A 55,386-nucleotide genomic window follows, 5' to 3' on the forward strand; every position below is an offset into this window, starting at 1 on the left:
CCGTGGCCTCCGTGGCCTCCGTGGCCTCCGTGGCCTCCGTGGCCTCCGTGGCCTCCGTGGCCTCCGTGGCCTCCGTGGCCTCCGTGGCCTCCGTGGCCTCCGTGGGGCCAACGACGTTGGCGGGCCTCAGGGCATCAGTGGTTGCACCAGTGGTTTCTGCCGCCCCAGCGACCTCTGCCGTACCGATGAGCCCCGCAGAAGCAGCAGGCCCCATCGAACCCCTCAGCCCCAACGCACCCGCCGCACCCCCCGTACCCCTCGCCCCCGGCGACCCCGAAGGCCCGCTGGCCGCAGGCGCCCCACCTCCCCCGAGCCCCGCCAGCTCCCTCCGCAACGCCCCGCTCCGGTAAGCCGCGACAAGTGGCTGGTCCCGGCCCTCGGGGTCGGTGAGCAGCACGCCGTCCGCGCCGTCGGCCGCGGCGAGGGTGGCGACGAGTCGGCGTACGGTCTCCTGCCGCAGGAACGGCAGGTCGGCGGAGAGCACCACGACCACCTCGGCGCGTGTGCGGCGCAGCCCGGCGTCGAGGGCGGCGAGCGGACCGCCGCCCTCAGGCTCCTCGCGGGCCCACACCACGGGCCGTCCGGTGGGCCGGGGCGCCGCGACGACGACGGTGGTCCCGGCGTCGGCGCACGCCGCGAGCACCCGGTCGAGCAGGGCCCGGCCGCCCACCCGCACGCCGGGCTTGTCCGCGCCGCCGAGCCGCGCGGCCCGCCCGCCGGCGAGCACGACGGCGTCGAACGCGGCGGTGTCCGGAGCTGTGCGCGAGGTCATCCCCCGAGTATGGGCGCACCCCCCGTCAGTGCCACCTCTGCGGCCGCGCTCCGGCCCGCACCGCGCTTCCGGTGCGCGCCGGAGCGTGCGTCACACCGACCGCAGCAGCACCGCCGGCTGCTCCACGCAGTCCGCGACGAACCGCAGGAATCCGCCCGCCGTGCCGCCGTCGCACACCCGGTGGTCGAAGGTGAGCGAGAGCTGGACGACCTGACGGACCGCCAGCTCGCCCTGGTGCACCCATGGTTTGGGCACGATCCGGCCAACGCCGAGCATCGCCACTTCGGGGTGGTTGATGATCGGCGTGGAACCGTCGACCCCGAACACCCCGTAGTTGTTCAACGTGAACGTGGACCCCGTGAGTTCCCCCGGCGTCAGCGTCCCGGTCCTGGCCGCGTCCGAGAGGCGAGCCAGCTCCGCGCTCAGGGACTCCGTGTCGCGAGCGTGCGCGCCCTTCACGACGGGCACGACGAGCCCGCGGTCGGTCTGCGCGGCGAAGCCGAGGTGCACTTCGTCGAGCCGCACGATCTCACGGGCTTCCATGTCGACCGTGGAGTTGAGCTCCGGGTAGCGGGCGAGGGCGGCGGTGCAGACGCGGGCGAGGAGCGCGAGCAGGGAGACCTTCGGGCCGCCCGCCGCGTTCATCGCCCGGCGCGCGGCCATCAGTTCCGTCGCGTCGGCGTCGACCCAGCACGTGGCGTCCGGTATCTCACGACGGCTGCGCGCCAGCTTGTCGGCGACGGCACCGCGAACACCCCGCAGGGGAATCCGCGTTCCGCCTCCGGAGGCCGCGGCAGGCCGCGCGCCGCCGCCTGCCCCCCGCTCGCCGCCCGCCGTCCGCGCACGCGTCCCCGCACCCTCGGCGACGCCCGTCCCGGGACTCCCGAAGGTGGCCCCGATGCCCGACGCCACGGCCCGTGCCGCCACGGAGGCCGACGCCGGACCCGCGACCGGCGCCGCCGAGGCCCGCACGGCGTACTCCACGTCGGCCCGCAGGATCAGCCCGTCCGGCCCGGAGCCCACCAACTCCCGCAGGTCCACGCCGTTCTCCCGGGCGAGCTTGCGGACGAGCGGAGAGATCACGGGGACCGGGCCGTCCCCGCGCGCGGCCGCCGCGCCCGGACCGGAGTCGGGCCCGGCCTCGGCCGCAGCCGCTGTCCCCGCTGTCCCCGCTGTCCCCGCTGTCATGGTCGCCGGTGAGCCCTCCGCGCGGGAGGCGGCGCCGAGGCCCGCGCCCGCGTCCCCGGAACCCACACCGGCACCGGCACCGGCACCGGACGCAGTGTCCGCACCGCTCCCCCCGGACTGCCCGGCAGCCCCCGACGCGCCCCCGCTCGCGGGCCGCACCCGGCGCCGTCGAGCGGGCGCCGCCGCCGTGCCGTACCCGACGAGGACGTTCCCGGACGCCTCGTCCCCGCCCGCCTCGGGAGTGCCGTCGACGGACGCGCCCGACCGCGTACCGGAGGCGGCCGCGCCGGTCTCCAGGTCCGCGACCGACGCCCCCACGGCGACCGTCAACAGTGGCGCGCCCACGGGGAGTTCCGTGCCCTCCTCACCGAAGCGGGCCGTCACCACACCCCCGTACGGACAGGGGACCTCGACCATCGCCTTGGCGGTCTCCACCTCCACGACCGGCTGGTCCACCTCGACGACGTCGCCGACCCGCACCAGCCAGCGGGTGATCTCCGCCTCCGTGAGGCCTTCGCCGAGGTCGGGCAGCTTGAACTCGAGGACCTGCGCCATCAGCTCTCCGCCTCCCACTGCAGCCGTGCCACCGCGTCCAGGATCCGGTCGACGCCCGGCAGATGATGCCGCTCCAGCATCGGCGGCGGATAGGGGATGTCGAACCCGGCGACCCGCAGCACCGGCGCCTCCAGGTGGTGGAAGCACCGCTCCGTGACGCGCGCGGCGATCTCCCCGCCGGGGCCGCCGAAGCCGCCCGACTCGTGCACGACGACCGCGCGCCCCGTGCGCCGCACGGACGCCGTCACCGTCTCGTCGTCGAACGGCACCAGCGAGCGCAGGTCGACGACTTCGAGGTCCCAGCCCTCGGCGCGCGCCGCCTCCGCGGCCTCCAGGCAGACGGGCACGGACGGACCGTACGTGAGCAGCGTCGCGCTGCGGCCCGCGCGCCGCACCACGGCCTTCCCGATGGGTTCAACGCTTGTGGGCGCGTCCGGGTTCCAGTCGGCCTTGGACCAGTAGAGCCGCTTCGGCTCCAGGAAGACGACTGGGTCGTCGGAGGCGATGGACGCGCGAAGCAGGCCGTAGGCGTCGGCGACGGTGGCGGGCGTGACGACGTGCAGCCCGGGGGTCGCCATGTAGTACGCCTCGGAGGAGTCGCTGTGGTGCTCGACGCCGCCGATCCCGCCGCCGTACGGCACCCGGATGGTGATCGGGAGCGGCATGCCGCCCCGGGTTCGGTTGCGCATCCGCGCCACGTGCGAGATCAACTGCTCGAAGGCGGGGTACGCGAACGCGTCGAACTGCATCTCGACGACGGGCCGCAGCCCGTACATCGCCATGCCGACCGCCGTCCCGAGGATGCCCGCCTCCGCGAGCGGGGTGTCCGTGCAGCGGTCGTCGCCGAACTCCTTCGCGAGCCCGTCGGTGACCCGGAAGACCCCGCCGAGCGCGCCCACGTCCTCGCCGAGGACGTGCACGGACGGGTCGTCGGCCATCGCGTCGCGCAGCGCGCGCCCGAGGGCTTGGCCCATGGTGGCCGGTTTCACGGCGACAGTGGTCATCGTCCCGCTCCGTCCGGCTCGTTCTCGGCCTCCAGCTCGGCCCGCAACTGGGCCGCCTGCTCCCGCAGTTGGCTGGTCTGCTCGGCGTACACGTGCGTGAACAGGTCCATGGGGTCGAGGGCCGGGTCCTGGTTCATCCGGGCCCTGAGGTCCGCGGCCATCGCCTCCGCGTCCTCGCGGACCGCGCGCCTGCGGTCCTCGTCGAGCAGGCCGCGCTCGGTGAGTTCGCGCTCCAGGAGGAGGATCGGGTCGTGGTCCTGCCAGGCCTCGACGTCCGCGTCCTGGCGGTAGCGCGTGGCGTCGTCGGCGTTCGTGTGCGCCTCCATCCGGTACGTGACGGCCTCGATGAGCGTGGGGCCGCCGCCCTCACGGGCGTGCCGCACCGCTTCGGAGAGGACCTCGTGCACCGCGACCGCGTCGTTGCCGTCGACCAGGCGGCCGGGCATGCCGTACCCGACGGCCTTGTGGGCCAGGGACGGCGCGGCCGTCTGTTTGGCGAGCGGCACGGAGATCGCGAAGCCGTTGTTCTGCACGAGGAAGACCACGGGTGCCTGCCAGACCGCGGCGAAGTTCAGCGCCTCGTGGAAGTCGCCCTCGCTGGTGCCGCCGTCGCCGACCATGGCGAGCGCGACCACGTCGTCACCCTTCAGGCGCGCGGCGTGGGCGAGGCCGACGGCGTGCGGGAGCTGGGTGGCCAAGGGGGTGCACAGGGGCGCTATGCGGTGCTCCCGCGGGTCGTAGCCGGTGTGCCAGTCGCCGCGCAGCAGCGTGAGGGCCGCCACGGGGTCGAGGCCGCGGGCGACCGCCGCGAGCGTGTCGCGATAGCTGGGAAACAGCCAATCCTGCTCGCGCAGGGCGAGCGCGGCGGCGATCTCGCACGCCTCCTGGCCGGTGCTCGACGGATAGACGGCGAGCCTGCCCTGCTTGGTCAGGGCGGTCGCCTGCGTGTTGTACCGCCGGCCGCGCACGAGTTCGCCGTGGAGGCGGAGAAGCAGCTCCCGGTCCGCCTTGCGCGCGGCGTCGGTGCCGAGCACGCGATACGGCTCGGCGTCCGGCAGCAGCGGCGCGGGGTCGGTCCTGAGCTGCCACGCGGGGGGCGGGGCGGGCCGGTAGGCGCCCCGCTGCTCCATGACCGTCATGACGGCACCTCCTGGTGGGAAGCGATCTCCTCGTGGGAGCGGCAACAGAGGCGCGACGATGTGATGCGCCTCACCTACCGATTGTTCGGTCGTCGGCACATTTTGGCTACAGGCACCTCCAGGCTGTGGACAAACGGTTCTCCACAGCCTGGGATGGACGCAGTACGTCCATGGTAGGGAGGCGGGGGGACATGGCACCTGAACGAATGGCCGACGGGAACGCGGCGGGGCGTCCAGAACCCCAGCCCCGCCCGCTGGACGCCATCGACCGCGACATCCTGCAGATCCTGCACACGGACGGTCGCGCCTCGATACGTTCCGTGGCCGAGCGAGTGCACGTCTCGCGGGCGAACGCCTACGCGCGCATCAACCGCCTCATCGAGGACGGCGTCATCCGTGGCTTCGGCGCCCGGATCAACCACGAGCGAGCCGGCCAGGGCGCCTCCGCCTACATCACCCTGAAGATCGTCCAGAACACCTGGCGCACGGTGCGCGAGCAACTGCGGACCCTGCCGGGCGCGTCCCACATCGCGCTGGTCAGCGGGGACTTCGACGTCCTGCTCCTGGTGCACACGCCGGACAACCGGGCGCTGCGCGAGCTGGTCCTCACACGTCTCCAGGCCATGCCGGAGGTCCTCAGCACGCGCACACTGCTGGTCTTCGAAGAGGACGACCTGGAGGCGGAGGGCTGACGCCCGGCGCCCGCGCGGTGCGACGCCTGGGCGCCCTCCCCCCGTGAGCCGCTGGTCAGCCGTCGGTGCGCAGCCCCGCGAAGGCCATCTGCACGACGGCGTCGGCGACTTCCTGACCGCTCGCGGCGTTGTGGGCGTCCGGCCGGTACCACTCCACGATGGAGTTGATCATTCCGAAGAGCAGCCGGGTGGCGAGCCGCAGCTCGACGTCCGAGCGCAGGTCGCCGTCCGCGACGGCCTCCTTGAGCAGCCCGGCCACCTCGTGGTCGAACTCCCTGCGCCGCTCCAGGGCCCACCGCTCGGTGTCCGTGTTGCCGCGCACGCGCAGCAGCAGCGTCACATAGGGCAGCTCGGCGACCAGGACCTCGACGGTGCGGCGCGTGACATGCTCCAGGCGTCGCACCGCGCTGCCCTCGCGCGCGTGCTCCTCGGTGAGGATCCCGAAGAGGCCGTCGAGCGCCCGGCTCACCGCGCGGCGCAGCAACTCCTCCTTGCCCGCCACGTGGTGGTAGATCGACGACTTGGAGATACCGGCCGCCTTGGAGAGGTGCTCCATGGACGTGCCGTCGTAACCGCGCTCGTTGAAGACCCGCACGGCGACCTCGAGGAGGGTCTCCGGGGTGTACGTGTCGCGCCGGGCCGTGGTCATGAGTGCTCCTCCCGCGCGGCCGCCTGGCGCAACGCCTGTGAGGGGGCGTAGCGCCCCGTGGGGTACTCGCCGTGCATGCTGTCGAGGAAGTCCGCCACCCAGTACGTGCGGAGTGCCGCTCCCCAGGAGAGCGGTCCGCGCGGGTAGTTCACGCCCAGGCGCATGGCGGTGTCGATGTCGTCGGCGGCGGCCACACCGCGCGCCACGGCGTCGTGCGCGAAGTCCACGAGCAAGGCGACCGTACGGGCCACGATCAGCCCCGGGGCGGCGCCCACGACGCTGACCTTCTTGCCGAGCGCCTGGAAGAGCCCCACCGCCTCGCCGAGGGCCCGCTCGCTCACGCGGGCCGCGGGGGCCAGGGCGATCCTGGTGGCCGAGGCGTAGTCGAGCGCCAGGTCGAACTGGATGGTGGGCTCCGCGGCGGCGTCGACGGACGAGCCGTCGGCGAGGCGGAGGCGGGCGCCACTGGGCAGTTCGATCCAGCCGGGGAAGTCCGGGTACGCGCCGTCCCCGGCCTCGATGCGGACCCCGGCGGCCTCGATGAGCGGGACCAGCGCGGCGGCCTGGAACAACTCGCCGTGCAGGGCGACGGACTCCGGCGCGGGCGCGGGCGCCGCGGTGTGCGGCTCGGCCTTCTCGGCGCCGTCCCCGTACGCGTACCAGCCCTGTCCCGACTTGCGTCCCAGGCGCCGTGACTCGACGAGGCGGCGCTGGGCGAGGGACGGGGTGAACTTGGGGTCCTGGAAGAACGACTCCCAGACCGAGCGGGTGACGGCTTCGTTGACGTCCTGGCCGATGAGGTCGGTGAGTTCGAAGGGGCCCATCTTGAAGCCGCCGCACTCGCGCAGCACCGCGTCGATCGTCGCGGGGTCGGCGGCCCGCTCCTCGTGCAGGCGCAGCGCCTCGGCGTAGAAGGGCCTGGCGACGCGGTTGACGATGAACCCGGGGGTGTCGGCGCAGCGCACCGGCGTCTTGCCCCAGGCCTTCGCGGTGTCGTACGCGCGCGTGGCCGCCGCTTCGTCCGTGGCGTGGCCGCTGACGACCTCGACCAGGGGCAGCAGCGGTGCGGGGTTGAAGAAGTGCAGTCCGACGAAGCGGCCGGGGTGCTTCAGTGCGCCCGCGACGGCGGTCACGGACAGGGACGAGGTGTTCGTCGCCAGCAGGCAGCTCTCGGCGACGACCTCCTCCAGGTCCTGGAACAACCTCTGCTTGACGTCCAGTTGCTCCAGGACGGCTTCGACGACGAGGTCGCACCCGGCGAGTCCGGCGAGGTCCTCGACGGCGCTCAGGCGACCGGTCGCGGCGTCGCGGGCGGCGGCGTCGAGGCGGCCCTTCTCCACGAGGCGGTCGAGGCGGGCGGTGATCGCGGCGGCCGCCGTCTTCGCGAAGCCGGGCGCGGCGTCGTACAGCCGCACAGGATGGCCCGCCACCAGCGCGACCTGGGCGATGCCCTGGCCCATGGTGCCGGTGCCGACCACGGCGACGGGGCCGCTGAGATCGAGTGCTGTCATGCTCGCGATCCTCCCGCACGGGGGTGTTGGCCGGGGAACAGGGGTCTTGGCCAGGGGCTCGGGGCGGCCGGGGGGAGGTTTTCCACAGGTTCGGCAGACCCCCTTGTACCGACCGATCGTTCGGTTACTCTAGCTCTGTCCTGCTGTTCCTGCCCACTGCCCCTGCCCAGCTCGCCAGCTCGAAGGAGAGCTGACTCGACGAGGAGTTGGTCCCTCATGGCCGCCGAACTCACCGCGCACCAGCTGATCGCCAAGCACCGGCCCACCCTCGACCAGGCGCTGGAGACGATCCGCACGCGCGCGTACTGGTCGCCGCACCCCGAACACCCCAAGGCCTACGGGGAGAACGGAAGCCTGAGCCTGCCCGAGGGCAAGGCGGCCTTCGAGGCCCTGCTGAACAGCCGCTTCGACCTCGACCAGCCGGGCACCGACGACTGGACGGGCGCGGAGACCTCGCCGTTCGGCCCCGAGTTGGGCATCACGTATCCGCATCCGGACGTGGACACGCTGCTGCCCGCCATGCGGGCCGGGATGCGCGCCTGGCGCGACTCGGGCGCGGAGACCCGTGCCATGGTCTGTCTGGAGATCCTGTCGCGCATCAGCGCCCGCACGCACGAGTTCGCGCACGCGGTCATGCACACCAGCGGCCAGGCCTTCATGATGGCGTTCCAGGCCGGCGGCCCGCACGCCCAGGACCGCGGCCTGGAAGCGGTGGCGTACGCGTTCGCGGAGCAGTCCCGCACCCCGGACAACGCGGAGTGGACCAAGCCCCAGGGCAAGCGCGACCCGCTCGCCCTGACCAAGCGCTTCATTCCGGTCGGGCGCGGCATCGCCCTCCTGATCGGCTGCAACACCTTCCCGACGTGGAACGGCTACCCCGGCCTGTTCGCCTCCCTGGCCACCGGCAACCCCGTCCTGGTCAAGCCGCACCCCCGCGCGGTGCTGCCGCTCGCCCTGACGGTGCGCGTCGCCCGCGAGGTCCTGGCCGAGGCGGGCTTCGACCCGAACCTGGTCGCGCTGGCCGCCGAGCGGCCCGGCGAGGGCATCGCCAAGACCCTCGCGACCCGCCCCGAGATCAAGATCATCGACTACACGGGCTCGACGTCCTTCGGCGACTGGCTGGAGGCCAACGCCCGCCAGGCGCAGGTCTACACGGAGAAGGCGGGCGTCAACACGGTCGTCGTCGAGTCGACCGACAACTACAAGGGAATGCTGTCGAACCTGGCCTTCTCCCTGTCGCTGTACAGCGGCCAGATGTGCACGACCCCGCAGAACCTCCTGATCCCCCGCGAGGGCATCACGACGGACGCGGGCGCGAAGTCGTACGACGAGGTGGTCTCGGACCTCGCGAGCGCGGTGGACGGCCTCCTCGGCGACGAGGCCCGGGCCAACGGCATCCTCGGCGCCCTGGTCAACCCGGACGTGAAGGCCCGCCTGGACGCGGCTCCCGGAATCGGTGAAGTCGCCCTCGCCTCACGGCAGGTCAGCAACCCGGAGTTCCCCGACGCCGTGGTGCGCACCCCGGTGATCGTCAAGCTCGACGGTGCCAAGCCGGACGCCGAGGCGGCCTATCTCAGCGAGTGCTTCGGCCCGGTCTCCTTCGCCGTCGCGGTCGACTCTGCGGCGGACGCGGTGGAGCTGCTGCGGCGCACGGTGCGCGAGAAGGGCGCGATGACGGTCGGGGCGTACACCACGTCCGCGGAGGTGTCCTCGGCCGTCGAGGAGACCTGCCTGGAGGAGAGCGCCCAGTTGTCGCTGAACCTCACGGGCGGCGTGTATGTGAACCAGACGGCGGCGTTCTCGGACTTCCACGGCTCCGGCGGCAACCCGGCGGCGAACGCCGCGCTGTGCGACAGCGCGTTCGTGGCCAACCGCTTCCGCGTGGTGGAGATCCGCAAGGAGGCGTGAGCCGGGCGGTGCCACGCCCCCGAGGGAGCAGGCTCAGGCCTGGGCCTTCGGGGGCGTGCCCGACGACCAGTGGAAGAGCGCCATCGCGACACTCGTGGCGAGGTTGTAGCTCGACACCTGCGGTCGCATCGGCAGCGACACCAAGTGGTCGGTCCGGGCACGCAGTTCGGCCGAGAGGCCGCTGCGCTCGGACCCGAAGGCCAGCACGGCGTCATCCGGGATCTCGACGCCCCGGATGTCCTCGCCCTCCGCGTCGAGGGCGAACAGGGGCCCCTTGGGCAGCTCACCGACGTCCACGCGCTCCACGGCCGTCGCGAAGTGCAGGCCCGCGCCGCCGCGCACGACCGTGGGGTGCCAGGGGTCGAGCGTGCCGGTCGTCACGACTCCCGTCGCGCCGAAGCCCGCCGCGAGCCGGATCACCGCCCCGGCGTTGCCGAGGTTGCGCGGGTCGTCCAGGACGACGACAGGGGCGGCCCTGGGCGTGTGCTCCAGCGCCGCCAGGTTGGCAGCACGTGACGGACGTACCGCCAAAGCGGCCACGGCCGTCGGGTGCAGCCGGGGCACGAGGGCGCGCAACGTCGCGTCGTCGGTCTCGGCGAGCAGCGCGTCGAGCGCGTCCGACACATCCGGCGCCAAGTCCTGCGCGAGGCCGAGGACACCGGCCTTGTCGCTGGTCAGGGCGAGGGGGATGCGGGCGCCGAAGCGAAGCGCGTGCTTCAGGGCGTGAAAGCCGTCGAGGAGCACGGAGGCGTCGGCGAGGCCGTGCCAGACACGGACCGGGTCGGTCGGCTCCCCGCGCCGCGGACCGCGGTCGCCCGCGCCCTCCGTACGACTACCGCTCATCGCCACTGCCGCCCACTACCGCCACTCTTGCTTCGACCCGTACAGCCGCCACCGCTCACGCACCGAAGCCTACGCGCGCGTGCTCGGTGGCCTCCCGGGTGTGTTCCTCCCCGGGCGGCCCCGGCGACGCCTCCGTGCGGGAGAGCCGCGGCACCCGCGAGCGCAGCCTCTTGCGCGTGCGGACCACCCAGCCGCCGAGGCGCCGCAGGAACGACGTGGGCAGGAAGACCGCGTCGGCCGCGATCATCGCGAGCGAGAAGAACGGCAGTCCCAGGACTACGGCGATGACGGCGTGCTCGAAGATCATCACCGCGAGCAGCACGTTCTTGACGCGCCGGTTGAACAGCGTGAACGGGAAGGCGACCTGCACGGCGACCGTCCCGTACGTCACCAGCATCACCAGGACGCCGTGCGAGGTCAGCAGGTCGGCGAGCGCGGGCCAGGGCGAGAAGTAGTCGAGCTGGAGCGGGTAGTAGACGGCCGTCCCGTCCTGCCAGCGACTGCCCTGGATCTTGTACCAGCCCGCCGTGGCGTAGATCAGACACGCCTCGACCATGATCACCAACAGGGCGGCGTTGTGGGCGAGGTTGGCGACGACGTCGAGCAGCACACGCGTCTCACCGTCCGGCGCGCGCCGGACGGCGACCCACCACAGCACGTGCGCGACCCACAGCCCCCAGAACAGCAGCAGCCAGAACCAGCTGAGCTCCCCCATGAACGTCACAACGGACAGGGCGAGGCCGAGCACCCACCACAGGGCGGGACCGACCCGGTCACCCCCGCCCGCGCGGGCACCGTCGTCCCCACGGTCTCCGTCGTCCCCGCGGATACCCTCGTCCCCACGGCTTTCGCCATCCCCAGGGCCGTCGTCATCCCCATGGCCGAGCTGCACGGCACGCGCGCGTGCCGCACGGCGCGCGTCCAGGGACCAGACCTGGCCGCACCGCGTGAAGACCAGGTAGATCGCCATGAGATGGATGACGTTGTCGCCGCCGTCCCCCATGAAGATGCTGCGGTTCTGCAGCGACAGCACGCCGATCATGAACAGCACGGACGTGGCGCGGGTGCGCCAGCCGACGAGCAGCAGGGCGCTGGAGCCGATCGCGAGGAAGTAGACGATCTCGAACCACACCCGGCCGTCCGACCACATCAGCGCCGTGAAGGCGTCGTTGGCGGAGATGAGCTGCTGGGCCATGTCCCAGCTCCAGGGGCCGTCGGGCCCGTACAGCTCACGCCGGTGCGGCAGTTCACGCAGCAGGAACAGCAGCCAGGTGGCGGCGAAGCCGATACGGACCACCGCGGTCTGGTACGGGCCGAGGGCCTGGGCCGTGACACGCTGCACGCCCCGAGCGAGCGGGTCGAGACGGATCACCGGACGCTCCTCTTCTTCTGTTCCACGGCCACGTCTCTGCGCGCGCGGTCCTCGCCGACCAGCGGCAGGTCGCCCGGCGTGACCGACCACCACGGAAGCACGCGCAGCACGGGCTTGGTGGTGATCTTCTCGTCACTCCACTCCGGCGGCTGTACGCCCGTGGTCCGGGACCGCACCTGCACCTGGTCGAACGTCTCCCCGCGGGCGAGCGGCTCGTGCCGGTGCAGGCGCAGCAGCACGATGCGGCGGATGTAGCGCTCCGACAGCTCGCCGCGCAGACCGGTGGGACGATTCTGCGCGTCGTGCGTGGAGACGAAGAAGTCCCAGCCGCGGCGCAGCTCGTTCTGCTGCGTGTGGCTCGGCAGGAGGTTGTGGTCGATGGCGGCGCCGTCCTGCGCGGACAGGTCGTACCAGCGCGTGGTCCGGCCGACCCCGTCCGCGGTTCGGATCTGCGCGCGGACCTGCACCGACACATTCTGCTGAAGCGGGTTCGGCGCGAACAGCTTCCAGTTCTGCTCGAACTCCGGGTAGATCCAGTCGTCGACGGTCCGGCCGTGTTCCTTGGTGACGGTGTTCGACGGCGCCACGTGCAGGAACACCATCCCGACATGGACGCAGACGGTGGCGACGACCACGGCGAGGACTAGGGCGGCGACGACCTGCGAGCGACGGGAGAGGGCAGCGATGCCGGTACGGGCGGGCGCGGCGTCGGGGCCCGTGGGCTCGGCGTCCGAGGCCGTGGCAGCGGCGTCGGACCCGGCGGTCTCGCCGCCCACATCCTTGTCGTACCCGTCCATCTCGCCCCGTTCTTCGACCCCACGACCGAACCCTGCCGCCGGAACCGTACTCAGGCCCGCCCGCCAGGCCCAGCGTCCCGGAGGTTATCCACAGGGTTGACACCTTATGGCGAGGCGCCGCACCATTGAATTCCACGAACCGAACGATCGGTCGGTCGGTGGGTTCGACGGAATGCCGGAATGCCGGCGCAGAGGCACGCCGGCAGGACGAGAGTTGCGAAGACACTGCCCGAGGTCGAGGGGGACCGAGATGGCGACAGCGCACCAGCCGCTCACCACGGCACCGCACAAGGCCGCGGCGGCCGCCGCCGTGGACAGCGCCATGGACACCGCGGCGCTGGAGTCGGTCTTCGACGCGGCCGTCGCGGCCGACGAGCGCATCGAGCCGCGTGACTGGATGCCGGACGCCTATCGCGCCACACTCGTGCGCCAGATAGCGCAGCACGCCCACTCCGAGATCATCGGCATGCAGCCCGAGGCCAACTGGATCACGCGCGCGCCGTCCCTGCGCCGCAAGGCGATCCTGATGGCCAAGGTCCAGGACGAGGCGGGCCACGGCCTGTATCTGTACAGCGCCGCGGAAACGCTCGGCGCGAGCCGCGACGACCTGCTCGACAAGCTCCACTCGGGCCGCCAGAAGTACTCATCGATCTTCAACTACCCGACCCTGACCTGGGCGGACGTAGGAGCGATCGGCTGGCTCGTGGACGGCGCGGCGATCACCAACCAGGTCCCGCTGTGCCGCTGTTCGTACGGCCCCTATGCCCGCGCGATGGTCCGCGTCTGCAAGGAGGAGTCGTTCCACCAGCGCCAGGGGTACGAACTGCTGCTCGCCCTGAGCCACGGCACCGAGGCGCAGCACGCGATGGCCCAGGACGCCGTGGACCGCTGGTGGTGGCCGTCGCTGATGATGTTCGGCCCGCCGGACGCGGAGTCGTCGCACTCCGAGCAGTCCATGATCTGGAAGATCAAGCGCCACTCGAACGACGAGCTGCGCCAGCGCTTCGTGGACATCTGCGTCCCCCAGGCCGAGTCGCTCGGCCTGACGCTCCCCGACCCGGACCTGAAGTGGAACGAGGAACGGGGGCAGCACGACTTCGGCCCCATCGACTGGAGCGAGTTCTGGTCGGTCCTCAAGGGCAACGGCCCGTGCAACGACCAGCGCATCACGCAGCGCAGACGAGCCCACGAAGAAGGCGCCTGGGTGCGTGACGCGGCGGCCGCGTACGCCGCCAAGCAGAGCGAGCGCAAGGAGGCGACCGCATGACCGGCTCGACCGAATGGCCTTTGTGGGAAGTGTTCGTGCGCTCGCGCCGCGGGCTGTCCCACACACACGCGGGCAGCCTGCACGCCCCGGACGCGGAGATGGCCCTGCGCAACGCCCGGGATCTGTACACCCGCAGGAACGAAGGCGTCTCCCTCTGGGTCGTGCCGTCCGCGCAGATCACCGCCTCCTCGCCGGACGAGAAGGACTCCTTCTTCGAGCCCGCCGCCGACAAGCCCTACCGCCACCCGACGTTCTACGACATCCCGGAAGGAGTGAAGCACCTGTGACCCCCACGCCCATGACCCCCGCGCCGTCGGCCGCCGCGACCCCGCCCACCGCCGCCCCGGCCACCGACGCCGCCGCCGTCCACACGGCGGCCCTCGCCCTGGGCGACGACGCCCTGGTGCTCTCGCACCGCCTGGGTGAGTGGGCGGGTCACGCCCCCGTCCTCGAAGAAGAGGTGGCCCTGGCGAACATAGCCCTGGACCTGCTCGGTCAGGCCCGGGTGCTGCTCTCCCTGGCGGGCGACGAGGACGAGCTGGCGTATCTGCGCGAGGAGCGCTCCTTCCGGAACCTCCAACTGGTCGAGCAGCCGAACGGCGACTTCGCGCACACCATCGCCCGCCAGCTGTACTTCTCCGTGTACCAGAACCTCATGTACGGCCAACTGGCGGCGGCCGAAAGCCCATTGGCGCCGCTCGCCGCGAAGGCCGTCAAGGAGGTCGCCTACCACCAGGACCACGCCGAGCAGTGGACGCTCCGGCTCGGCGACGGCACGGCCGAGAGCCATGAGCGGATGCAGCGCGGCGTGGACGCGCTCTGGCGCTTCACCGGAGAGATGTTCGCGCCCGTGGCCGGTCTCGACCTCGACCGGGAAGCCCTGCGGGAGCAGTGGACGGCCACGGTCACCGAAGTGCTCGAGAAGGCGACGCTCACCGTGCCCGAGGGCCCACAGAGCGGGGCATGGACGGCCGGCGCCGGACGCGAGGGCCTGCACACCGAGTCGTTCGGCCGGATGCTCGCCGAGATGCAGCACCTGCACCGCAGCCACCCGGGGGCGTCATGGTGACCACGACCCCCAAAGCACCCTCAGCGCACACCGCCTCCGCCGGACCCGCGCGCACCACGTCCGCCGGACCCACGGCCCCCGCCGAGCCGACAACGGCCCCCGCGCCCACCGCCCTTGAGGCCAGGCTCTACGCCCTCGCGGGCTCTGTGCCGGACCCCGAGCTGCCCGTCCTCACCCTCTCCGAGCTGGGCGTGCTCCGCTCCGTCCGGGTCAGCGGCACCGGTCATGTGGACGTCGAGCTGACACCGACGTACACGGGCTGCCCCGCCATAGAGGCCATGAGCGCGGACATCGAGCAGGTGCTGCGCGAGGACGGCCGGGACGATGTCACGGTGCGCACGGTGCTCTCCCCCGCCTGGTCGACGGACGACATCAGCGCCGAAGGCCGCCGCAAGCTCGCGGAGTTCGGCATCGCGCCGCCCCGCCCGCACGCCGCCGAAGGACCGATCCCGCTCACCCTCACGGTCCGCTGCCCGCACTGCGGCTCGACGGACACCGAACTGCTCAGCCGCTTCTCCTCCACCGCCTGCAAGGCGCTGCGCCGCTGCGTCACCTGCCGGGAGCCCTTCGACCACTTCAAGGAGCTGTGATGGCGCGCTTCCACCCGCTCCGTGTGGCGGCCGTCGAGGAGCTCACCGACGACGCCGTGACGCTGACGTTCGAGGTGCCACCGCACCTGCGCGAGGAGTACCGGTACGCCCCCGGCCAGCACCTGGCCCTGCGCCGTGTCGTCGACGGCACGGAGATCCGGCGTACGTACTCGATCTGCTCCCCTGCCCCGCACCCCCAAGCTCCCGGTGAGCCGAAGCGGTTGCGGGTGGGGGTGCGCGTGGTGGAGGGCGGTGCCTTCTCGACGTACGCGCGCAAGGAGGTCGTCGTCGGGGACGAGCTGGAGGTGATGACACCGGCGGGCCGCTTCACCCTGGATCCGGCTCCGGGGAGGTATGCCGCGGTGGTCGGCGGCAGTGGGATCACGCCGGTGCTCTCCATCGTCACGACGCTCCTGGAGCGCGAGCCGGACGCCGAGTTCTGTCTGATACGCAGCGACCGCACGGCAGCGTCCACGATGTTCCTCGACGAGGTCGCCGACCTGAAGGACCGCTGGCCGGACCGCTTCCAGCTGGTGACGGTGCTCTCCCGCGAGGAGCAGCAGGCGGGGCTCAACTCGGGCCGTCTGGACGAGGAGCGCCTCGCGCGGCTGCTGCCCGCGCTGCTGCCGGTCGAGGAGGTCGACGGCTGGTTCCTGTGCGGTCCCTACGGCCTGGTGCAGGGCGCGGAGCGGACGCTGCGGGCGCTGGGAGTGGCGCGGCGGCGCATCCACGAGGAGATATTCCACGTGGACGACGGCCTCACGACGGCTCCGGCGGTGCCCGCCCCGGCGGACAGCACGGTCACGGTCACCCTCGACGGCCGCTCCGGCACCTGGCCGGTGCGGGCGGGGGAGTCCCTGCTCGACACGGTGCTGCGCAACCGCGCGGACGCGCCGTTCGCCTGCAAGGGCGGAGTGTGCGGTACGTGCAGGGCGTTCAAGGTGTCCGGCGAGGTCCGCATGGACCGGAACTTCGCGCTGGAACCGGAGGAGACCGAGGCCGGCTATGTGCTGGCGTGCCAGTCGCATCCGACCACGGACAAGGTGGAGCTGGACTTCGACCGCTGAGCGGCCCGCCGCGCGGGACCGACGCCGGACAGCGCCGCGACTGTTCCCATCCCATAGAACGTGTTCTATCTTGACGACCCGTCAGAAACAGCGGCGGAGCCGACGAGACCGAACCGGCCGGTGCGGAGGGACAAGCAGTGGACTTCACCTTCACCGAGGAGCAGCAGGCGGCACTCGAGGCGGCCAAGGCGGTCTTCGCCGGAGTCGCGCCGGACGGCGTGCCCAGCCCCGCCCTCACCCCCCGGGCCGTCGCCGAGGACTTCGACCGCGCGCTGTGGGCCAAGCTCGCCGACGCCGACCTGCTCAGCCTGCTGCTGGCGCCCGAGTACGGCGGGTCGGGTCTGGACCCCATCGCGCTCTGCCTGGTGCTGCGCGAGTCGGCGAAGGTGCTGGCGCGTGTCCCGCTGCTTGAGAGCTGTGCGGCCGCGTACGCCGTACAGCTCTACGGCGGCGACGAGTTGAAGCAGGCAGTCCTGGAGTCGACCGCGTGCGGCGGGACCGTCCTGACCGTCGCCGCGAACGGCCGCACCGGTCACGACGGCGCCGAACTCGCCGTCACCGCGCGCCCCGACGGCGACGACTGGATCCTGGACGGCCTCCAGACCGGCGTCCCCTGGGCCTACGACGCCGACATCACCGTCGTGCCCGCCACGACCCCCGACGGCCGCGCCGTCCTCGCTCTCGTGCCGCGCGGGCCGTCCGGACTCGCCCTCGCCGAGCAGTTCTCCACGAGCGGGGAGCGGCTCGGCGAACTGCGCTTGGACGCGGTGCGGGTCGGCGCCCGGGACGTGATCACGGCGGAGGGCGCCTGGGACTTCCTCCGGCACCTGCTCGCGACCGGCACCTGCGCGCTCGCGCTCGGACTCGGTACGGGCGTGCTCGGCATGACGAGTGAATACACCGGCAAACGCGAGCAGTTCGGGTTCCCGGTCGCCACCTTCCAGGCGGTCGCCATGCAGGCCGCCGACCGCTACATCGACCTGCGCGCCATGGAAGTCACCCTCTGGCAGGCCGCCTGGCGGCTCAGCTCACCGGACCGCGCGGGCGCGGGCAGCGGCGGGCCGCTGCCGGTCTCCGCGGATGTGGCGGTGGCCAAGATCTGGGCGTCGGACGGCGTACGCCGGGTGGTGCAGACCGCACAGCACCTGCACGGCGGCTTCGGCGCCGACACCGACTACCCCCTGCACCGCTACCACGCCTGGGCCAAGCACCTGGAGCTCGCGCTCGGCCCGGCCGCGGCGCACGAGGACGCCCTGGGCGACCTGCTGGCGGCACACTCCCTCAGCTGAGGCGACGGCTCGCGACCGGGCGACGGTCGCACCACGCCCACGCCGGGCGGACCACGGAGCCCGACCGGGCCAAATCACCGCGCCGGGCTAGATCACCGTGCCGGGCTGGTCCTTGTCGTCGACGACGGCCTTGCCCGAGGCCTCCCAGACCTGCATGCCGCCGTCGACGTTCACCGCGTCGATGCCCTGCTGCGCGAGATACATGGTCACCTGGGCGGAACGGCCGCCGGACCGGCAGATGACGTTCACCTTGCCGTCCTGCGGCGCCGCCTCGGTCAGCTCTCCGAAGCGGGCGACGAAGTCGCTCATCGGGATGTGCAGCGCCCCCGGCGCGTGACCCGCCTGCCATTCATCGTCCTCGCGGACGTCCAGCAGGAAGTCGCCGTCCGAGAGATCGCCGACCGTGACCGTGGGCACACCAGATCCGAATTGCATGCACCCGACGCTACCCGACCGCCAGCGCCCCACCGCCGCCCACCCACGGGGCACACCCCGCCGTCCCGCTCAGGCGGTCAGCCGCTCCAGCTCGGCCTCGCGCTCCGCGACCTGGGCCAGCAGCTGCTCGGCGATCTCCTCCAGGAGCCGGTCCGGGTCGTCGGGCGCCAGCTTGAGCATCGACCCGATCGCGCTCTCCTCCAGCTCCCGAGCCACGACCGAGAGCAGTTCCTTGCGCCGGGCGAGCCATTCGAGCCGGGCGTACAGCTCCTCGCTCGGCGTGGGCCGCAGCTCCTCGGGCACCGGACCCGCGGCCCACTCGGCGAGCAGTTCCCGCAGCAGCGCCTCGTCGCCACGGCCGTACGCGGCGTTCACGCGGGTGATGAACTCGTCGCGGCGCCCGCGCTCCTTCTCGTCCTGCGCGAGGTCGGGGTGGGCCTTGCGGACCAGCTCCCGGTAGAGCTTGCGGACCTCGTCGCTCGGCCGCACCCGCTGCGGCGGCCGGACGGCCTGATCGGTGAGCATCGCGGCGGCCTCGGGGAAAAGGCCGTCGCCGTCCATCCAGCCGTGGAACAACTCCTCGACCGCCGGCATCGGCAGCACCCGCGCCCGCGCCTCGTCCGCCTTGCGCAGGTCCTCCGGGTCCCCGGACCGCGCCGCCACGGCCTCGGCGATCAGGGCGTCCAGCTCGTCCAGGCGCGAGTACATCGGTCCGAGCTTCTGGTGGTGCAGCCGGGAGAAGTTCTCCACCTCGACCCGGAACGTCTCCACGGCGATCTCGTACTCGATCAGCGCCTGCTCGGCGACGCGCACGGCCTTCTCAAGCCGCTCCTCGGGCCGCGCACCGGCACCGGCCTGGGCGCCTGCCGCCGTCCCGGCGCCGACGTCCGCCTGATCGCCCGCCTCGGACGGCGTCCCGGAACCCGACCCACCCTCCGACTCCGCGTCGGACCGCGCCCCTGCCGCCGTCTCGTGCGGCCGCTCCGCCGCCTCATACGGCTGCTCGGGCGTCTCAGGGCTCGTCGGCTCGGCTTCCGGGGTCGTCACCTGTCCAGCCTAGGCCACAGCTCCCGGGGTCACGGCGCCCTGTTCCACGGCCCGCAGCCGCCCCTCCCGCACCGCGGCGACCAGTTGGGCGTGGTCGGCCTCCGTGCGGTCCGCGTACGTCACCGCGAAGGCGGCCACGGCCTCGTCCAGCTCGTCGTTCTTGCCGCAGTACCCGGAGATGAGCCGGGGGTCGGCGCTGTGCGCGTGGGCGCGGGCGAGCAGGGCGCCGGTCATGCGGCCGTAGTCGTCGAGCTGGTCGGCGGCGAGGGCGGCCGGGTCCACGCTGCCCTTGCGGTTCCTGAACTGCCGTACCTGGAAAGGCCGTCCGGAGATCGTCGTCCAGCCGAGCAGGAAGTCGCTGACGACCTGCATACGCTTCTGGCCGAACACCACCCGCCGGCCCTCGTGCTCGCTCTCCTGCTCCTTGAATCCGGCCACCGGCAGGTGCGGCAGCAGCGCGGAGGGCCCGGCCTCCTTGACCTGGAGGACCAGCGGCTCCCCCCGGTGGTCGAGGAGCAGCACCACATAGGAGCGCAGTCCGACGCTGCCGGTGCCCACGACGCGGAAGGCGACGTCCTGGATGGAGTACCGCGCGAGGAGGGGGAGGCGGTCCTCCGGCAGGGTGGTGCGGTACTCACCGAGGGCCGCGGCGACCGCCGACGCCTCCTCGTCCGGTATCCGCCGCAGCACCGGGGGCGCTTCGACGAAGCGCCGGGGCGTGACGTGGCCCGTCGGGGTCCCGGCGTCCGGGACCGGTTCGGTGGACTTGGCGGCGAAGCGGGCGCTCGTGTTCTGCCGGGCCTTCTCGGAGACACGGTCGAGGGTGCCGAGCAGGTCGCGGGCGTCGGTGTGGGAGACCAGTTCCTCGTCGGCGATCGCGTTCCAGGCGTCCAGTACGGGGAGCTTGGCGAGGAGGCGCATCGTGCGGCGGTAGGCACCCACCGCGTCGTAGGCCGCCTCGGCGCACGTGTCCTCCTTGGCGCCCGCTTCCCGTCCGGCCAGGACGAGGGAGGTGGCAAGGCGCTTGACGTCCCACTCCCACGGCCCGTGCACCGTCTCGTCGAAGTCGTTCAGGTCGATGATGAGGCCGCCGCGCGCGTCCCCGTAGAGACCGAAGTTGGCCGCGTGGGCGTCGCCGCATATCTGGGCGCCGATGCCGGTGAGCGGGGTGCGGGCGAGGTCGTACGCCATGAGTCCGGCGGAGCCGCGCAGGAAGGCGAAGGGGGACGCGGCCATCCTGGCCACCCGCAGCGGCGTCAGCTCCGCGAGCCGTCCCCTGTTCGTCTCCTCCATCGCCGAGACGGGGTCGGGACGGTGGTCGTCCACCACGAACTCCGCGTGCGCGGAGCGCGGGGTGCGCCCGCGCAGCACCTTGCCCTCCTGCTTGGGCTGCGCGGACCCGCCGGCTCCGCCCGCGGGCCAGTGCGCGAACCCCTCCACACGCGGCAGCCGCCGACCGCCCGACCGCTCCTCGACCCCCGAGTCACCGACCCCCGAGAACGCCACTCCGTCGCCGCCCACACCCATCGCCCCCCTGTTGCTGACACACGGCCACCGTCGGCCCCCCGCGAACTCGATCGCCGGGCCTCACGAACTCGCCGGACCTCACGAACTCAACTGACTCCGACGGTACCGCCGCGGGCGATTCCCCGTCACAGCCTGTGGATAACTCCCCGCCCCGCCCACCGAGCCCGCGAAAATGCCTGTTCAGGTGGCAAGCCCCAGCGCCAGCGCACCGGCGACCGGAGCCGCGTACACCAGCGGGAAGGGAATGTGGGCGTACCAGCGCGCCCGGACCACGGCGACGACGGCCCCGGCGAAGTACAGCACCAGGCCGATCCCGGCAGCGGCCCCGACCAGCGGCAGGAACAGCCCGGCCACGAGCCCGAGAGCCCCCGCCGCCTTGGCCGCCCCCAGCCACGGCAGCCACGCCATCGGAATGCCGTAGTCGGCCATGGGCTCGACGACCCACTTGGCCCGCAGGAAGACAGAGACAGCGGAGAAGCCGGTCATGGCGGCGGCGACGAGGGTGACGACGACGTAGGCAGTGGACATCCGAAAGGCTCCTCATCAAGCAGTACGCCGACGCGGTTCCGCCCCGGCCGGGCCCGTGCGGCCCGTCACCGCCATGACGCACGGCACCGCGGGAATGTGACCGACGGGTGCCGGGAAATCCGCACGGACCACGATCGTGAGATAGCTCACCGCTGAGGCCCAGGTCACCCGGAGCGGCCAGAAGCCCCAGGGCATTCGGGAGCTCAGAACATCCAGGACCCGAGGACACCCGGCGCACCTGGAACACCCAGGCGCCCGGACCGCGGACCAACACGAGAAACGGGCCCTCACCAAGGACTCTCGTCCTTGATGAAGACCCGTTCATCGGTTCTTCTCTGTGCGCGAGGGGGGAGTTGAACCCCCACGCCCTTTCGGGCACTGGAACCTGAATCCAGCGCGTCTGCCTATTCCGCCACCCGCGCATGGGTGTTGTCTTTGGGTCTCTCACTGGTTGGTGCGAGCGCCTGCCGACATCCAGAAGATTAGCACGCTGGAGAGGGTGGATTCACATCCGTATTCGGGGGCACCCGCACGGCACCCGGGGACGTACCGACAGCCTGCGCGGACGTGTCGTACCCCGTCCTCACCAGCCACCCCGGCCACATCGCGGCCCGTCCCCGCCGCGCCGCCACCCCGCCCCCGCGCAGGGCTCCGCGCAGGGCTCCGCTCGAACAGAACCGGCCGAACCACCCGCCCGACGCAACCAAGGCGGACGTCAAGTCCTCCTCCTAGGTCCACAGCCGCGTGCGGGACACTGTCTTGAGACCCCCTCTACGATCCCTCGTAAGAGGAAGTAGGAGGAGGCCCGAGCCAGGCCAGGCCCGGGACCCGGAAGGAGCCCACAAGGAGCGCGGAAGTAGCCCCGAGCGGAGCGCGGCACCAGGCGCGGAGCGAGCCCGGACCGAGCCGTCGGCCACGCCTCCGACGCGGGACTCAGGAAGGTTCCCGCGGGAGCCCTGACCGATCCCGGAGGATCGGCGGAGCGAACCCGGGCGGAGCCCCGGGTCACCCCTGAGGGAACCCTGAGGATCGCGGAAGACCAGTGCGGGCATGCCTTGTGAGGGGCGACACTCGTGGTCCGGGCGGACAGGGGGAACCACCTGATTTCCCGGCGCGTGGATACGATCAGTAAGCAGTACGAGGATGACAACGACGGAGGAGGTGCCCCATGGGAGTCCTGAAGAAGTTCGAGCAGCGACTCGAAGGTCTGGTCAACGGCACCTTCGCCAAGGTGTTCAAGTCCGAGGTCCAGCCCGTCGAGATCGCCGGCGCCCTGCAGCGCGAGTGCGACAACAACGCGACGATCTGGAACCGCGAGCGGACCGTCGTTCCGAACGATTTCATCGTGGAGCTCAGCGCACCCGACTTCGAGCGCCTGAGCCCGTACTCCGGACAGCTCGGCGACGAGCTCTCCGGCATGGTGCGTGAGTACGCGAAGCAGCAGCGGTACAGCTTCATGGGCCCCATCAAGGTCCACCTGGAGAAGGCGGAGGACCTGGACACGGGCCTCTACCGGGTACGCAGCCGCACGCTCGCGTCCAGCACCTCGCAGACTCCCGACCCCGCTCCCGGTGGCCCCGGCGGGCCCGGCGCCCCCGGCGGCGGCCCCACGAGCGCGGGCCAGGGCCCCCGCGGCGGCTACGGCTACCCACAGGGCCCCTCGGGCGCCCCTCCCATGCCCGCCGCGCCGCCTCCCGGCGCGGGCGCGGGCCGCGGAGCCGCTCCGGCGGCGGCGCGGCCGCAGGGGCCGGGCTCCGGCTCCCCGGGCGCGCAAGTGCGGCGCTGGATTGAGATCAACGGCAACCGCCATCAGATCTCCCGCCCGACGCTGGTGCTGGGTCGCAGCACCGACGCCGATGTGCGGATCGACGACCCCGGCGTCTCGCGCCGGCACTGTGAGATCCGGACCGGAACGCCCTCGACGATCCAGGATCTCGGGTCTACCAACGGCATCGTGGTAGACGGGCAGCACACCACCCGCGCTACGCTCCGCGACGGCTCGCGGATCGTCGTGGGCAGCACCACCATCATTTACCGGCAAGCCGAAGGGTGAAGCGGGGGCAATGTCAGAGCTGACCCTGACGGTCATGCGGCTGGGTTTCCTGGCCGTTCTGTGGCTGTTCGTGATCGTGGCCGTCCAGGTCATTCGCAGCGACCTGTTCGGTACGCGCGTCACCCAGCGCGGTGCGCGCCGTGAGGGCGGCCGCCAGGCGGCCCGCCAGCAGGCCGCGCCGCCGCCACAACGCCAGCAGAGCGGCGGCCGCCAGCGTCGTGGCGCCCCCACCAAGCTGGTCGTCTCGGAGGGCACCCTCACGGGCACCACCGTCGCGCTGCAGGGGCAGACGATCTCGCTGGGCCGGGCACACGATTCGACCATCGTCCTTGACGACGACTACGCCTCCAGCAGGCATGCCAGGATCTACCCGGACCGTGACGGCCAGTGGATCGTCGAGGATCTCGGGTCCACGAACGGCACGTATCTCGACCGGACCCGCCTGACCACCCCGACGCCCGTTCCGCTGGGCGCGCCGATCCGCATCGGCAAGACCGTCATCGAGCTGCGGAAGTAGTGCTACATCATGAATGAGCGCGAGCGGAGCGAGCGAGCCGACGCGGTCCAGGACCTGGACGCCAGCGCGCTCCCGACCGGAGGGTGGGCACCGTGCGGATGTACCCGGAGCCGACGGGCGAGGTGCGCATGAGTCTGTCACTGCGCTTCGCCGCCGGATCGCACAAAGGCATGATCCGGGAGGGGAACGAGGACTCCGGCTACGCGGGTCCGCGTCTCCTCGCCATCGCCGACGGCATGGGGGGCCAGGCCGCGGGCGAGGTCGCCAGCTCCGAGGTGATCTCGACGCTCGTCACGCTCGACGACGACGTCCCCGGCTCCGACATCCTCACGTCGCTCGGCACGGCCGTGCAGCGGGCCAACGACCAGCTGCGGCTGATGGTCGAGGAGGACCCGCAGCTCGAGGGCATGGGCACCACCCTGACCGCCCTGCTGTGGACCGGTCAGCGGCTCGGCCTCGTGCACGTCGGCGACTCGCGCGCGTACCTGCTGCGCGACGGCGTGCTCACGCAGATCACGCAGGACCACACCTGGGTGCAGCGGCTCGTCGACGAGGGCCGCATCACCGAGGAGGAGGCGACGACGCATCCGCAGCGCTCGCTCCTGATGCGCGCGCTCGGCAGCGGCGACCACGTGGAGCCGGATCTGTCGATCCGTGAAGTCCGCGCGGGCGACCGGTACTTGATCTGCTCCGACGGCCTCTCCGGCGTCGTGTCCCACCAGACGATGGAGGACACCCTCGCCAGCTACCAGGGCCCCCAGGAGACCGTGCAGGAGCTGATCCAGCTCGCGCTGCGCGGCGGCGGCCCCGACAACATCACGGTGATCGTCGCCGACGTCCTGGACATCGACACCGGCGACACCCTCGCGGGCCAGCTGTCCGACACCCCCGTGGTGGTCGGCGCGGTCGCCGAGAACCAGCTCCAGGCGAACGACGACGGCGCCATGCAGACGCCCGCGGGCCGCGCGTCCGGCCTCGGCCGCCAGACCCCGCCCAGCCCCTCCGGAGGCGGCTTCGGCCCGCCCGGAAGCGGCGACGCCGCCCCCGGGTACGCCCCCGAGGGCGGCTCCTTCGGGGCGTACGGCGACGAGGACCTGGTGAAGCCCGGCGGCGGCCGCAAGTGGCTGAAGAGATCGCTGTACATCGCGCTGGCCCTCGCCGTCGTCGGCGGCGGCCTGTACGGCGGCTATCGCTGGACCCAGACGCAGTACTACGTCGGCACCAAGGACGAGCACGTCGCGCTCTACCGCGGCATCGACCAGGACCTCGCCTGGGTGAGCCTGTCGAAGGTCGAGAAGGACCACCCCGAGATCGAACTCAAGTACCTGCCGCCGTACCAGCGCAAGCAGGTCGAGTCCACGATCCAGGAGGGCAACCTCGACGACGCCGAGAAGAAGATCGGCGAGCTCGGCCTGCAGGCGTCGGCGTGCAAGAAGGACGCCGAGCGGCGCGCCATCGAGCGGGAGAACCGCGAGAAGCGCGAGCGCGAGAAGAAGGACAACACCAAGCCCGGTGAAGGCGAGGCGGGCGGCCAGGACGGCTCGCCCGACCCGGCCGACACCTCCAAGCCCGACTTCCGCAACGCGAGCTTCCGCGCGGCGGACGACCCGGGCACCAAGGACGACAAGTCCAAGTCCACCACCGCACCGACTCCCACACCCGGCCCCAGCCTCTCCCAGCAGGAGAAGGATCTGGTCCCGCAGTGCGGTAAGCAGTAAGCAGCCGTTGGGGGCCCTTGCACGCCATGAGCAGTAGCACTACACAAACGTCGACGATCGGCGCCATCGGTGCGCCGAGCCGGCGCAACACCGAGCTCGCGCTCCTGGTGTTCGCCGTCGTCATCCCGCTGTTCGCCTACATGAACGTGGGCCTCGCCATCTCCGGCGAACTGCCGCCCGGCATGCTCAGCTACGGCCTGGGCCTCGGCCTGCTCGCGGGCGTCGCGCACCTCGTCGTGCGCAAGTTCGCGCCGTACGCGGACCCGCTGCTGCTGCCCCTCGCCACGCTGCTCAACGGCCTCGGCCTGGTGGTCATCTGGCGGCTCGACCAGTCGGAGAAGCTCCAAGCGCGGCCCACTTTCTCCGAGGCCGCGCCCAATCAGCTGCTCTACTCCGCGGTCGGCATCGCGCTGTTCGTCGGCGTACTGCTGCTGCTCAAGGACCACCGCGTCCTGCAGCGGTACACGTACATCTCCATGGTCGCCTCGATCCTGCTGCTCCTGCTGCCGCTGGTGCCCGGCCTCGGCATGAACGTCTTCGGCGCGAAGATCTGGATCCGCGTCGGCGGGTTCTCGATCCAGCCCGGTGAGTTCGCGAAGATCGTCATCGCGGTGTTCTTCGCCGGATACCTGATGGTGAAGCGGGACGCGCTCGCCCTCGCCAGCCGCCGCTTCATGGGCCTGTACCTGCCGCGTGGCCGTGACCTCGGTCCGATCCTGGCCGTGTGGGCGATGTCCATCCTGATCCTGGTCTTCGAGACCGACCTCGGTACGTCGCTGCTGTTCTTCGGCATGTTCATCGTGATGCTGTACGTGGCCACGGAGCGCACCAGCTGGATCGTGTTCGGTCTGCTGATGTCGGCCATCGGCGCCGTCACCGTGGCCTCCTTCGAGCCGCACGTCAAGGTGCGTGTGGACGCCTGGCTCGACCCCTTCAACAAGGAAGTCATCGCGTCGACCGGGACCGACCAGATCGCCCAGTCGATGATGGCGTTCGGCTCCGGCGGCACCCTCGGCACCGGCCTCGGCCAGGGCCACTCCGACCTCATCGGCTTCGCCGCCAACTCCGACTTCATCCTCGCCACGTACGGCGAGGAGCTGGGCCTCGCCGGGATCATGGCCGTCCTGCTGATCTACGGCCTGATCGTGGAGCGCGGTGTGCGCACGGCGCTCGCGGCCCGCGACCCGTTCGGCAAGCTGCTCGCGGTCGGCCTGTCCGGCGCCTTCGCCATCCAGGTCTTCGTCGTCGCGGGCGGCGTCATGGGCCTGATCCCACTGACGGGTATGACGATGCCGTTCATCGCGTACGGCGGTTCCTCGGTGATCGCGAACTGGGCGCTCGTGGGCATCCTGCTGCGCATCAGCGACACCGCGCGCCGCCCGGCCCCGTCGCCCGCCCCGAACCCCGACGCCGAGATGACCCAGGTGGTACGGCCGTGAACAAGCCTCTGCGCCGCATCGCGATCTTCTGCGGCCTGCTCGTCCTCGCGCTGCTCGTCCGCGACAACTGGCTGCAGTACGTCAAGGCCGACCACCTCGCCGAGCACGAGATGAACCGCCGCGTGCCCATCGAGCGGTACGCCCAGCCGCGCGGCGACATCATCGTCGACGGCAAGGCCATCACCGGTTCGCAGAAGGTCGACGGCGACGACTTCAAGTACAAGCGGACCTACAAGAACGGGCCCATGTGGTCGCCCGTGACCGGCTTCGCCTCGCAGCGCATCGGCGCCACCCAGATCGAGTCCATCGAGGACCGCATCCTCACCGGCAACGACGACCGGCTCTTCTTCCGCCGCAGCCTCGACATGCTGACCGGCAAGAAGAAGGAGGGCGGCAACGTCGTCACGACGCTCAACCGGGACGCCCAGAAGGCCGCGTACGACGGTCTGAAGAACAAGGGCAAGGGCGCCGTAGCCGCCATAGACCCCTCGACGGGCGCGATCCTCGCACTGGCCTCGACGCCCTCGTACGACCCCTCGAAGTTCGCCGGCAACACCAACGCCGAGGCGGAGACCTTCGGGAAGCTCGACAAGGACTCCGACAAGCCGATGCTGAACCGCGCGCTGCGCGAGACCTACCCGCCCGGCTCCACCTTCAAGGTGGTCACGGCCGCGGCGGCGATGGAGCACGGCCTGTACACGGAGATAGACGAGAAGACGAAGTCCCCGCTGCCCTGGACGATGCCGAACACCACGACCGAGCTGAAGAACGAGGGCAACATCCCCTGCAAGAACGCCACGCTCCGCGAGGCGCTGCGGGTGTCCTGCAACACGGTCTTCGGCAAGATCGGCTCGGACCTCGGCAAGGACAAGATGCTGGAGACGGCCGAGAAGTTCGGCTTCAACGAGGAGCAGTTCGTCCCGGTCCGCTCGAACGCCTCCGTCTTCCCCGAGGAGATGGACAAGCCGCAGACCGCGCTCTCCTCCATCGGCCAGTTCGAAACCGCGGCGACGCCGCTGCAGATGGCGATGGTCACCTCCGCGATCGCCAACGACGGCACCCTGATGGAGCCGTACATGGTCAAGGAGCTCCAGGCGCCGAACCTCGACGTGATCGAGAAGCACTCGCCCAAGGAGATGAGCGAGCCGCTGTCCAAGGAGAACGCGCAGAAGCTCCAGGACATGATGCAGACCGTCGTGAACGAGGGCACGGGAACCAACGCCAAGATCCCGGGCGTCACAGTGGGCGGCAAGACCGGTACCGCTCAGCACGGTCTGAACAACAGCAAGAACCCGTACGCCTGGTTCATCAGCTACGCCAAGACCGACTCGGGTTCCCCGGTCGCCGTGGCCGTGGTCGTCGAGGACAGTGACGCCAGTCGTGGCGACATCTCCGGCGGTGGGCTCGCGGCACCGATCGCGAGGGACGTGATGAAGGCGGTCATCGACAGCAAGAAGTGACCCCTGTCACGACCCCTCCACATCGGTGCACGTTGCGATACCGGTCCTGTATCGGGTGACGATTGCGGCCGGGTCACGTCAGGCGAGCCGGGTACGGTATGCCCGGACAGCACACCGCCGGACCGCGCAACACGGTGCGGTCGGGACCGACGGAGAGGGCTGGAATAGCTATGGAAGAGCCGCGTCGCCTCGGCGGCCGGTATGAGCTGGGCCAGGTGCTCGGCCGCGGCGGGATGGCGGAGGTCTACCTCGCGCACGACACCCGCCTCGGCCGCACCGTGGCGGTGAAGACGCTGCGAGTCGACCTCGCCCGCGACCCGTCGTTCCAGGCCCGGTTCCGCCGTGAGGCCCAGTCGGCCGCCTCGCTCAACCACCCGGCGATCGTCGCGGTCTACGACACCGGCGAGGACTACGTCGACGGGGTCTCCATCCCGTACATCGTGATGGAGTACGTCGACGGCTCCACGCTGCGCGAGCTGCTGCACTCCGGGCGCAAGCTGCTGCCCGAGCGGGCCATGGAGATGACCATCGGCATCCTCCAGGCCCTGGAGTACTCGCACCGCAACCAGATCGTCCACCGCGACATCAAGCCCGCGAACGTCATGCTGACGCGCAACGGCCAGGTCAAGGTCATGGACTTCGGCATCGCCCGCGCGATGGGCGAGTCCGGCATGACGATGACGCAGACGGCCGCCGTCATCGGCACCGCACAGTACCTCTCCCCGGAGCAGGCCAAGGGCGAGCAGGTCGACGCGCGCTCCGACCTGTACTCGACGGGCTGTCTGCTGTACGAGCTGCTGACCGTCCGCCCGCCGTTCGTCGGCGACTCGCCGGTCGCGGTCGCCTACCAGCACGTCCGCGAGGAGCCCCAGGCCCCCAGCGTCTTCGACGGCGAGATCACGCCCGAGATGGACGCGATCGTCCTGAAGGCGCTCACCAAGGACCCGGACTACCGCTACCAGTCGGCCGACGAGATGCGCGCCGACATCGAGGCCTGCCTCGACGGCCAGCCCGTCGCCGCCACGGCCGCCATGGGCGCCGTCGGCTACGGCGGCCACCCCGACGACCAGGCCACGGCCATGCTCCGCCCGCAGAACGGCGCGGGCCACGGCCAGACGTCCATGATGCCGCCGGTCAACCCGGACGACGGCTACGACGACGGGTCGCGGCGCGGCCGGGGCCAGAAGAAGAGCAACACGTCGACGATCCTGCTGATCGCCGCGGGCGTGCTCGTCCTGGTGGGGGCGATCCTCATCGGGAAGTGGGCGTTCAGCGGGAACAGCGGAACCAGCGACGACAAGAAGGCGCCGAACTTCGTCGGCCAGACACTGAAGGAAGCGCAGGAGTCGGCGAAGAACGTCGACCTGGAGATCGCGGTGTCCAAGCGCCAGCCCTGCGAGAAGTACCCCAAGGGGCAGATCTGCTCGCAGAACCCCGGCGAGGACACCAAGGTCGAGAAGGGCGACACGATCAATGTGGTCGTGTCGACCGGTGCGCCGAAGGTCACCGTTCCTGACGTCGAGGGCCTCACCTTCGACAAGGCCGAGAGCCGACTCAGGGACAAGGGCTTCGAGGTCACGAAGAAGACCCAGGAGTCCGAGCAGAACCCGGGCGTCGTGATCAGTCAGAACCCGCCGGGCGACACGGAGGCTCAGAAGGGCACCACCATCACGCTGACGGTCGCTAAGAAGCAGCAGAAGCCCGTCGTCCCCGATGTCTCCGGTCAGACCTGGGAAGCCGCGAAGAAGCAGATCGAGGACAACGGCCTCGTACCGAGCCGCCAGGACGTCGAGAGCGACAGCGTCGAAGAAGGCAAGGTCATTCAGACCTCGCCCGCGGCCAACACCGAGGTCGACCCCGGCTCCACGGTGACCGTCCAGGTCGCCAAGAAGAAGGCCGAGGAGGAGCCGGAGGAGGCCACCGTCCCGACGGTCGGCGGCCAGACCCTCTCGGACGCCCGTGACGCCATCGAGGACGCCGACCTCACCGTGGGCACCATCACGGGCCCGCAGGACGACGACGCCCGGGTGGTCCTCTCCACGCCGGGCGGCGGCCAGAAGGTCCCGTCCGGCACCGCGATCAACCTGGTGACCACCGGCGGCTCCGGCGACCCGGGCGGCGGCGACCAGGGCGGCGGCGACAACGGCGGCGGCTTCATCGAGGGCGCCACCGGCTTCGGCCGCCACGGGCGGGACTGACGCCTCCGGCGGTACAGCGGACAAGGACGAGGGCCCCGGCACCAGAAGGTGCGGGGGCCCTCGTCATGCTCCGGTCTCGCGTTCTGGGACCGCTCAACGATCTCGCGTCCTGGGACCGCTCAACGGCTCAGCGGCTAGCTCAGCTCCCGCGGCGGCGTCCGCCTGTTGTCCACCTTCTCGATCCGCTCCAGCTTGCCCCACACCACGTAGCGGTAGTTCGACGTGAAGACGGGGGTGCACGTGGTGAGCGTGATGTAGCGGTCCGCCTTCTTCGCGCCCGACTCCTTCGGGATGGGGTCCAGGACGCGGACGTTGTACTTCGAGGTCTGTGGGAGGGTCTTGTAGACCTTGTAGACGTACCACTTGTCGCGGGACTCGAAGACGATCGGGTCGCCCTCGTCGATCTTGTCGATCTTGTGGAACTTCGCGCCGTGGCCGTCGCGGTGGGCGGCCAGGGTGAAGTTGCCCTTCTCGTCCTCGGGCAGGGCGGACTTGATGGGGGCCGTGTAGTAGCCGGCGACGCCGTGGTTGAGGGTCTTGGGGTTGGTGCCCTTGGTGACGAGGATCTCGCCGCCGCTCATCGAGGGCACGTGCAGGAAGCCGATGCCGTCCTTGGTGTCGATGGCGCCGGGGCCCTTCGCCTCCCAGTGGTCGCGGACGCGGTTCCCCTGCTTCTTGGCCTCGCGGTCCGCTATGACGTTGGTCCACCACAGCGAGTAGGCGACGAACAGGCCGAGGATCACGCCCGCGGTGATGAGGAGTTCGCCGAAGACGCTGACCGCCGTCGCGATCCGGCCACGGCCGCGCTGCCGCGGCGCGGGCTCCTCGGCCCGCGCGCCCCGCTCCTGCTCATCCTCTTCGGTGGTGGCTGCCACTGCGTCTGCCCCGTCCGTCTCAGCTGCTAGTCGACCAACGCGGGTGGCTTGCCCTTGTCGCGTGGCCGGTCTTCGACCATCTTGCCCCACACGATCATTCGGTACTTACTCGTGAACTCGGGGGTACAGGTGGTCAGTGTGATGTAGCGGCCGGGTTTCGTGAAGCCGGAGCCGGGCGGCACCGGATCGAGGACGGCCGTGTTGCCGGGGCTCGTCTGCGGCAGGATGCTCGCCATCTTGTAGACGTAGTACTTGTCCTGCGTCTCGACGACGATCGGATCGCCCGGTTTGAGCCGGTTGATGTACCGGAACGGCTCGCCGTGCGTATTGCGGTGACCGGCGAGCGCGAAGTTGCCGGGGTTCGCGTCCGGCATCGGGGTCTTGGTGCCGCCCTTGTTGTAGTGGCCGACCATCCCCCGGTCGAGGACCTTGTGCTTGTCGATGCCCTCGGCGACCGGTGTGACGACGTCCAGCTTCGGGATGTGCAGGAGCGCGAAGCCCTGGCCGGGTTCGAAGGCCCCCGGCTTGCCCTTGCCCTTCGCCCAGTCCTCCTGGAGCTCGCGGGCGGCCGCGTCGGCCTGCTGCTGGGCTCTTATGTTCGTCCACCACAGCTGGTACGTGACGAAGAGGAGCATCAGGACGCCGATGGTGATGAAGAGTTCGCCGATGGCGCGGCTGGCGACGGTGGCGGGGCCGGGCTTCGCGGCACGGGCGGCGCGGCGGGCCTCGACCCGGGTGAGGGGGCGCTCCGCCTCTCCGGCGGGGGGCGTGGAGGTGGCCGCCCCGGAGGCGGTGGCCGCCCCGGACACGGCGGCCGACCCGGACGCGGCGGCTCCGGAGGCCGCGGGCTTCGCGCCCCGGCGCCCCTTGTGCTTGGCGGCCTTGCGTCGCGCCGCCCGTCCGCCCGGGGGCGGGGCGACCGGTGCACCGGCTATTCGGCGCGTGTCCGCCGTCCGCAACCCGATGGTCTCGTCGTCCCGGGGAGGGTCGTACGCCGCCGGGTACGGCTCGGGCGGCACCTCGGCGTCCCCCAGAACCTCCCCCGGCACCTCGGGCACCGCAGGCACCACCGGCACCTCAGACGCCTCGGGCCCCACCTGCCCCCCAGCCGCCCCCGCCCCGCTCCGGAACCACGGCGACGGATGCTGCCCCGGCGCGGCGGCGTCGGGGCCACCGGGCACGGTCACGCCGTAGCCCTGCCCACCACCGGCGCAAGCCCGCTCGACCGCCCCACCGCCCCCGCGTCGCCGCACTCCACCAGCCAGTTGGCGAGCATGAGGTGGCCGTGTTCGGTGAGGACGGACTCGGGGTGGAACTGGACGCCCTCGACGGGCAGTTCGCGGTGGCGCAGGCCCATGATGATGCCGTCGGCCGTGCGGGCGGTCACTTCGAGCTCGGCCGGGACGGCGGCGGGCTCGGCGGCCAGCGAGTGGTAGCGGGTGGCGATGAAGGGGGACGGCAGGCCCGCGAAGACGCCCTTGCCCTCGTGCGTGACCGGCGAGGTCTTGCCGTGCAGGAGCTCCGGCGCCCGGTCCACCACACCCCCGTACGCCACCGCCATGGACTGCATGCCGAGGCAGACGCCGAAGACGGGCACGCCGGTCGCGGCGCAGTGGCGCACCATCTCCACGCAGACGCCCGCCTGCTCGGGCGTGCCGGGTCCCGGCGAGAGCAGGACGCCGTCGAAGCCGTCCTGGGCGTGCCGCAGCTCGACCTCGTCGTTGCGAAGGACCTCGCACTCGGCGCCGAGCTGGTACAGGTACTGGACGAGGTTGAAGACGAAGCTGTCGTAGTTGTCGACGACAAGAATGCGGGCGCTCATTGGCCGTCCACCGTCACATCGTTGAAGGGCAGCAGCGGCTCCGCCCAGGGGAAGACGTACTGGAACAGCACATAGACGACGGCGAGGACGAGCAGCAGCGAGAGCAGCGCCTTCACCCAAGCGTTCCCGGGCAGATGCCGCCAGATCCAGCCGTACATGCCGTCCCTTCCGTCGTCGGGCGCCACCAGGCGTCGCCGTTCGGCACCAGACTAACGGCGCAGTGCCTCGGGTTTCCCGGCCTCCACGGGCTGGGTGGCGTCGAGGTGGGCCGAGGCGATCAGGCGGTGGCTGTGGCCCCACTCCGGTTCACAGGTGGTGAGGGTGAGATAGCGGCCGGGCTCGCGGTAGCCGGATTTGCGCGGGACCGGGTCGATGACACCGATGTCGGCGGGCAGCGTGCGGTACGGCTTCCTGTCGATGCGGTACGTGAACCAGGTCGTGCCGTCGGTCAGGACGACGGCGTCGCCGGGGCGCAGTTCGGGGAAGTCCTTGAAGGGGTCGCCATAGGTGCGGCGGTGTCCGGCGACGGCGAAGTTGCCCTTCTGGCCGAGCTGGGCGGTGCGCGCGTAGTGGCCGAGGCCCTTCTTGAGGGTGCCGGTGGCGGTGCCCTGGAGCACGGGCTTGTTCCACGTGAAACCGAAGCGCGGGATGTACATCACGGCGAAGGGTTTGCCGTCCCGGTACGCGGCGGGCTCCGGCGGCGCGGCGTCCGCGTCCTTGCCCGAGCCCTGGGCGGCCACCGGCCGCCGCGCCCACTGGTCCTGCAACTGGTCGATCTGGCTGTCCATCGCGCGGTCGGCCTTCACACCGGTCCAGAACAGGACGTACACGACGAACAGCACGATCACGGTCCCGATGGTGATGCACAGTTCGCTGAACGTCCTGACGATCACTCGCACCGGCACGGGGTCCCCCAGGGGCTACTGCTCCACAGGCTTCGCGTAGTGGAGATCCACTGTGCCCGAGTAGCCGGGAAGAGTCACCGCCCCGTCGTCGTCGACTTTCCAGCCGAGGCCGTAGGCGTTGACGTACAGCATGTAGTTCTGGATCTCCGGGGAGGCGGCCAGGGCCTTTTGGAGCCGGTCGGGGTCGCCGACGGCCGTGACCTTGTACGGCGGTGAGTAGACGCGGCCCTGGAGGATCAGGGTGTTGCCGACGCAGCGCACGGCGCTGGTGGAGATCAGGCGCTGGTCCATGACCTTGATGCCCTCGGCGCCGCCCTGCCACAGCGCGTTCACCACGGCCTGCAGGTCCTGCTGGTGGATGACCAGGTCGTTGGGCTGCGGCTCGGGGTAGCCGGGGAGCTTGGCGGTGGCGTCCGGCGGGGCGTCGGTGAGGGTGACCGTGACGGCGTCGCCGGTGAGCTTCCGGGTGCCCGCGTTCTTCTCCAGGGCCTTCAGGCGGGCGTCGTCGGCCTTGGTGCCGGGGCTGTCGCGCTGGGCCAGGGAGTCGACGTCGCCGCGCAGGGACCCGTTGGACTCCTCCAGGTCCTTGTTCTCGCGGCTGCGCTCCTGGATGAGGTCGGAGAGCTTCAACAGGGAGGCGTCCGTACGGATGTTGGTGCCCTTGGCCGTGTTGAAGCTGGTGACGAAGATCAGGCCGGCGAGGGCGAAGACGGCGATCGTGAGGAGCCGCACGGGGCGCCAGCGGCGGCCTCGACCGGTGCCTCCCGGGAAGTCGGCAGAATTGCTCAACGTACCCTTATCTCCTTCACCGCCGCGGAAGCACTACGCTAACGGACGCCCGGGGGAGGACTTCGCGCACCGTAGCGACGAAGAACCCGACCCGCGTCATACCCCGTTCCCTGCGCGGCCACGCAGCGCATCGACAGGAGAGACCCTCGTGCCGAAGTCACGTATCCGCAAGAAGGACGACGACTACACGCCGCCGGCGTCGAAGAAGGCGACGAACATCAAGCTGACCAGCCGCAGCTGGGTGGCTCCGGTGATGCTGGCCATGTTCCTCATCGGCCTGGCCTGGATCGTCGTCTTCTACGTCACGGACGGAAAGCTGCCGATCGACCCGCTGGGCAACTGGAACATCGTCGTCGGCTTCGGCTTCATCGCGGCCGGGTTCGGCGTCTCCACGCAGTGGAAGTAACGGTTCCACGCGGCTGAGGGCACGGCGGGCGGGCACACGTGTGCCGCGAGAGCGGAAACGGAGCCCGTCCGCAAGCCCTGGCCTGAGTTATCCACAGCGCGAGCGCCGCCATCCACAGACCTGGGGAAAGGTCTGAAGATCTGTGGATAACTCTCAGAAGGTTGACGCCGGTGTGACTGGCCCACCGCCGCGCACCGGCCCGCACACCCCTTGTCCTGCCTGGGAAAACCCGGATCGGCGACGCGCGGAACACCCGTTCCCCACTTCGTGCACAAGATCGGGCACAGACTGTGGACAACACGGGTGCGCGCGCCGGTCCGCGCACGTCGCGCACGGACCGGCCGCCGCACGTCAGGTGAGCTGGGCCGTCCGCAGCACCACGGTCACCACGATCACCGCGAACACCACCGCGCACGTCCCCCACTGCACCAGGGCGCGCCGCTCGCGCGGGGCGTGCACCATGCCGTACGCGATGGCCACACCCGCGACCAGACCGCCGACGTGGGCCTGCCAGGCGATGCCGCTCCAGGTGAAGGTGAAGAGCAGGTTCAACGCGAGGAGCGCGATGACCGGGCGCATGTCGTAGTTCAGGCGCCGCATCAGGACCGCCGTCGCGCCGAGCAGGCCGAAGATCGCGCCGGAGGCGCCGAGGGAGGCCTTGCTCGCATCTTCCAGGAGGTAGGTCAGGGCGCTGCCGCCGAGGCCGGACAGCAGGTAGAGCGTCAGATAGCGGGCCCGGCCGAGCGCTGCCTCCAGCGGGCCGCCGAGCCACCACAGGCCCAGCATGTTGAACGCGATGTGCCAGATCTCCTGGTGCGTGAACATCGATGTGACCAGGCGATACGCCTGGCCGTCCGCGACGCCCTCCGTCGGCACGAACGGGTGCGGCGGCCACTGGCCGATCAGCACCAGATCGCTGAGCAGGCTGTCGCCGCGCACCCGGACCGCGACGAACACCAGCAGGTTGATCGCCAGGATGATCTTCGTGAGCAGCCGGGGGTCCTGGGCGATGGTGCCCCCCGCGAGCGTGCGCGGCTGGGTCGCCGCGGGCGAGTGCCCGGTGCCCGAGCCGCCCCGGACGCACTCCGGGCACTGGAAGCCGACCGAGGCACTGATCATGCACTCCGGGCAGATCGGCCGCTCGCAGCGCGTGCAGGTGATGCCGGTCTCCCGGTCCGGATGCCGGTAGCACGTCGGCGGGCCCTGCGCGTCCCGCGGCTCCTGCGGGCTGCCTGGCGCCTGGTCCATTGCGGTCCCCTCATTCTCCGTACGAAGGCGGCGTGACGAACGCGCCGCCCCGCCCTTCCTCTACGGATGGGCGGGGCGGTTTGGTTCCCTCACGGGTGCGCCGCGCGGGCGCGCCCGGAGCTCGCGTCGGCGCTCAGCCCTCGCGCGTCTCGATGACGACGGACTCGATGACGACGTCGTTGACCGGGCGGTCGGTGCGCGGGTTGGTCTGGGTGCCCGCGATGGCGTCCACGACCTTCTTGCCGGCGTCGTTGGAGACCTCGCCGAAGATGGTGTGCTTGCGCGTCAGCCACGCGGTCGGCGAGACCGTGACGAAGAACTGCGAGCCGTTGGTGCCCGGGCCCGCGTTGGCCATCGCGAGCAGGTAGGGCTTGTCGAAGGCCAGGTCCGGGTGGAACTCGTCCTCGAACTCGTAGCCCGGGCCGCCGGTGCCGTTGCCCAGCGGGTCGCCGCCCTGGATCATGAAGCCGCTGATCACCCGGTGGAAGACGGTGCCGTCGTACAGCTTGTCCGTCGACTTCTTGCCGGTCGCGGGGTGCACCCACTCGCGCTCGCCCTTGGCGAGCTCAACAAAGTTCTTGACCGTCTTGGGCGCGTGATTCGGCAGGAGCCGGATCTCGATGTCGCCCTGGTTGGTCTTCAGGGTGGCGTAAAGCTGCTCGGCCACGATCTGCCTTCCGTTGTCCTCTGTGACCCTCCGATCCTCGCACGGACCGGATTGGGACGAGTAGCCACCGACTGGGCGCGCACCGCCGGGATCCGTGGCATTGTCGTCGACAAGCTCCGCTCGTACCGAATCGGTCGAGTTCACGGGGGAGCGGTCGATGACCCGGATGCCCGCCCTCACATGCCCCGGTTCCATCCGGCAGGCATGATCCCGGAAAGGGTGGAAAGGTGACATACCTATACGCCACCAAGGAGGAGGATCCCGTGACCCGCAAAGAGAGCGTGCGCGCCGCGGCCGACTCGGCGAAGGAGAGCGTGCGGCACGCCGCGGACGCGGTGGCCCCGTACGCGGACAAGGCGGCCGAGGCCAAGGACAAGGCCACGCACCTGGCGCAGGAGGCCCGGGCACGGCTTGCGCCGAAGGTGTCGCACGCCGCCCACACGGCCGCCGATCAGGCCCGCGTCCAGTTCGACGCGCATGTGGCACCGCGCGTGGAGCAGGCCCGCAGCCATGTGCCGCCGAAGGTCGACCACGCGGCGCACGAGGCCGCGGCCCGCACCCGCAGGGCCGCGCGCCAGGCCGCCGACTTCTCGAGGCCCCATGTCGAGCACGCCGTGGCGGCGGCGGGGCCGGTCCGCGAGGAGGCCGCGTCCCGCGGTGCCGCGGCGCTCGCCGCGCTGCGCGGGCAGGTCTCGCCCGAGCAGATCGAGCACCTGGCCCGCAGAAACGAACGCCGTGCCCGCGCCGGGCGGCTCGCCAAGCGGCTGGCCGTCCTCGGCGTCCTCGCGGCCGGTGCCGTCGCGGTGTGGAAGTGGTGGGACAAGCAGGCCAACCCGGACTGGCTGGTCGAGCCCCCCGCGGCCACGGAGGTCCCCGACCGGACCCCGCTGACCTCGGTCGACGGCAGCGCCCAGGCCTCCCTGGACCCGGAGGTCCAGGCGAAGCAGGCGGAGGCCGAGGCCGACGACCGCGAGGACCGCACCTGACTCACGCCGAGCACCGGGCCCGGCCCCCCACACAGGGGGCCGGGCCCGAGCCGCGCCGGGGCAAGCCCCGCCCCTGAGCCCTCGCCCGCCAGAACGGCCGACCAGACGGCTGCCAGAACGGCCGACCAGATACGGCTCACCAGATGCGGCTCACCAGAACGGCTAAATCACCAACCGCCCCTCCACCACCTCCCGCGCCACCTCCGCCAGCTTGCGCTGGTGGGAGCGGGCGTGGCCGCGGAGGATCGCGAAGGACTCGTCCATGGAAAGGGACTTGCGGGCGGCAAGGATGCCCTTGGCCTGTTCGATGGCGAGGCGGCTGGTCAGGGCGTGTTCCAGTTGGCCGGCGCGGGTGCGGCTGAGGCTCAGCTCGCGTTCGCGCAGGACGGCGATGGCCACGATGTCGGCGAGCGACTGGCCGAGCCGCAGCCCTTCGTCGGTGACCGGCGCCTGGTCGTTGCCGAACAGGACGAGCGCGCCGACGGTCCGCTCCCGGCCGCGCAGCGGACGGGCCGCGACATGGGTGTGCCCGAGGGCGAGCGCCCGGGGCACGTAGTACGGCCAGCGCTGCCGGGCGATCAGGCCCGTCAGATCGGTGCGCGGCACGGGGCGGCCGGTGTACCAGCACTGCGGCCCCGGCCCCTGCTGCCGGGAGTGGGCGTCCAGGACCAGCTCGCGGGACGGTTCCTCGGACGCGTAGACCTCGGCGGCGTCGGTGCTGTCGCCCGCGCCGGCCAGCACACTGCAGGCACGGACACCGAGGAGTTCTCTGCTACGGACGGCGAGAGCGGCCAGCAGCCCACGCGAGTCGAGGGGCAACTCGGGGCTTCCGCCGGACAGTTCGACGAAGATGTCCGCCAGGTGTTGCCGTGGCGTCGTCATGACGGCCCTTCCGGGGTGAGTTTGAGATCACCGGACACGATGCTGCGGGCAAGGCTCTCCAGGGGCACGGCGAGAGTGAACGCGCGGGCCTTGACGAGCGCCAGCGCGTCATCGACGTGGCAGTCGACGTGCACGGACACCATCCCCGCGGCCTGCTGCACCACATCCCGGTGGTCGGTCCCGCCGTACAGGTCGGGGTCGGCGTCGGGTTCGAGGAGCACGAGGCGGGTCAGCGCCTCCACCATCTCGGCGAAGGCCTGGGTGCCGATGAGCCCGGGGCGCGGGTCGAACACCGCGAGGGCGCCGAGACGGCGCAGCGAGGTGTCCAGCGGCACGGCGGCGACCTCACGGATGCCGAGTGCGATGAGCGCGGGGCCGTAGCAGGGCCAGCGTTCCTCGATCACGTTCCCGGAGGCGAGCACCGGGCCGCGGTGGATGACGGCGTCCCGGCTCGGCCCTTCGCCGAGGATGTACTCCAGTTCCTGTGCGGCGCGCGCCGGTTCGTTGGACGCGGCGACGGCGAGCTGGCTGTTGCCCGAGTCGACCAGGGTGAGCGCGGCGCTCTTGGTGCCGCAGGCCTCGGCGACGCCGGTCATGAACCGTGGCCGGACGGCGCCGTGCCCCTGCGACCACCGGGTCATGCGGCGGGCGAACGCCTCCTGGAGCTCCGCCGACGAGCGGTGACAGCCGGCGCTCTTGCGGAGCGCGGCAGCCGTCTCCTTGTGCAGGTCCTGCCCCGGTTCCAGCGCCCAGGCGTCATGCCGAAGAGCGGCCTCCTCGGCGTTCGTGGCCCGCTGGCGCGCCGCCGCGGCCCGGCCGTACGCCGAAGCGGCCTGCTCGGCATAACCGTCACCCCGGGTCATGTCCGAAGCGTACGCCCGGAGTTCACGGAACACAGGGCCCTTGGGGACTTCTCACTCCACACTGGCGTGAACACTCCGCGTCGCCGCTCGCCTCCCCGCACCGCACGCCACACCCGCGGGCAGGAGAGCCGTGCGACCCCTCAGCCGCGGCTCTGCAACAGCTCCTCCATCAGCAGCACGACCCCGCCGTTGTGCCCGTTGAACGGCGAGCAGACGATGTTGCACACGATGGTGCGGCCGATGCGGCTCACGGCGGTGACGCCGACCTGCTCGGTGCGCTTGCCGGTGTCCAGGCACTTCTGGACGAGCGGCCGCAGCTGCTCCGTGGGCAGCCCGAAGTCGAGTCCGTAGAACGGCTCGTCGATGACCTCGTCCAGGCGCAGCCCCCACAGCTCGCTCGCGCCCCGGTTCCAGCTCTTGACCCTCATCTCGGCGTCCAGGACCACCACACCCGCCGCGATGCTGCTCATCACGCCCTCCAGGAAGGCGCGGGCCTCGTCCAGCTCCTCCGAGCGGATGCGCATCTCGTCGTTCATGGTCTCCAGTTCCTCGTTCCCGGACTGGAGTTCCTCGTTGGTCGTCTCCAGTTCCTCGTTCGTGGACTGGAGTTCCTCGTTGGTGGTCTCCAGCTCCTCGATGCTGGACTGGAGTTCCTCGTTGGTGGTCTCCAGCTCCTCATTGGTGGACTGGAGTTCCTCGTAGGCCGTCTCCAGATCTTCGCGTACGCGCTTGATCTCGGCCTTGAGCTGGGTGGAGACCGTGACGTCGGAGAACGTGATGATGGTGGCCGCGGGCAGCCCGTCGTTACCGGAGAGCGGTTGGATCACGATGTCGTTGTACTGCACGTCGTCTCCTGTCCTCCGCTCGACCCGGTTGATGCGCAGTGTCCTGCGTTCGTGCGTGGCCTGCTCGATCAGCGAGCGCAGCTCGACCGGCCGGTAGGAGATCTCCAGGTCCTGGAAGAGCCGCCCGCAGTCGTTCGCGGTGAGCCCGAACTGCACCCGGGCGTGCGCGTTGACCAGCACGACCGTCCCGTCCACGTCGACGGCGACGGCCGGTACCGGAATGGCGTCGAGCAGCAGGTCGCGCAGCTGCCGGTTGCGGGCCACCGAGCGCTGTTCCAGGCCGACGCCGGCCCTGATCTTCAGGGGCGTGGGCTGGTAGGGCGGTCCCGAGTCGCCGGGCCTGCGCCTGAAGACGCGCTGGCGCATGCTGACGACCTCGAAGCGCTCGGCGTCGTTCAGGAGCATCTCGGCCTTGCCGAGGAACAGGAACCCGCGCTCGCGCAGCGCGAAGTGGAAGCGGTCGACGATCTGCGCCTGCGCCTCGACGTTGAAGTACATCAGGGTGTTGCGGCAGACGAGCAGGTCGAGCCGGGAGATGGGGGCGTCGCGGGTCACGTCGTGCCGCCCGAAGATCACCCGGCGCCGCAGGTCGGGCCGGAAGCCGAACTGTGCGCCGTTCTGCTCGAAGTACTTCTCGCGCAGTTCGATGGGCAGGGCTTCCAGGTCCTTGGCGGTGTAGAGCGCGGAGCGGGCCTCGCGCAGCGCCTCCTCGTCGACGTCCGTGCCGTAGATCTTGACGCGGTTGACGCACTCCTCGATGCCGAGCGCCTCGGCGAACATGATCGCCAGGGAGTACGCCTCCTCGCCGCTCGAACAGCCCGCGCTCCACACCCGCACCTCCTCGTCGGGGTCGAGCCCGGCGAGCAGCTCCGGCACCACCTCGCGCTGCAGAAACGTCCATGCGTCGGGGTCGCGGAAGATCGAGGTGACATTGATCAGGATGGTGTTGAAGAGCGCGCCGAATTCGTCGGCGCTGGTCTCCAGGCGGTCGCGGTAGTCCGCGTACGTCTGCACGTCGACGTCGGACATCCGCTTGCGGATGCGGCGCCCCAGGGAAGAGCGCTTGTACCCGGTGAAGTCGAATCCCCGCGCGTCCCGCAGAAAGCCGAGAAGGTCCTCAAGTTCCTCATCCGTCTCGGTGTCCTGCGTACCGGCCATCACTGCCTCTTGTCCTCGACGAGTCCGCGCACGACCGCGGCGATCTCCTCCAGAGGTAGCACGAAGTCGACGGCTCCCGTACTCACTGCGGCCTGCGGCATACCGCTGAATTCGGCCGTCTCCGGGTCCTGGGCGATCACCGTGCCGCCGCGCGACTTCACCGCGTCGACGCCCATCGCGCCGTCGCTGCCCGTCCCGGTCAGGACGCAGGCGATGGCCCGGGGCCCGTACGCCCCCGCCACCGACTCGAAGAGCAGGTCGGCCGAGGGCCGCACGAAGTGGACCAGGGCGCTGTCCGACAGCCAGAGCATGCCGTCCGGGCCCACGAGGAGGTGCCGGTCGGGTGGCGCGATGTGAACGGTGCCGGGCCGGGCCCGCTCACCGTGCTCCGCGAGCTTCACCGGCAGGTCGGTGCGGCGGGAGAGCACCTCGGCGATCACCGTGCGGTGGCGCGGGTCGAGGTGCTGGACGAGGAGCACGGGCACGCGCAGATCGGGGCCGAGGCCGCTGAGCAGCACTCCGGCGCCGTGCACACCTCCGGCCGACGACGCGATGGCCACCACCCCGTAGGAGGTGTCCGCGTCGACATCCGTGCCGGTGTTCGCCGACTCCTGAGGGGTCACACTGTCGAGCCTAGCGCGGGCGGCGGCCGCGGTCTCGGGCCCGGACACGAACAGCCTGTTCGGAAGGGTCGAAGAGGCCCGCCCGCGGCGCGGACGGCGGCCCCGCGCTCCCCAGGCCCTTACGCCAGGCGGCGCAACCGATCGTGCGCGCCGGTGCCGTCGCGCGTGTCCTTGCAGGTATGGGCTACGGCATAGACGGCCCGCGCGAAGCGGGCACCACACGACGGAACGCGCTCGGCCTGGCCGCGGGACTGCTGGCCGGCGGCGCGCTGACTGCGACCACGGCGACCCCCGCGTCGGCGGACGACGAATGGGCCGCGCCGGGGGAGGAATGGGCCCCCGAGGCCGAGGACTGGTGCGTCGCGGACTTCGACGAGGAGTTCGAGGCCGACCTCGCCGCCGCGGAGGCCATGCTCCCCGAGGAGGACAGCCGGGGCCTCGGCGCCCCGGAGAAGCCCACGGGCAGGTACACCCGGCCGTTGCGCCGCCGCTACCGCGTCACCTCGCGCTACGGCGTGCGCGGCAACTGGGCCGCCGGGCACCACACCGGCATCGACCTGGGGGTGCCGCACGGGACCCCGGTGTACGCGGTGACCGGCGGGGTCGTCGTGCTCGCCCGCTGGTCGGGGGCGTACGGCAAGGCGGTGACCGTACGGATGCCGGACAAGCGCTATGTGGTGTTCGCGCACCTCTCCCGGATCTCGGTGCGCCAGGGCCAGCGCATCCGCACCGGCGCCCGCATCGGCTACAGCGGCGCCACCGGACGTGCCACGGGCCCGCACCTCCACTTGGAGATACGGGCCCGGCGCGGCTACGGCTCGGACATCAACCCCGTCTCCTACCTGGCCAGGCGAGGGGTACGGCTGCTGTAGGCGGCTTGTCCGGAGCGGTCGGCCGCGGGCTACTGGACGGCGGGCACCGCGTTGGTCACGGGCGCCACCAGGTCGGTGATCTGGTGCAGCTGGTGCAGTTGGTTCAGACCGCCGAGCTGGCTGGCGACCGTGGGCACCTCGGCCCGGCGCTCGGCGGGGATGCCGGAGGTCTGCAGGTCGTCGATCGTGTCCAGGACGGAGATCTTGGACGCGGTCGACGCGTCGGTGGACGCGTGCGCGGCGGGCGCGGCCAGCGCCGCGGCACCGGCGGCGAGGGAGACGGCGGCCATGAGTCGGCGTGCTGATGTCATGCCCTCACAAACGTCCGGGCGCGGTGAAGGATACGGTTCGCCGACCGCTGTCACTCAGGAAGCGCACCCCGCCCCGGGGTGTTCTCCGGAATTTCTCGGCCCCCCGTACGACACGAATACGCAAAGCCTCACCCGGCGTGACTTCGTGTCAACAACGTGCGTTAGAGGAACTGCGGCCGTCCCTATGCGGCCGTATTTTCCCAGTCAAAGGAGAACGTGATGTCTCGCATCGCGAAGGCAGCCGCCGTCACGCTCGGCGCAGGTGCCGTCGTACTCAGCGGTGCCGCGCTTGCCTCGGCGGACGCGGGCGCGCAGGGCAAGGCCGTCGGCTCCCCCGGTGTGCTCTCGGGCAACCTGGTCCAGGTCCCCGTCAACGTTCCGGTGAACGTCTGCGGCAACACCGTCGACGTCGTCGGCCTGCTGAACCCCGTGTTCGGCAACAAGTGCGCCAACACCGGCGACCTGCACGGCGGCTACGGCAAGTGACGCCGAGGCGAGGCCCCCGGCATCGGCCGGGGGCCTCGCCGTGTGCGGGGCCGCCCGCGCGGGCGGCTCCGCCCCGTCCTCGCGGCGCCACTCGGCGTACCGGTGGATCGGCTACTCGGCGTACCGGTAGATCGTCTTGTGGCTGAGCATGTCCTGCGGCGTCGTCCGCCACGGCGGCATCGCCTCGCGGCGCGCGACGACGCGCTGGTACTGCGCGTCACCGAGGGTGGGCGGCTTCGCCGGGAGGTACGGGGCGGAGTCGGGGCGCAACCGCTGCCACCGGCTCCACAGCAGGTCGACGAAGGCGTGGTTCAGCCAGAAGACGGGGTCGTTGACGGAGCCGCCGCCGAGCATGTGCCCGCCGACCCAGCGGTGCACCCGGTTGTGGTTGCGCCAGCGCGCGCTGCCGCTCTCCTCCGTCCAGCCCTCCAGGCGGTTGCGGAAGCCCCGCCGTGACGTGGAGTCCCAGGGCTCGACGTCGTACACCGTCTCCGCCATCGCCCACGTCACGTCCCGGTGGGTCGGCAGCTCCATCGGGTCGGCGCGGCGCCCGAGGTCACGGGTGAGGAAGTCCCCGTCGGTGACGGACTCCTTGACGATCCAGCCGTTGCGGCGGGCGAAGGGACCGGTCATGACCCGCCGGTCGCCGCGCCGCCCGTTGCCGCCCATCAGGTCCTCGCCCCACAGGGACGCGGCCGGGCTGCGGTCCTTCGTCCAGTCCCAGTACGGCACGGTGACGCCGTCGTCCATGCGGCGCAGGGCCCGCTCGAAGTCGAGCAGGAACCGGCGGTGCCAGGGCAGGAAGGTGGGCGACATATGGGCGACGCGCAGCCGGTCGTCGCCGTCGGAGACGTAGAAGTCGATGTGCGTGCGGACGAACTCGTCGTACTCGCCGCGGCGTTTGAGACGTAACACGGCGTCGACGAACCGTCGTCGCTCGGCCCGGCTGAGGGTGTTCTGGTTCCTGCGCGTATAGACCATGGCAGTCGGTATCCGTCCGTTCTCCGTTCCCGGTGCGGGCGGGACTCAGTGGAGTCGGCCGCTCAGAGTCTGGTGCGCGCCGAGTTCGTCGACCGCGCCGCGGACGGCCGCCAGCGGGGTCGCGTACGACTGGTAGTGGTCCATCATGCTCAGATAGCTGCCGTCGGCCCGGCGCATCAGGCCGAGCGGCTGCCCGTCGACGGTGACCCGCCAGCCGCCGGGGCCGTGCTCGCGCTGGCCCGTCGTGGGCTCGCCCTGGATGCGCCGGCCGCGGTACGTCTCGTCGAACCCGGGCCCGCCCGGTGCCCCCGGCAGCCCCTCCTGTCCGTCCTTCTCGCGCAACCCGCGAAAGGCACCGACGGCTCCGAGGGCCGCCGCGGCCGCGACGGCGATGAGATGACGGCGCGTCAACCAGTGGACTCTGCGTACGGACGACACCGCGGCATTCTCCTCCCGCGCCGGGGACGGTTTCGACAAAACGCGGTCAGCTCATCCAGAAATCCCACCAACGGGTGAGGATCAGCATTCCGATGACGCCCGTGTGCAGCACCGGGAAAACCCAGGTGAAGTCATTCATGAACGTCCGCAGCGACGCGGGCGCGGGCAGAAGTCCATGGCGCACGTTGTGCGAGGTCACGTACCAGAACATGAGGATCGTGGCGGCCCACGCCAGACAGCACCACAGGCACAGCGCGTTGACGCGGTAGAGCGACTGGAATTGCAGCCAGGCGCAGAATCCGACGCCGAAGAGCGTGCCCGCGTTCAGCGTCAGCCAGTACCAGCGGGGAAAGCGGGCCCCGGCGAGGAGGCTCGCGCCGACACAGAGGACGACGGCGTACGCGGCGAGGCCGAGCAGCGGGTTGGGGAAACCGAACACCGCGGCCTGCTCGCTCTTCATGACGCCGCCGCAGGACACCACCGGGTTCATGCTGCACCCGGGGACGTAGTCCGGGTCCTTCAGGAGCTCGATCTTGTCGAGGGTGATGACCCAGGAGGCGAGCAGCCCCGCCGCCGCCGTGAGCACGAGGAGCAGGGCGAGGCCGCGCCCGCCCCCGGCCGTCCGGGAGTTCTCCGGCCGGGGGGCGGTGGCGGGCCGGGCTCCGGGGACTTGCGCCGGCACCCGTCCCGTGGTCGCGACGGCGCGCATCAGCCGCGCAGCCTGCGCACGGGCAGCAGGCAGTGGGCCGCGTTCAGCATGGTGTCCTCGGACCCGGCGAAGTCGCGCAGCGCCTCCTCGGAGACGGGGCTGCCGGGCTTGCCCTCGGGCCAGGCCACGGTGGTGATCATGAAGTAGGCGTGGCCGCGCTGTTCGACGGCGGCGAGCCACTCGGGCGGGACGACGCACTGCGCCTTGACGTGCGGCATGTTCACGACGGCCTGCTCGGCCTCGACGAGGAGGCTGACGGGCAGGGAGGGGGTGCGGGCGCCGTCGAGGACGGGGCCGCCGAGGGGCAGTTGCTCGTTGTGCAGGAGGGTGCGCATGGCCTCGGCCGTGGCTTCGGGGCCGCCTTCGGCGTCGCCCAGGGAGTAGGCCAGGAGGAAGGCCATGTCCTGCTCGTCCTCCGGGTGTTCGCCGCTCCAGGCGAGGACGGCGAGGGTGCCGAGGTCGGTCACCCGGAAGGTGCGCTGTTCGTTGGAGGTTGAGGTCATGGGCTGCACGCTATAGACGCGTGGGGGCCGCCCGAATCCCTTTGTCACCTGTCTGGCGGAGCACGGAAACGGCATCACACGATGGGGTCAGCGGGCCCTCGGGCTTGACGCGGCCGGGTCCGCCGATGCCGAAGGGCGGTCCACCGACGCAGAAGGGCCGGTCCCGGCGGTGTGTCGCGGGACCGGCCCTTTCGCCTCCGCTGCGGAGGCGTCCCCGAGGGGCTTTCAGTTGTTGGCGCCCGAGTTGCCGAACGCCGGGTTGAGCGCGCCGACCAGGTTGGCGGTGTTGCCGACCACGTTGACCGGGACGCTGACCGGGACCTGGCCGAGGTTGCCGGAGGCGACACCCGGGGAGCCGACCGCCGCGCCCTCGGCGCTGGCGCCGTTCTCGCTGGCGAAGGCGCTGCCGGACGCGGCGCCCGCGGCGAGGCCCGCTGCGGCGATGACGAGGGCGGCCTTCTTGACATTCTTCATGATCAAAACCTTTCCGTGGATTTACTTCAGCCTATGGACACGAATGCGGAAAGCTCCGCAAAAACACGCCCATGGGTTCCTGTCCTCATTCCCCCATTGACTTGGCTACTTCCCGAGCGGAAGACCACCGAGAATCTGCGTCGGGCCGCCGGGCGCGTTCAAGCCCTCCGCGGCGTCCGACACGGTGTTGACGACGGAGTCCTTGTTCTCGGTGTCCAGCATGTTCGTGCTGAGCGGCTTGGCGTCCAGCATCGACTGGCCGAGAACGGTCTCCAGGCCGCCGTTCAGGCTGGTGGGCGTCAGGTCGCTGGCGAACGCGGGCGCGGCGACACCGGCGACGGCCATCGACCCGGCCAGGACAGCGGCAGCCTTGAGGGACTTCATCGTGTTCCTTTCTGCGGCGACTTCGATCGCCTATGGGGGCACCGTTCAGGCAGCGAATGCCTGTCTCTTGAGTTCACTGCGCCTAACGAGCGCAGGACGGTACGGAAACCCCTGAGAGGAAACTTCCCCCCGGCCCGCACGGATGAAAAGGGCCGCTATTTCTCATATCAACGGGCGTATTTTCGGGCGGGGTTGACGACGCCACCCGCCGCCCCGGTGGGGGAAGCGGCGGGTGGCGAGGGTGCGGGGACCGGCCTCAGACCGGCAGCTTGGGCAGCGGCAGGCCGTCGGTCGGCAGCTTGGGCAGCGCGGGCAGGCCCGGCAGGTTCGGCACCGGCAGGCCGCCGCCGAGGACGGTGGCGACGACGACGTTGACCAGACCCGTGACGACCGCCGTCGCCGCCGGGACGACGCCCGCGGCGTCACCCGAGGTGACGGCCTTGAGGAGGGTGTCGACCGCCTTCTGCAGCGCGGTCAGGGCGTCGCCCTTGATGTCCATCGGCGCCTGGGCGGCCGGCGCGCCGCCCAGCGGGAGCTGCGGCGTCGCCGGGAGCTGCGGCGTCGTGGGGAGCTCGGCGCCCTTGGGGACAGGGGCAGCCGCCGTGACCTTCGCGATCGCTTCCTTGACGGCGTCCCCGAGCTTCGCGGCGTCCGCCGCCGGAAGCTGGCCGTTGTCCGCCTTCAGGGCGGCGTCGAGCAGGTCGGTGACCGGCTTGAGGACGCCGCCGATGTCGCCCAGCGTCTTCACCTGCGCCAGGAGCGCGTCGACGCCGGGAAGAGGCACCTGCGGCGCGGTGGCCGCCGCCTCGCGCGCCGTGTCGTCGTGGGTCGCGGCATAGACGGGGCCCGCGGTGCCGAGCAGCAGCGCGGTGCACAGGAAGGAGGTCGCGATGCGCCGTACAGGCAGAGCTCGCATAGGTCTTTTCCCTTTCGGTGATACGTCGGATCCTGTGATCACCGTCTAAACGGCCGCCACGGTCCGCAACCGAGCGGCGACGCACTGCGGCGAGCTGTGCCCGGTGGAACCGGCATCGGCGCAGGTGAGAAGGAAGGGCGGCGGGTGCCCGACGACCCGGCGGGCGACGTCCATCCGGGGTACCGACGTACTCCACCCGGAAGCGCGCGACACGCGAAGCGGCGGCCGCCCCCGAAACCGGGGACGACCGCCGCTGTGCCGACTCTGCGTCAGGCGCTGTACGCCGAACGGCTGTACGTCAGTCGTTGGCGCAGGTGTTGCCGAACGCCGGGTTCAGCAGGCCGATGACGTTGATGCTGTTGCCGCACACGTTGACGGGAACGTGCACCGGCACCTGGACGGCGTTGCCCGAGATGACGCCGGGGGAGTGGGTGGCCGCACCCTGCGCGCCGCTGTCGGCGGCGGCGACACCGGCGCCACCGGCCACGGCGGCGGCGGCGACGGCGGACAGGGCAAGGGCCTTGGTGGTACGCGACATGGAGTACTGCTCCTCGTTCTGATGATGCGGAAGCCGTGCGTGATGCCCGGTGTGGGGATCAACTGAATTCCCCGACGGTGGGTTGTGCGCCCAGATGAGTGATGTGTTCCCCGCACTTCGGCCACACGCTTCACCAATCCGACACACGGCAACAAGTCGTCAGAAACTCTCGGAATAAACGCTACAGTTGCGCTTCCTTCTGAGTCTATTTCCGTCATACACACTCAGATCCACACATTTATGCGATTAACCGCACTGTGGAAGGCCAGCGCCGTCATGCGTCATCTTCTGGGCCCGCGTCGTGTGTTCGCCGTCCTGCTCGCCCTCACCGGATGCCTCTCACTGACCGGCACCGGCTCCGCCGCCCCGGGCACGGACGCCGCCGCCCCCGACGGCGAGAAGGCCCGCATCGCCTTCGCGCAGCGTTACCACGCGGTCCAGCACGGCGGGATCGTCCGGGCCGCCAACTCGGCGATCACCTGCCGCCGTCCGGTGTCCCGCGCGGCGGCCCCGTGCGCGGACGTGCGGCGCGGCGGGCCCGGCGCGAACCACGACTTCGAGATGTTCTACACGGACATCGACCGCGACCCGAACACGTACAACTCCAGCGCGGGCGAGCTCCGGCTGCCCGCCGGGTCCCGGGTCTCGTACGCCCGGCTCTACTGGGGCGGCAACCTCCGCGTCGGGGAGCAGAAGCCGCCCAAGGACAACGGCCGGGTGCTGATCGCCGAGCCCGGCGGCAGCTACCGGGCCGTCCTCGCCGACACCCTGACGGGCCACCGGGTCGCGGGCGGCGCGGACGCGTTCCAGGCGTCCGCCGACGTCACCTCGCTGGTCCGCGGCTCCGGCTCGGGGCTCTACACGGTCGCGCAGGTCAACGTCGCGATGGGGCACTCCAAGGCCGGAGCGTGGGGCGGCTGGACGCTGGTGGTGGCGTACGAGAACGCGGCGCTGCCGAAGCGGTCAATCGCGCTGTGGGACGGGTTCGACTCGTTCGGAGTAACGGGGCGGCGGCACACGGTGCGGATGAAGGGCGTCCCCGTGGCGTCCGGTGCGGCAGGTGACGGCGGCGTCGTCGGGCTCGTCGCGTACGACGGCGACCGGGGGGTGCGCGGTGACGCGGTGCACGTGTCCGCCGGGCGCGGCAGGGCCGTGCCACTCTCGGACCGCGCCAACCCCGCCGACGACGTACTGAACTCGACCGTCAGCGAGCCCGGCCGACCCGCCCTCAGGAACCCCGCGTACGCCAACACCCTGGGCTACGACTCCGACGTGCTGCGCCTGCCCGACCGGCTGCGCGGACAGCGCGGCGACCTGACGGTGCGGATGTCCGCGCGGCGCGACGCGGCCTGGACGGGTGTGCTGTTCGCCGCGGTCGACGTGAAGCGGTAGCGCGCATTCCGTCGTCCTGACCCAAGGAACCCAAGGAGTCGTGCATGCAACTGCCGTCGAACTCCTCCCCCGCGCCGCGCGTCCTGCACGTCAGCCAGCCCGTCGACGGCGGCGTCGCCCGCGTCGTCACCGACCTGGTCAGGGCGCAGCGCGCGGCGGGCATGGACGTGCACCTGGCCTGCCCGGACGGCGGCACCCTCGCCCGCTCCGCGGGGCCCGTCCCCGTGCACCCCTGGGCGGCGGCCCGCTCCCCCGGCCCCGGCCTGCGCGCCGAGGTGCGCGACCTCGCCCGGGTCGTGGACGCCGTACGGCCCACCCTGGTGCACGCGCACAGCGCCAAGGCGGGGCTCGCCGCCCGGGTCGCCGTGCGCGGGCGCGTACCGACCGTCTTCCAGCCGCACGCCTGGTCGTTCGAGGCCGTCGACGGCGGCGTCGCGCTGCTCGCCCGCACCTGGGAGCGGCACGCGGCCCGCTGGACGGCCCGCACCCTGTGCGTCAGCGCGGCGGAACGTGACACCGGCCGCCGCGCGGGCATCACGGGCCCCTGCTCCATCGTGCCGAACGGCATCGACCCGCAGCGGTTCGCCCCGGCCGACCGGCGGGCGGCGCGCGCCGAGCTGCTCGCGGCGGGCGAGGGCGTGTGGGGCGTGGACGCTCCCCGGATGGCGGCTGCCCCCTGGTTGGACGCCCCCTGGGCGGACGGCCCCTGGGCGGACGGCCCCTGGCTGGACGCCCCCTGGGTGGTGTGCGTCGGACGGCTGTGCCGCCAGAAGGGGCAGGACGTGCTGCTGCGCGCCTGGACGACGGTGGCCGCGCGCGTGCCGGGGGCCCGGCTCGTGCTGGTCGGCGACGGGCCTGACGCGGAGGCGCTGCGGGCGGGGCTGGGTGAGGCGGCGGGGCTGCGGACGGGGCCGGCCGACACGGCGGACCTGCGGGCGGGGTCGGCTGACGCAGGAGTGCTGCGGACGGGGCCGGTCGACGCGGCGGACCTGCGAGCGGGGTTGCCGGGCGCGGGGTCGCCGGGCGCGGGGTCGCTGCGGACGGGGCTGCCTGACACGGGCGCGCTGCGGACGGGCTCGCCGGACCCGGCGGCGCTGCGGGCGGGGCCGGTCGGCACGGCTGCGCTGTCCGACGCCGCCGGCTCCTCCGTGACGTTCGTGGGCGCGGCCGAGGACACCGCGCCCTGGTACCGGGCGGCCGACGTGGTCGTCCAGCCGTCCCGCTGGGAAGGCATGGCGCTCGCTCCCCTGGAGGCCATGTCCTGCGCCCGGCCCGTCGTCCTCACCGATGTGGACGGCGCCCGCGAGAGCCTGCCGCCCGCGCACCACGCCCACGCCCTGGTCCCGCCCGAGGACCCGGACGCGCTGGCCGACGCCCTGACGGCCCTGCTGCGCGACCCGGCCCTGCGGGAGTCCCTGGGCGCACAGGGGCGCGCACACGTCCTCAGCCACCACGACGTGCGCCGTACGGCGGCCGCGGTCGAAGCGGTGTACCGCGAACTTCTGGGCCCGGCGCCCACCGAGCACAGGGAGTGCAGCACCACGTGAGCGCGGAACGCACCGTCACCTCGTCGTCCGGACACCCACGGCAGGACGAGCGGCACCGGACCGGGCCCCTCGTCGTCGCTCCCCGGGGAGCACCCGCCGGGCGCGCCGGTGGCCGCGGCGGGCTGCCCGTCCACCGCGGCCACCGGGCCTTCGCCCTGCTCTCCGCCGACGCGCTCGCCGCCGTGACCGCGGCCCTGCTGCTCCCGGACCCGTACCGCTCCCCGGCCCTGCTCGCCGTGCTCCTCACCGGCGTCCTCGCCCTCAACACCCAGGGCAGGCTGTACGAGGACACGCTCGCGCCGTCCCTCCTCGACGAACTGCCCGCGCTGGCCTGGCGGATCGCCCTCGCCTGGTGCGCCGCCTCGGTCCTCGCCCCGGCCCTGACCCCGGCGCTCGCCCCGGTCGTGCCGCCGTCCGCCCCGCTGCCCCCGGCCACCCTGCTCACCGCGGCCGCGCTGCACGGCGTGCTCGGCGCGGGCGGCCGTGCCCTCGCGCACTGGCACCGCAGGGCGGCGGCCGCGCGCAGGCCCCGTCCGGTCCTGGTGCTCGGCCACGGCGGCCAGGCGCGGAGCGTGGCGGCGGCACTGCTGCGGCGGCCGCGGTGCGGGGTGCGGCCGGTGGGGGTCGTGGGGGAGGCGGGGGCGTCTGGGGAAGCAGGGGTGTCAGGGGCTTCGGGGGACGCCGAGTACGCGTACGGGGCCGAGTTCGAGCGGGGCGGGGCGTCGGGCGGGGGCGCCGGGGCGGGTTTCGGGGCCGACGGTGGGCCGGGGGCCGGGCTTGGCGCCGGATCGAGTACGGGGCAGGACAGTGGAGTCGGCGGCGGGCCCGAGCAGCACATGGGCGCCGCGCCCGAACTCCCCCTGCTGTCCTCCGAGGACGAACTGCACCGCGCCGTCATCCAGAACGACGTCCGGGCCGTCCTGCTCCTGTCCGGCCGCGCCCCCGCCGACGACGCCCGCGTCGCCGCCCTGCGCGGACTCGGCTGCGAGCTGTGGGAGGTCGACCCGCGCGGACCGACCGTCCCCGCGCCGCGCGACCGCGCCCGCCCCCTGTTCGTGGCCGGATTCCGCTGCCGCCCGCTGGTGGCCGCGTACCGGCCGCGGCCGAGCGCGGGCAAAAGGGCGCTCGACATCGTCGTGTCCGGCACCCTGCTCCTGCTCACCGGACCGCTGCTGCTCGCCTGCGCGCTGGTCCTCCGCGCCACGGAGGGCCCGGGTGTGGTGTTCCGCCAGGAGCGCGTCGGCAAGGACGGACGGCTGTTCACGCTCCTGAAGTTCCGCACCCACCGCCCCGCCGACCCTCAGGAGTCGGCCACCCGGTGGAGCGTCGCGAACGAGCACCGCATGAGCCCCTTCTGCCGGTTCCTGCGCGGCACCTCGCTGGACGAGCTGCCGCAGCTGTGGAACGTGCTGCGCGGCGACATGAGCCTGGTCGGCCCGCGCCCCGAACGGCCCTTCTTCGTCGACCGGTTCAGCCTGCGCCACCCGCAGTACGCCTACCGCCACCGGATGCAGACGGGCATCACCGGCCTCGCCCAGATCCACGGCCTGCGCGGGGACACCTCCATCGAGGACCGGTGCCGCTACGACAACGCGTACATCGACAGCTGGTCGCTCTGGCAGGACCTGTGCATCCTGCTGCGCACGGTCGGGTGCCTGCTGCGCCGCACGGGGAGCTGATCGCGTGGAACACGCCCTGCCGCACCCGCCCCCGCACGCCTCGCCGCCCCCCTCGGGCACCTCGCCGACGCCCGCCCTCCGCCACGCCGCCACCGTCCTGCCCGTCCTCCCCGTCGTCGTGCTCCTGGCCCTGCTCGCGCTGCCCGTCCCGGCGGGCGACGGCTCCGGGGGCACCCCCGCCGACGCGTTCTCCGCGCTGGTCGTCGGCTGCGCCCTCGTCCACGTCGTCCGCTCCGCGCGCCGCCCCCTGAGCCGGAGCGCCGCCGTGGTCCTCGGCCTGCCCGTGGTCGGCATCGCCGCGGCCGCGTGCGCGTCCTCGTCGGCGGCGACCGGCGTCACCGGGGCCGCGCGCTACCTCCAGGTCTTCGTCCTCGTACCCGCTGCCGTGCTCGTCCTGATCCGGGACGCCCGCCAATTCCGGGTGCTCGCCTGGGCGTTCGTCGGGCTCGCGCTCTTCCAGGGCGCGCTCGGGGTGCACCAGAACCTCACCGGGACCGGGGCGTCGTACATGGGCGCGGACATCCGGGCGGTGGGCACGTTCGGGCCGACGGACGTCATGGGGATGGCGACGGTGGTGTCGTACGGGCTCGTTGCCGCGCTCGCCCTCGCCTTCCGCCCGCACGCGCCCCGGCAGCGGGCCGCCGCGCTGACCTGCGCGGGGCTCCTGACCGTGCCGCTCGCGCTGTCGTTCAGCCGGGGCGCGTGGATCGCGACGGTGGCGGCCTGCGGGGTGGTCCTGCTGCTCGCCGGGGTGCGGCACGCGCTGCGCGCCGCACTCGTCGGGGCGGCGGCGGGGGTCGTCCTGGTGGCCGGGCTCGGCCTCGGGTCGCAGTTGCTCCAGGACCGGCTCAGCAGCATCACCGACGTCACGGACGCCCCCGACCAGTCCGTCACCGACCGGTACGCGATGTGGGCGGCGTCCGTCGACATGTGGCGGGACCACCCGGTGACCGGCGTCGGCCTCAAGGGCTTCCCCGAACACCGCGACAGCCACGCCTCCCTCGCCCTGTCCTCCGGCAGCGACACGGCGGGCGCGGGCGCCGAGTTCCGCCGCCAGCCGCTGCTGTCCCCGCACAACATGTACCTCCTCATCCTCGGCGAACAGGGCCTCCTCGGCCTGCTCACCCTGGCGGGCAGCTGGCTGGCGCTGCTGGTGTGCGCGGTACGCGGATGGGCGCGGGTACGGCCCCGGCGCGGCCGGGCGGAGGCCGGGGGAGAGCGCCTCGACTGCGCCCTCGTGGCCTGCGGCCTGCTGGTCTGGCAGCTCGTCGACTTCATGTACGCCGACATCGGCGGCCCGTCCACGGTGCTCACGGCGGTGGCGCTCGGGGGGTGCGCCTGGTGGGCACTGCGGGGGCGGGGGGAGCGCGAGGGGGGCGCGGAGGGTTCGGCGTGCCTCTCCGGCGTGGGGCATGAGGTGGGGTCGGGGAGCGGGGCGGGTTCGGCGCGCGGG

57 protein-coding genes and 1 tRNA gene (1 of these 58 only partly in view) are annotated in these 55,386 nt (G+C 71.8%); 23 read left to right on the forward strand and 35 right to left on the reverse strand.

Features of this window, described 5'->3' with window-relative positions:
* The 4 genes from ACZ6BG_RS28135 to pdhA all read right to left on the reverse strand — a co-directional run.
* The coding region (locus tag ACZ6BG_RS28135) for a molybdenum cofactor guanylyltransferase (protein ID WP_469006488.1) at positions 1-772 on the reverse strand (772 nt) is incomplete at its 3' end.
* 90 nt (positions 773-862) lie between these two features.
* Complete coding sequence (locus ACZ6BG_RS28140) at positions 863-2,515, reverse strand: dihydrolipoamide acetyltransferase family protein (RefSeq protein WP_469006491.1); 1,653 nt, start codon at positions 2,513-2,515, stop codon at positions 863-865.
* A complete protein-coding gene (locus tag ACZ6BG_RS28145) occupies positions 2,515-3,519 on the reverse strand; it encodes an alpha-ketoacid dehydrogenase subunit beta (RefSeq protein ID WP_469006494.1) in 1,005 nt (334 codons plus the stop codon). Before ACZ6BG_RS28145 ends, ACZ6BG_RS28140 begins: the two co-directional genes overlap by 1 nt.
* Positions 3,516-4,658: a pyruvate dehydrogenase (acetyl-transferring) E1 component subunit alpha gene (gene pdhA, locus ACZ6BG_RS28150; RefSeq protein WP_469006497.1), complete on the reverse strand. Its 1,143-nt coding sequence runs from the start codon at positions 4,656-4,658 to the stop codon at positions 3,516-3,518. The genes ACZ6BG_RS28145 and pdhA overlap by 4 nt, the downstream gene beginning before the upstream one ends.
* Positions 4,659-4,849: 191 nt before the next feature.
* Between pdhA and ACZ6BG_RS28155 the strand changes: the two genes are divergently transcribed.
* A complete protein-coding gene (locus ACZ6BG_RS28155) occupies positions 4,850-5,350 on the forward strand; it encodes an Lrp/AsnC family transcriptional regulator (protein ID WP_380842935.1) in 501 nt (166 codons plus the stop codon).
* Between the two features lie 55 nt (positions 5,351-5,405).
* Here ACZ6BG_RS28155 and ACZ6BG_RS28160 read toward each other — a convergent pair whose 3' ends face one another.
* Positions 5,406-5,999 (reverse strand): TetR/AcrR family transcriptional regulator, encoded by a 594-nt coding sequence (locus tag ACZ6BG_RS28160; protein ID WP_469006499.1) that lies wholly within the window; start codon positions 5,997-5,999, stop codon positions 5,406-5,408.
* Complete coding sequence (locus ACZ6BG_RS28165; RefSeq protein ID WP_469006501.1) at positions 5,996-7,510, reverse strand: 3-hydroxyacyl-CoA dehydrogenase; 1,515 nt, start codon at positions 7,508-7,510, stop codon at positions 5,996-5,998. Before ACZ6BG_RS28165 ends, ACZ6BG_RS28160 begins: the two co-directional genes overlap by 4 nt.
* Positions 7,511-7,726: 216 nt before the next feature.
* Here ACZ6BG_RS28165 and paaN point away from each other — a divergent pair, with 216 nt between their 5' ends.
* Positions 7,727-9,418 (forward strand): phenylacetic acid degradation protein PaaN, encoded by a 1,692-nt coding sequence (paaN, locus tag ACZ6BG_RS28170; RefSeq protein ID WP_469006504.1) that lies wholly within the window; start codon positions 7,727-7,729, stop codon positions 9,416-9,418.
* Between the two features lie 33 nt (positions 9,419-9,451).
* On the opposite strand, the gene ACZ6BG_RS28175 is transcribed toward paaN, so the two are convergent.
* Genes ACZ6BG_RS28175 through ACZ6BG_RS28185 form a run of 3 tightly spaced genes read right to left on the reverse strand, consistent with a single transcriptional unit; the run spans position 9,452 to position 12,430 of the window.
* A complete protein-coding gene (locus ACZ6BG_RS28175) occupies positions 9,452-10,261 on the reverse strand; it encodes a TrmH family RNA methyltransferase (protein ID WP_469006506.1) in 810 nt (269 codons plus the stop codon).
* 55 nt (positions 10,262-10,316) lie between these two features.
* Positions 10,317-11,630 (reverse strand): HTTM domain-containing protein, encoded by a 1,314-nt coding sequence (locus ACZ6BG_RS28180; protein ID WP_469007188.1) that lies wholly within the window; start codon positions 11,628-11,630, stop codon positions 10,317-10,319.
* On the reverse strand, positions 11,630-12,430 hold the full coding sequence (locus ACZ6BG_RS28185; RefSeq protein ID WP_469006508.1) for a DUF5819 family protein: 801 nt from the start codon (positions 12,428-12,430) through the stop codon (positions 11,630-11,632). The genes ACZ6BG_RS28180 and ACZ6BG_RS28185 overlap by 1 nt, the downstream gene beginning before the upstream one ends.
* A 250-nt stretch (positions 12,431-12,680) precedes the next feature.
* Between ACZ6BG_RS28185 and paaA the strand changes: the two genes are divergently transcribed.
* The 6 genes from paaA (at position 12,681) to ACZ6BG_RS28215 (ending at position 17,712) form a co-directional block, all read left to right on the forward strand.
* Positions 12,681-13,697 (forward strand): 1,2-phenylacetyl-CoA epoxidase subunit PaaA, encoded by a 1,017-nt coding sequence (gene paaA, locus ACZ6BG_RS28190; protein ID WP_469006511.1) that lies wholly within the window; start codon positions 12,681-12,683, stop codon positions 13,695-13,697.
* Positions 13,694-13,984: a 1,2-phenylacetyl-CoA epoxidase subunit PaaB gene (gene paaB / locus ACZ6BG_RS28195; protein ID WP_468454025.1), complete on the forward strand. Its 291-nt coding sequence runs from the start codon at positions 13,694-13,696 to the stop codon at positions 13,982-13,984. The genes paaA and paaB overlap by 4 nt, the downstream gene beginning before the upstream one ends.
* Before the next feature lie 11 nt (positions 13,985-13,995).
* Positions 13,996-14,766: a 1,2-phenylacetyl-CoA epoxidase subunit PaaC gene (paaC, locus tag ACZ6BG_RS28200; protein ID WP_469007190.1), complete on the forward strand. Its 771-nt coding sequence runs from the start codon at positions 13,996-13,998 to the stop codon at positions 14,764-14,766.
* Entirely contained in the window at positions 14,760-15,356 is a 597-nt protein-coding gene (gene paaD, locus ACZ6BG_RS28205; protein WP_469006515.1) for a 1,2-phenylacetyl-CoA epoxidase subunit PaaD, read from the forward strand. The genes paaC and paaD overlap by 7 nt, the downstream gene beginning before the upstream one ends.
* Entirely contained in the window at positions 15,356-16,423 is a 1,068-nt protein-coding gene (paaE, locus tag ACZ6BG_RS28210) for a 1,2-phenylacetyl-CoA epoxidase subunit PaaE (RefSeq protein ID WP_469006517.1), read from the forward strand. Before paaD ends, paaE begins: the two co-directional genes overlap by 1 nt.
* Before the next feature lie 137 nt (positions 16,424-16,560).
* Positions 16,561-17,712 carry an acyl-CoA dehydrogenase family protein gene (locus ACZ6BG_RS28215; protein ID WP_469006519.1) on the forward strand — a complete coding sequence of 384 codons (1,152 nt, stop codon included), beginning with the start codon at positions 16,561-16,563 and terminating at the stop codon, positions 17,710-17,712.
* A gap of 87 nt (positions 17,713-17,799) precedes the next feature.
* On the opposite strand, the gene ACZ6BG_RS28220 is transcribed toward ACZ6BG_RS28215, so the two are convergent.
* From ACZ6BG_RS28220 to ACZ6BG_RS28240, 5 genes are all read right to left on the reverse strand, one after another.
* Positions 17,800-18,129: a rhodanese-like domain-containing protein gene (locus tag ACZ6BG_RS28220; RefSeq protein ID WP_469007193.1), complete on the reverse strand. Its 330-nt coding sequence runs from the start codon at positions 18,127-18,129 to the stop codon at positions 17,800-17,802.
* An 87-nt stretch (positions 18,130-18,216) separates the two neighbouring features.
* Entirely contained in the window at positions 18,217-19,194 is a 978-nt protein-coding gene (locus tag ACZ6BG_RS28225; RefSeq protein WP_469006521.1) for a J domain-containing protein, read from the reverse strand.
* A 9-nt stretch (positions 19,195-19,203) separates the two neighbouring features.
* Positions 19,204-20,721 (reverse strand): DUF2252 domain-containing protein, encoded by a 1,518-nt coding sequence (locus ACZ6BG_RS28230; protein WP_469006523.1) that lies wholly within the window; start codon positions 20,719-20,721, stop codon positions 19,204-19,206.
* A 180-nt stretch (positions 20,722-20,901) separates the two neighbouring features.
* Positions 20,902-21,249, reverse strand: a complete 348-nt coding sequence (locus ACZ6BG_RS28235) for a DoxX family protein (protein ID WP_469006526.1) — start codon at positions 21,247-21,249, stop codon at positions 20,902-20,904.
* 338 nt (positions 21,250-21,587) lie between these two features.
* A tRNA-Leu gene (locus tag ACZ6BG_RS28240) sits at positions 21,588-21,671 on the reverse strand.
* 145 nt (positions 21,672-21,816) lie between these two features.
* Here ACZ6BG_RS28240 and ACZ6BG_RS28245 point away from each other — a divergent pair.
* The 7 genes from ACZ6BG_RS28245 (at position 21,817) to pknB (ending at position 30,634) form a co-directional block, all read left to right on the forward strand.
* A complete protein-coding gene (locus tag ACZ6BG_RS28245) occupies positions 21,817-21,981 on the forward strand; it encodes a hypothetical protein (RefSeq protein ID WP_469006528.1) in 165 nt (54 codons plus the stop codon).
* A 436-nt stretch (positions 21,982-22,417) separates the two neighbouring features.
* Positions 22,418-23,302 carry an FhaA domain-containing protein gene (locus tag ACZ6BG_RS28250; protein WP_469006531.1) on the forward strand — a complete coding sequence of 295 codons (885 nt, stop codon included), beginning with the start codon at positions 22,418-22,420 and terminating at the stop codon, positions 23,300-23,302.
* A gap of 10 nt (positions 23,303-23,312) precedes the next feature.
* Positions 23,313-23,819: an FHA domain-containing protein FhaB/FipA gene (locus ACZ6BG_RS28255; protein ID WP_469006533.1), complete on the forward strand. Its 507-nt coding sequence runs from the start codon at positions 23,313-23,315 to the stop codon at positions 23,817-23,819.
* A gap of 128 nt (positions 23,820-23,947) precedes the next feature.
* Positions 23,948-25,537, forward strand: coding sequence for a Stp1/IreP family PP2C-type Ser/Thr phosphatase (locus tag ACZ6BG_RS28260; RefSeq protein WP_469006535.1), 1,590 nt, complete (start codon positions 23,948-23,950; stop codon positions 25,535-25,537).
* Between the two features lie 26 nt (positions 25,538-25,563).
* Entirely contained in the window at positions 25,564-26,976 is a 1,413-nt protein-coding gene (locus ACZ6BG_RS28265) for an FtsW/RodA/SpoVE family cell cycle protein (RefSeq protein ID WP_469006538.1), read from the forward strand.
* On the forward strand, positions 26,973-28,436 hold the full coding sequence (locus ACZ6BG_RS28270; RefSeq protein ID WP_341951188.1) for a peptidoglycan D,D-transpeptidase FtsI family protein: 1,464 nt from the start codon (positions 26,973-26,975) through the stop codon (positions 28,434-28,436). Before ACZ6BG_RS28265 ends, ACZ6BG_RS28270 begins: the two co-directional genes overlap by 4 nt.
* Before the next feature lie 170 nt (positions 28,437-28,606).
* Positions 28,607-30,634, forward strand: coding sequence for a Stk1 family PASTA domain-containing Ser/Thr kinase (pknB, locus tag ACZ6BG_RS28275; RefSeq protein ID WP_469006542.1), 2,028 nt, complete (start codon positions 28,607-28,609; stop codon positions 30,632-30,634).
* A 134-nt stretch (positions 30,635-30,768) separates the two neighbouring features.
* Here the strand turns inward: pknB and ACZ6BG_RS28280 are convergent, their stop codons facing one another.
* From ACZ6BG_RS28280 to ACZ6BG_RS28305, 6 genes are read right to left on the reverse strand one after another with little or no spacing between them, the layout of a single operon-like run.
* Entirely contained in the window at positions 30,769-31,509 is a 741-nt protein-coding gene (locus tag ACZ6BG_RS28280; protein WP_469006545.1) for a class E sortase, read from the reverse strand.
* Between the two features lie 26 nt (positions 31,510-31,535).
* On the reverse strand, positions 31,536-32,762 hold the full coding sequence (locus ACZ6BG_RS28285; protein ID WP_469006547.1) for a class E sortase: 1,227 nt from the start codon (positions 32,760-32,762) through the stop codon (positions 31,536-31,538).
* Positions 32,693-33,331 carry an aminodeoxychorismate/anthranilate synthase component II gene (locus ACZ6BG_RS28290; protein ID WP_468481552.1) on the reverse strand — a complete coding sequence of 213 codons (639 nt, stop codon included), beginning with the start codon at positions 33,329-33,331 and terminating at the stop codon, positions 32,693-32,695. Before ACZ6BG_RS28290 ends, ACZ6BG_RS28285 begins: the two co-directional genes overlap by 70 nt.
* Positions 33,328-33,516, reverse strand: a complete 189-nt coding sequence (locus ACZ6BG_RS28295) for a hypothetical protein (protein ID WP_469007229.1) — start codon at positions 33,514-33,516, stop codon at positions 33,328-33,330. The genes ACZ6BG_RS28290 and ACZ6BG_RS28295 overlap by 4 nt, the downstream gene beginning before the upstream one ends.
* Before the next feature lie 24 nt (positions 33,517-33,540).
* Entirely contained in the window at positions 33,541-34,230 is a 690-nt protein-coding gene (locus ACZ6BG_RS28300) for a class E sortase (RefSeq protein ID WP_469006550.1), read from the reverse strand.
* A gap of 21 nt (positions 34,231-34,251) precedes the next feature.
* Positions 34,252-35,025, reverse strand: coding sequence for a DUF881 domain-containing protein (locus tag ACZ6BG_RS28305; RefSeq protein WP_469006553.1), 774 nt, complete (start codon positions 35,023-35,025; stop codon positions 34,252-34,254).
* Positions 35,026-35,173: 148 nt separating this feature from the next.
* Here ACZ6BG_RS28305 and crgA point away from each other — a divergent pair, with 148 nt between their 5' ends.
* Entirely contained in the window at positions 35,174-35,431 is a 258-nt protein-coding gene (crgA, locus tag ACZ6BG_RS28310; RefSeq protein ID WP_468453991.1) for a cell division protein CrgA, read from the forward strand.
* Between the two features lie 351 nt (positions 35,432-35,782).
* On the opposite strand, the gene ACZ6BG_RS28315 is transcribed toward crgA, so the two are convergent.
* Positions 35,783-36,679: a rhomboid family intramembrane serine protease gene (locus tag ACZ6BG_RS28315; protein ID WP_469006556.1), complete on the reverse strand. Its 897-nt coding sequence runs from the start codon at positions 36,677-36,679 to the stop codon at positions 35,783-35,785.
* Positions 36,680-36,812: 133 nt separating this feature from the next.
* Positions 36,813-37,346, reverse strand: coding sequence for a peptidylprolyl isomerase (locus ACZ6BG_RS28320; RefSeq protein ID WP_469006558.1), 534 nt, complete (start codon positions 37,344-37,346; stop codon positions 36,813-36,815).
* A gap of 263 nt (positions 37,347-37,609) precedes the next feature.
* On the opposite strand from ACZ6BG_RS28320, the gene ACZ6BG_RS28325 reads away from it, so the two are divergent.
* A complete protein-coding gene (locus ACZ6BG_RS28325; RefSeq protein ID WP_469006561.1) occupies positions 37,610-38,332 on the forward strand; it encodes a DUF5324 family protein in 723 nt (240 codons plus the stop codon).
* A 162-nt stretch (positions 38,333-38,494) separates the two neighbouring features.
* Here the strand turns inward: ACZ6BG_RS28325 and ACZ6BG_RS28330 are convergent, their stop codons facing one another.
* The 4 genes from ACZ6BG_RS28330 to ACZ6BG_RS28345 all read right to left on the reverse strand — a co-directional run bounded on the left by ACZ6BG_RS28330 (position 38,495) and on the right by ACZ6BG_RS28345 (position 42,703).
* Positions 38,495-39,214: an ANTAR domain-containing protein gene (locus ACZ6BG_RS28330; RefSeq protein WP_469006563.1), complete on the reverse strand. Its 720-nt coding sequence runs from the start codon at positions 39,212-39,214 to the stop codon at positions 38,495-38,497.
* Entirely contained in the window at positions 39,211-40,077 is an 867-nt protein-coding gene (locus ACZ6BG_RS28335; protein WP_469006565.1) for a GAF domain-containing protein, read from the reverse strand. Before ACZ6BG_RS28335 ends, ACZ6BG_RS28330 begins: the two co-directional genes overlap by 4 nt.
* A 140-nt stretch (positions 40,078-40,217) precedes the next feature.
* Entirely contained in the window at positions 40,218-42,080 is a 1,863-nt protein-coding gene (locus ACZ6BG_RS28340; protein WP_469006567.1) for a CheR family methyltransferase, read from the reverse strand.
* Positions 42,080-42,703, reverse strand: a complete 624-nt coding sequence (locus tag ACZ6BG_RS28345; protein WP_469006570.1) for a chemotaxis protein CheB — start codon at positions 42,701-42,703, stop codon at positions 42,080-42,082. The genes ACZ6BG_RS28340 and ACZ6BG_RS28345 overlap by 1 nt, the downstream gene beginning before the upstream one ends.
* Before the next feature lie 179 nt (positions 42,704-42,882).
* Here ACZ6BG_RS28345 and ACZ6BG_RS28350 point away from each other — a divergent pair, with 179 nt between their 5' ends.
* Positions 42,883-43,575, forward strand: a complete 693-nt coding sequence (locus tag ACZ6BG_RS28350; protein WP_469006573.1) for a M23 family metallopeptidase — start codon at positions 42,883-42,885, stop codon at positions 43,573-43,575.
* Positions 43,576-43,604: 29 nt separating this feature from the next.
* On the opposite strand, the gene ACZ6BG_RS28355 is transcribed toward ACZ6BG_RS28350, so the two are convergent.
* Positions 43,605-43,886, reverse strand: a complete 282-nt coding sequence (locus ACZ6BG_RS28355; RefSeq protein ID WP_469006575.1) for a hypothetical protein — start codon at positions 43,884-43,886, stop codon at positions 43,605-43,607.
* Positions 43,887-44,105: 219 nt separating this feature from the next.
* On the opposite strand from ACZ6BG_RS28355, the gene ACZ6BG_RS28360 reads away from it, so the two are divergent.
* A complete protein-coding gene (locus ACZ6BG_RS28360; RefSeq protein ID WP_469006577.1) occupies positions 44,106-44,372 on the forward strand; it encodes a chaplin in 267 nt (88 codons plus the stop codon).
* A 111-nt stretch (positions 44,373-44,483) separates the two neighbouring features.
* On the opposite strand, the gene ACZ6BG_RS28365 is transcribed toward ACZ6BG_RS28360, so the two are convergent.
* From ACZ6BG_RS28365 to ACZ6BG_RS28400, 8 genes are all read right to left on the reverse strand, one after another.
* Positions 44,484-45,353: a tyrosinase family protein gene (locus tag ACZ6BG_RS28365; protein ID WP_469006579.1), complete on the reverse strand. Its 870-nt coding sequence runs from the start codon at positions 45,351-45,353 to the stop codon at positions 44,484-44,486.
* Positions 45,354-45,398: 45 nt separating this feature from the next.
* On the reverse strand, positions 45,399-45,764 hold the full coding sequence (locus ACZ6BG_RS28370) for a tyrosinase cofactor (RefSeq protein ID WP_469006582.1): 366 nt from the start codon (positions 45,762-45,764) through the stop codon (positions 45,399-45,401).
* 73 nt (positions 45,765-45,837) lie between these two features.
* Positions 45,838-46,500: a vitamin K epoxide reductase family protein gene (locus tag ACZ6BG_RS28375; protein ID WP_469006584.1), complete on the reverse strand. Its 663-nt coding sequence runs from the start codon at positions 46,498-46,500 to the stop codon at positions 45,838-45,840.
* On the reverse strand, positions 46,500-47,003 hold the full coding sequence (locus ACZ6BG_RS28380; RefSeq protein WP_469006586.1) for a DUF5949 family protein: 504 nt from the start codon (positions 47,001-47,003) through the stop codon (positions 46,500-46,502). The genes ACZ6BG_RS28375 and ACZ6BG_RS28380 overlap by 1 nt, the downstream gene beginning before the upstream one ends.
* A gap of 225 nt (positions 47,004-47,228) precedes the next feature.
* On the reverse strand, positions 47,229-47,477 hold the full coding sequence (locus tag ACZ6BG_RS28385; protein WP_469006588.1) for a chaplin: 249 nt from the start codon (positions 47,475-47,477) through the stop codon (positions 47,229-47,231).
* Positions 47,478-47,582: 105 nt separating this feature from the next.
* Positions 47,583-47,861, reverse strand: a complete 279-nt coding sequence (locus ACZ6BG_RS28390) for a hypothetical protein (protein WP_469006590.1) — start codon at positions 47,859-47,861, stop codon at positions 47,583-47,585.
* 256 nt (positions 47,862-48,117) lie between these two features.
* Positions 48,118-48,777 (reverse strand): hypothetical protein, encoded by a 660-nt coding sequence (locus ACZ6BG_RS28395; RefSeq protein ID WP_469006592.1) that lies wholly within the window; start codon positions 48,775-48,777, stop codon positions 48,118-48,120.
* 298 nt (positions 48,778-49,075) lie between these two features.
* Positions 49,076-49,315 carry a chaplin gene (locus ACZ6BG_RS28400; protein ID WP_469006594.1) on the reverse strand — a complete coding sequence of 80 codons (240 nt, stop codon included), beginning with the start codon at positions 49,313-49,315 and terminating at the stop codon, positions 49,076-49,078.
* Positions 49,316-49,591: 276 nt separating this feature from the next.
* On the opposite strand from ACZ6BG_RS28400, the gene ACZ6BG_RS28405 reads away from it, so the two are divergent.
* The 4 genes in view from ACZ6BG_RS28405 to ACZ6BG_RS28420 are tightly spaced (at most 44 nt apart) and all read left to right on the forward strand, a layout consistent with a single transcriptional unit that may run on beyond the window.
* Positions 49,592-50,707: a DUF3344 domain-containing protein gene (locus ACZ6BG_RS28405; protein ID WP_469006596.1), complete on the forward strand. Its 1,116-nt coding sequence runs from the start codon at positions 49,592-49,594 to the stop codon at positions 50,705-50,707.
* A 44-nt stretch (positions 50,708-50,751) separates the two neighbouring features.
* Complete coding sequence (locus ACZ6BG_RS28410; protein WP_469006598.1) at positions 50,752-52,254, forward strand: glycosyltransferase; 1,503 nt, start codon at positions 50,752-50,754, stop codon at positions 52,252-52,254.
* A complete protein-coding gene (locus tag ACZ6BG_RS28415) occupies positions 52,251-53,933 on the forward strand; it encodes a sugar transferase (protein WP_469006600.1) in 1,683 nt (560 codons plus the stop codon). Before ACZ6BG_RS28410 ends, ACZ6BG_RS28415 begins: the two co-directional genes overlap by 4 nt.
* Positions 53,934-53,937: 4 nt before the next feature.
* A protein-coding gene (locus tag ACZ6BG_RS28420) for an O-antigen ligase family protein (RefSeq protein ID WP_469006602.1) crosses the window boundary here: on the forward strand, positions 53,938-55,386 show its 5' portion. 72 nt of this gene lie beyond the right edge of the window; 1,449 of the gene's 1,521 nt are visible here — the first part of the coding sequence; it begins with the start codon at positions 53,938-53,940; its stop codon lies off the right edge, out of view.

Source organism: Streptomyces sp. NPDC041205 (genome assembly GCF_055591765.1).

Coding starts and splice junctions, on each gene's coding strand:
- ACZ6BG_RS28140 (WP_469006491.1), bottom strand. CDS start 2,515: ATGGCGCAGGTCCTCGAGTTCAAGCTGCCCGACCTCGGCGAAGGCCTC.
- ACZ6BG_RS28145 (WP_469006494.1), bottom strand. CDS start 3,519: ATGACCACTGTCGCCGTGAAACCGGCCACCATGGGCCAAGCCCTCGGG.
- pdhA (WP_469006497.1), bottom strand. CDS start 4,658: ATGACGGTCATGGAGCAGCGGGGCGCCTACCGGCCCGCCCCGCCCCCC.
- ACZ6BG_RS28155 (WP_380842935.1), top strand. CDS start 4,850: ATGGCACCTGAACGAATGGCCGACGGGAACGCGGCGGGGCGTCCAGAA.
- ACZ6BG_RS28160 (WP_469006499.1), bottom strand. CDS start 5,999: ATGACCACGGCCCGGCGCGACACGTACACCCCGGAGACCCTCCTCGAG.
- ACZ6BG_RS28165 (WP_469006501.1), bottom strand. CDS start 7,510: ATGACAGCACTCGATCTCAGCGGCCCCGTCGCCGTGGTCGGCACCGGC.
- paaN (WP_469006504.1), top strand. CDS start 7,727: ATGGCCGCCGAACTCACCGCGCACCAGCTGATCGCCAAGCACCGGCCC.
- ACZ6BG_RS28175 (WP_469006506.1), bottom strand. CDS start 10,261: ATGAGCGGTAGTCGTACGGAGGGCGCGGGCGACCGCGGTCCGCGGCGC.
- ACZ6BG_RS28185 (WP_469006508.1), bottom strand. CDS start 12,430: ATGGACGGGTACGACAAGGATGTGGGCGGCGAGACCGCCGGGTCCGAC.
- paaA (WP_469006511.1), top strand. CDS start 12,681: ATGGCGACAGCGCACCAGCCGCTCACCACGGCACCGCACAAGGCCGCG.
- paaB (WP_468454025.1), top strand. CDS start 13,694: ATGACCGGCTCGACCGAATGGCCTTTGTGGGAAGTGTTCGTGCGCTCG.
- paaC (WP_469007190.1), top strand. CDS start 13,996: ATGACCCCCGCGCCGTCGGCCGCCGCGACCCCGCCCACCGCCGCCCCG.
- paaD (WP_469006515.1), top strand. CDS start 14,760: ATGGTGACCACGACCCCCAAAGCACCCTCAGCGCACACCGCCTCCGCC.
- paaE (WP_469006517.1), top strand. CDS start 15,356: ATGGCGCGCTTCCACCCGCTCCGTGTGGCGGCCGTCGAGGAGCTCACC.
- ACZ6BG_RS28230 (WP_469006523.1), bottom strand. CDS start 20,721: ATGGGTGTGGGCGGCGACGGAGTGGCGTTCTCGGGGGTCGGTGACTCG.
- ACZ6BG_RS28235 (WP_469006526.1), bottom strand. CDS start 21,249: ATGTCCACTGCCTACGTCGTCGTCACCCTCGTCGCCGCCGCCATGACC.
- ACZ6BG_RS28250 (WP_469006531.1), top strand. CDS start 22,418: ATGGGAGTCCTGAAGAAGTTCGAGCAGCGACTCGAAGGTCTGGTCAAC.
- ACZ6BG_RS28255 (WP_469006533.1), top strand. CDS start 23,313: ATGTCAGAGCTGACCCTGACGGTCATGCGGCTGGGTTTCCTGGCCGTT.
- ACZ6BG_RS28260 (WP_469006535.1), top strand. CDS start 23,948: ATGAGTCTGTCACTGCGCTTCGCCGCCGGATCGCACAAAGGCATGATC.
- ACZ6BG_RS28265 (WP_469006538.1), top strand. CDS start 25,564: ATGAGCAGTAGCACTACACAAACGTCGACGATCGGCGCCATCGGTGCG.
- pknB (WP_469006542.1), top strand. CDS start 28,607: ATGGAAGAGCCGCGTCGCCTCGGCGGCCGGTATGAGCTGGGCCAGGTG.
- ACZ6BG_RS28290 (WP_468481552.1), bottom strand. CDS start 33,331: ATGAGCGCCCGCATTCTTGTCGTCGACAACTACGACAGCTTCGTCTTC.
- ACZ6BG_RS28315 (WP_469006556.1), bottom strand. CDS start 36,679: ATGGACCAGGCGCCAGGCAGCCCGCAGGAGCCGCGGGACGCGCAGGGC.
- ACZ6BG_RS28330 (WP_469006563.1), bottom strand. CDS start 39,214: ATGACGACGCCACGGCAACACCTGGCGGACATCTTCGTCGAACTGTCC.
- ACZ6BG_RS28335 (WP_469006565.1), bottom strand. CDS start 40,077: ATGACCCGGGGTGACGGTTATGCCGAGCAGGCCGCTTCGGCGTACGGC.
- ACZ6BG_RS28340 (WP_469006567.1), bottom strand. CDS start 42,080: ATGGCCGGTACGCAGGACACCGAGACGGATGAGGAACTTGAGGACCTT.
- ACZ6BG_RS28350 (WP_469006573.1), top strand. CDS start 42,883: ATGGGCTACGGCATAGACGGCCCGCGCGAAGCGGGCACCACACGACGG.
- ACZ6BG_RS28355 (WP_469006575.1), bottom strand. CDS start 43,886: ATGACATCAGCACGCCGACTCATGGCCGCCGTCTCCCTCGCCGCCGGT.
- ACZ6BG_RS28360 (WP_469006577.1), top strand. CDS start 44,106: ATGTCTCGCATCGCGAAGGCAGCCGCCGTCACGCTCGGCGCAGGTGCC.
- ACZ6BG_RS28365 (WP_469006579.1), bottom strand. CDS start 45,353: ATGGTCTATACGCGCAGGAACCAGAACACCCTCAGCCGGGCCGAGCGA.
- ACZ6BG_RS28375 (WP_469006584.1), bottom strand. CDS start 46,500: ATGCGCGCCGTCGCGACCACGGGACGGGTGCCGGCGCAAGTCCCCGGA.
- ACZ6BG_RS28380 (WP_469006586.1), bottom strand. CDS start 47,003: ATGACCTCAACCTCCAACGAACAGCGCACCTTCCGGGTGACCGACCTC.
- ACZ6BG_RS28385 (WP_469006588.1), bottom strand. CDS start 47,477: ATGAAGAATGTCAAGAAGGCCGCCCTCGTCATCGCCGCAGCGGGCCTC.
- ACZ6BG_RS28390 (WP_469006590.1), bottom strand. CDS start 47,861: ATGAAGTCCCTCAAGGCTGCCGCTGTCCTGGCCGGGTCGATGGCCGTC.
- ACZ6BG_RS28395 (WP_469006592.1), bottom strand. CDS start 48,777: ATGCGAGCTCTGCCTGTACGGCGCATCGCGACCTCCTTCCTGTGCACC.
- ACZ6BG_RS28400 (WP_469006594.1), bottom strand. CDS start 49,315: ATGTCGCGTACCACCAAGGCCCTTGCCCTGTCCGCCGTCGCCGCCGCC.
- ACZ6BG_RS28405 (WP_469006596.1), top strand. CDS start 49,592: ATGCGTCATCTTCTGGGCCCGCGTCGTGTGTTCGCCGTCCTGCTCGCC.
- ACZ6BG_RS28410 (WP_469006598.1), top strand. CDS start 50,752: ATGCAACTGCCGTCGAACTCCTCCCCCGCGCCGCGCGTCCTGCACGTC.